The following is a 54,533-nucleotide window of genomic DNA, read 5'->3' on the forward strand; positions in this document are numbered from 1 at the left end:
TCGCCGCCGAGGGCGCCCGGGTCCGCTTCACCGACCCCCTCATCCGCGCCGCCCGCGTCACCGACGGCATCCAGGAGAGCGTGATCGACCCCCAGGACCACCCCTGGGACCTGGTCCTGGTCCACACCGTCCACCCCGGCACCGACCTGACCTGGCTCGAGGACCGCGACGACGTCCTCGACGCCACCTACCGCCTCGACACCACGGCGGCCAAGGAGACCCTGTGACCGACCTGAACACGCCGGCCGCCGCGGACGCGGCCCTCGAAGCGCCCGGGGCATTGCCGCCCGGGGCGCCGGGAGGCGGCGTACCAGGTCAGGCCGCGCCTACCGAATCCCACCACACCGTCGGCGACCGTGCCGAGCGCCCGACCGACCCGATGACCCCCGCCTCGTGCGGACTGATCCTGCCGAACCCGCGTCCCAGGACGACCGTGCCGCTGCCGCCGGTCCGCTCGGCCGCCACCTGGAACCGCCGGCCAGGCCCGCTGACCCGCTGGACGAACCGGATGCAGACCGACGTGCGCTTCGCGGTGCGGCGGGTGCTGGCGATGTTCTGCCTGCTGCCGCTGGGCCTCATCCTGGCCCGCGAGTTCCCGCTGGTGCCGGAGAAGCCTCTGGTCATCGGTTACGGCATCACGGTGCTGGTCGGCACCATCGCCATGCTGCAGATCGCCTACAGCCGCTATGACGACCCGGCGGAACGCACCCTGCGCAAGCGCCCGAAGAACCTCGCCGACTTCCCGTCGCTGCCGGCCGTGCCGAAGGTGACCTTCCTGCTCGCGGTCAAGGACGAGGCCGAGTACATCGAACGGTGCGTCCGCTCGATGGCGGCCAGTGACTACCCGAACCTGGAGATCATCGTGATCGACGACCTCTCCGAGGACGGGACCCGCGAGATCCTGGACGATCTGGCGGAAGAACTCGACATCACCCTGCTCAAGCTGGAGAAGAACCTCGGCAAGAAGCACGCCCTCGTCAGGGGCGCGAGCATCGCCACCGGTGACGTGCTGGCGTTCACGGACTCCGACTGCATCCTGGCGCCCGACGCGCTGCGCCGCTGTGTGCAGGCCCTGGTCGACCACCCCGAGCTGGGCGCGGTCAGCGGTCACTGCCGGGCGCTCAACGTGGACGAGACGTTCTTCACCCGGGCCCAGGACGTCTGGTACGAGGGGCAGTTCCGGGTGGCCAAGGCCGCCGAGTCCACCTTCGGATCGGTCACCTGCGTCTCCGGTCCGCTGGCGGTCTTCCGCCGGGACGCCGTGTACAACTACTTCCCGGCCTGGGCCGGCGACCGCTTCCTGGGCGCTCCCTTCCGGTTCGCGACCGACCGCCAGCTCACCGGCTATGTCCTGGGGCAGCTGTGGGTCGGCAAGAAGCTGAAGAAGCAGTACGCCGACTCCCCGTTCGTCACCGCGCAGGACTATCCCGAGCGCAAGTGGCGCATCGGCTACGTCCGGTCGGCCAAGGTGTGGACCAACGTGCCCGAGCACTTCCGGCCGTTCATGAAGCAGCAGATCCGCTGGAAGAAGAGCTTCATCCGCAACACCTGCTTCACCGGCACCTTCATGTGGCGGCGAGGGGTCGGCCCGTCGTGTCTGTACTACGGCCATGTGCTGTGGGTGCTGGCCGCGCCGTTCATGGCGGTGCGACACATGGTCTGGGCGCCGATGCAGGGCGGGATCTTCGTGAGCGTGCTGTACCTGAGCGGCGTGGTGCTCAAGGGCAGCATCTGGGGCCTGGCGTTCAAGATCGAGAACCCCGGTGACGCCCGCTGGCGTTACCGGCCGCTGATGAGTCTGCTGTCGGCGCTGCTGCTGTCCTGGCTGCTGCCCTACTCCCTCGCGACCATCCGTCGCGGTGTCTGGTCGAGGACTCGATGATGAGGAACTTCCTGCGGCGCAAGTCGGTCCGAGTGATCACCGATGTGATCGCCATAGCCGTGGTGAGCTGCGTCTACCTGATCGTTCTGTCGCGAGGGAGCGTGCTCTGATGGCTCCGAAGCTCAAGCGGCGCGAGCCTGTCGGCGTCCTCGTGCACGACCACGGGCACGGTCCGGAACCCTGTTCCCGCGGTGACTACGGCGAGAAGGCCGGCCACGACCGCAGCCGGGGCCGCGGTCACGGCTGGGGCCGCGGCTGGACGCAGTGGCCCGTCCGTGTCCTGCTCGGGGCACTGACCCTCTCCGTGGTGGTGACCTCGGGTGCCGTCGGCATCGAGCGCTACCTCAGCCGCAAGTACATGACCCCGCAGGCGCCGCTGGCCCAGGCTCGCATCAGCATGTCGGACCAGATCAGCTGGGCGAGGCGGGGCGAGACACTGCCGGACCACGCTCCGCCGGTGGTGCTGACCTTCCACGACGTCAACAAGAACAGCAAGAGCCCCTACGTGCTCACCCCGAAGGCGTTCGACGCCCAGTTGACCGCGCTGGAGCAGGCCGGCTACCGCACCCTGAGCGCGAAGCAGTTCACCGACTACATGAACGGCGGTCCGGTGCCGCGGCGTTCGGTGCTGCTCACCTTCGACGACGGCACCGACGGACTGTGGAAGTACGCCGACCGCATCATGGCCAAGCACCGGATGCGGGGCACCATCTTCACGATCACCGGGTCGATGGACAAGCACCGCCCCTACTACCTGACCTGGCGCGAGATCGAGCGGATGCACCGCTCGGGCCGGTGGGACTTCCAGAGCCACACCCGAGCCATGCACAGCATGAAGCAGCTCGACGCCACCGGCAACACGGGCGCACCGATGGTGAACCGCCTGTGGCTGAAGGACGAGGGGCGGCGGGAGAACACGGCCGAGTACCGCACCCGGGTGCTCCACGACCTCGCCGGTTCCGTCAAGGACATCGCCGGCCACGGCATGCCGGCCCCGTCGATGTTCGCCATCCCCTTCTCCGACGGAGAGGGGCAGCCGGACGCCGACTCGCAGGACTCACAGGGCATGCATCTGCTCAAGCAGCTCTTCTCCTTCGTGATGACGGACCATTCCAGCGTTCCGCTCACCGCCAGTCGGCGCTCCGCGGCGGCGGGCCTCGTCCAGCGCGTCGAGATCCTCGCCCGGACCACTCCCGGCCAGATGCTGGACGATGTCGGGCAGAAGGTCCAGGTGCCCCCCAACGCCCGTCGGCCGCTGTTCGAGACGGAGAACTGGGGAGGGCGCCAGACCCGTACGAGCTTCGACGTCTTCCTGGGCAAGGCGCCCTCGTCGCCCCTGACGCCCCGGTACGCCAAGGCCGACTACCGGCCGGACAGCAGTGTCGACTGGACGGACTACAGCACCACCGCGCTCATCGGGTCGCTGGGCAACGGCACCAACCAGGCCGCGCTGGGTGTCCGGACCAACAGCAAGGAACCGATGACCGTGGTCCTCACCCGCAGCCGGGCGACCCTGCTGGCCGACGGATACGAAGTGGCCTCGCAGCCGCTGGACCCGAAGTCCAGTCACACCGTGACCGTCAAGGTCGGACGGGACACCACCACGGTCCACGTCGACGGCCAGGTGGAACTGAGCCATGTGTCGAGCCGGCCGTCCGACCAGCTCACCGGCGGTGTCACCATCCGGTCCGGCATCAACAAGGCCGGAAACCAGTGGCCGGTCTTCAAGTCGCTCGACATCTCGCCGCTCAAGGGCGCGGCGAGCCGCGGATGAGCTGACAGCAGTCCCGCACTTCGTGGGGGCGTCCCGGTCCCACGGGACCGGGACGCCCCCACGGAACCGGTGTCCGGCGGGGCCGGCGAACGCCCCGGTGCCGGGCCGGGGGCGCGGCGACACGTCCTGACCGGTCCGTTCCCGGCATCCGCTCAAGTGCCGCTGTTGATGGTGGCGTTGTCCACCGCGCCGTCGCTGACGTTCCACTTGTCCAGGACCTTCCCGTAGGAACCGTCCCGGATGGCGGCGTCCAGGGCCGCCCGGATCGCGTCCCGCAGTCTGGTGTTCGAGCTCAGCACCGCGATGCCGTAGGGGCCGGCGTCGAGCTGCTCGCCGACCGTCTCGAAGTCCTTGCCGCCGCCCGAGGTCTTCACGGCGTAGGCGACCACCGGATAGTCGGCGACGTCGGCCACCACGGCGCCGCTCTTGAGGCGGGCCTGTGCCTCGTCGTGGGTGTCGAAGATCTCGATGTCGATCGGCTCGTCGCACTTCTGGGACTGGAGGAGGTCGTACGCGGTGCTGCCGCTCTGCACGGCCGCCTTCTTGCCGCAGAGGTCGGCCAGGGTCTTGATCCCTTCGGGATTGCCCTTCTTCACCATGATCGACGCTCCGGCCCTGAAGTAGTCGACGAAGTCGACGTCCTCGCCGATCTTCTCCCCGGAGGAGGGGTCCAGCCCCTGCTGGCGGTCCTTGGTGTCGGTCATCGCGGACATCACGACGTCGTAGTGCTTGGCCCGCAGACCGGTGAGCAGGGTGTCGAACGCGTTGTTGCCGAACTGGAACTTCACTCCCAGTTCCTTGCCCAGCGTGGCGGCGAGGTCGGGGTCGACGCCGGTCGGTCTGCCGTTCCGGACGAACTCCATCGGCGGGTAGAGCATGTCCGAGCCGACCTTGACGACGCCTGCCTGCCGCACCGACTCCGGCAGTTCGTCGTACAGCGGCGCCTTGCCCGTGCCGGACGCGGAGGGCGAGGCCTTCTCGGGGGAGTCGTCGCCGCAGCCGGTCAGGGCGAGAGCGCCGGCGACGGTCATCGCTCCGAGCGCGGCCAGGTGTTTCATCGCGGCGGAGCCGCGGCGGGCACGGGCGGTCATGGGCGGTTCCGCCCGAGGGCACCGGGAGCTGTCGGTCTGTCCTTCACGCGGACGTTCGGTGATCGCGACTCCATGTGGTTTCCGTGTCCCGCCATCCGGACGGCTCCTCTCAGGTGCCCGCTGTGCCACAGGTCGGCAAGTTACGCCAATAACTGATCTTTGATGGTTATTGGTGCGGTCTGCGGCTTTCTGTGTCAGCGCCCGCGCGGCGCGCGGGCGCAAATGTTTGCAAAATTGCTGGGTATTTTGTTAACAATCTTGTAGCGTGCGTCACGCCTTGGGCCCGAGGTGTCAGCGGATCACTCGATACTCGACAAGGGGAGAACCCATGCAGTGGCTCTCGGAATCCTCCGATCGCGCAGCCTCCACCCGTCCGGCGGGTGGACGGGAAGGGCGCGCCCCCGGCCGCAAGTGCCTCCTGAGGGGCATGGCGATAGCGGGTTCCCTCGCCCTGACGGCCGCCGTGACGCCTTCCCTCGCGGTCGCGGCCCAGGGGCGGACCGCGCCGCACGGCCATGTCGTGGACCCGCAGGACGCCGCCCTGGCCTTCGACGCCGGTGCCTACACGACGCTCACCGTCACGGTCGACGGTCAGCCGGTCAAGGTTCGCGCCTACAAAGAACTCTGCTACGTCGCCACCCCGGTCGCCGCGGCCGCCCAGCAGTCCGGCATCTTCGGCTCCACCACCATCGACAACACCCGCTGCGGCTACCAGAGCATGAACGTCTTCGTGCCCGAGAGCGCCTTCGACGACCAGCGTGCGCCGGTCTACTTCGCGGTGAACAACGGTGGCTGGATGGCCAGTTACATCAAGGCGAGCGTCAACGACGGCGCGTCCTACAACAGCGCGACGAGCAACGTCGGCGCCGCGCTGAAGGCCGGGTACGTCTTCGTGGACGTGGCCAACCGCAGCCGTGGCCTGGTCGGCGCCGACGGCTCCTCGCCGGGCAAGGCCCCCGCCGCGGCGGTCGACGCCAAGGCGGCGGTCCGCTACCTCCGCCTCAACGACGCCGTCATGCCCGGCAGCGCCGAGCGGATCGTCGTCAACGGCACCAGCGGCGGCGGCGCGCTGTCCTCGATCCTGGGGGCCGCGGGCAACAGCGCCGAGTACGACTCCTACCTCGCCGCGATCGGCGCGGCGGGCATCGACTCCAAGGGGCACAGCACCCTGCGCGACGACGTGTTCGCGGTCGCCGCGTACTGCCCGATCACCGACCTCGGCAACGCCGACACGGCCTACGAGTGGCTCTACAACGTCCTCGGCACCCGTGACGCGACCGGATCGAACGCCACGCCCGAGGACGCCGCCGAGATCGCGGCGGGGTTCCCCGCGTACGAGAAGAGTCTCAAGCTCCGTGACCCGGACGGTTCCAGGCTCACCGCGGACAGCATGCTGGACACCATAGAGAAGGAGGTCGTCCGCTCCGCCGAGGCCTACATGAGGGCCGACCCGGCCAACACCGTCCCGGCGCTCGGAGCCACCTTCGACATCACCTCCGGCGGGCCCGGCGGGTCCACCACGAAGTCGTACGTGAACGACTGGATCGACGTCGACAACGCGGCGGACAAGGTGCTGTCGGTCGACATGGCGAAGTACCTGACGTTCGTCGCCACCCAGGCCAGGCTGAAGACGACGCCCGCCTTCGACGCCGTGGGCGTGCACGGGAACACCACCAGCGGGACCGAGACCAACCTCTTCGGCCCGTACACCCAGAAGTACATGAACTACACCGAGTGGAGCTGGAACCACAACGACGTGGCCGGTGACGGCAGCGGCCTCGACGACACCGGACTGACCTGGGACCGGTACACCGCCGAGAAGAGCACGACCCTCGACGACCAGATCCACCTGATCGACCCGATGGACTTCATCGGCACGAACGCCGACACCGCGCCCAACTGGTACGTCCGCAACGGCACGCGCGACCGGGACACCTCGTTCATCGTCTCGATCAACCTGGACCGGGCGCTGGAGGCCGACAAGCAGGTCGAGAACGTCGACTACCGGCTCGCCTGGAACCAGCCGCACGCCGGCAACTACGACGTGCCCGAGGCGATGGCCTGGATCGCCGAGGTGGTCGAGAAGGCCGGCGACCCGTTCGCCGCTCACCACCGCTCCGCCGGACGCTAGTACCGCAGCGGGCCGTGTCCGCCCCGTCGCGCGGACACGGCCCGCCACGCACCGGTCGCACCGGCCCGAGCCGTCGGCCCGGCCGCTTCCCGCCCGGTCCCCGGTCCGCCGTCTCCCGCCCGCTCCCTACGCGGCCCCCGGCCCGTCGTCTTCCGTCCGCACGCCGTCCGCCGGGCCCGAGGCGATCGGCCGCGTCCGGATCACCATGTATCCCTCTCCGTCCCGGGGCGGCCGTGTCCAGGAGCGGGTGGTGAACGTGTGCAGCCGCCCGCGCAGGATCGCGTGACGCGGCAGTCCGACGCCGAACTCCCCGGCCACCGCTTCGAGCAGCGGCCGTTCCGCCTCGGCGCCGCGCCAGGGGCCGACGAAGAACCGGTCCGGGTCCAGCGCCTCCGGTATCTCCCCGCTCCGCCGGACCTCTCCGTCCTCGTAGGTGAACGCGTACTGCTCGACCCCGTTCCGCGCCACCGAGAGGTGGAAGAACGGCTCACCGCGCCGCGTCCTCAGACCGCACCACACCACGACCGCCCGGGTGCCCGCGCCGGCGCTCGCGGCGGGGGAGACGAACCGCTGCCGACCGAACGGGGCGGCATCACCGTCGAAGGCGAAGCTCCAACCACCGCCGGCCCGGCCGACCGCCATGAGGGCCCGGTCGTCGTAGGAGGAGAACTCCCCCTCGCCGCCCAGCGATCTGCGGCGCGCCTCCTGGGAGGTCGACGGCTCGTCCAGCCCCGTGCCGCCCCCGTTCCCGGCCCCGGTGCCGTCCTCCTCGTCCGAGAGGCGTTCCGGCAACTCCTGCGGCTCCACCCCCTCCACCAGGACGAACCGGTAGGACGTGGGGCCGTTGCCCGGGTCCGGCACCGCGAGCCACGCCAGGCCGTCCGGGTCGAGCCCCGGCGTCGGAACCGGCGGCTCGCCGGTCTGCCCGCCCCTCGGCGTGGACAGCAGCTCCCGGCCCCGCTCCGGGGTCAGCAGCGGCCCGAGCAGGGGGTCGGCCACCCATCCCAGGGGCACCAGGTGGTCCGGTCCGAGTGGTTCCCACAGCGGCACGGCGTCCACCAGCGTCCGCCACGCCCCGTCGCCGTCTCCCCACCGCGCCAGCTCCCGCGCCCGCTCGACCGCCTCTCCGAACCGTCCGGCCGGCGCGTACCGGTAGGTGCCGCTCCTCACCTGATCCAGCGTCGCGTAGGCCAGGGACTCCAGATCGTCGTCGGCGCCCCGCAGGTGGAACTTCAGCGTGGAGTCGTCCCGGTACGAGTGCGCCGCGTGTTCGGCGACCAGCGATGGCAGCAGTTCGGGCGCGTACAGCGGATCCGTCACCAGTTCCTCGAAGTACACCATGTAGGTCTTCCCGAGCAGGCGCCGTATCTGGTCGCGCAGCCCGGCGGCCCGTGGCCTGCCGTACTCCTTGGCCTCGTCCAGCAGTGCCGCGGCCCGCTCCCAGCCGCCGCGCAGCGCCTCCAGCCGGGCCTCCTCCATCCGGGAGTCCTGCTCACGTGTCGTGTCGTTGACGAACGCCGGCTCGCCCTCGCCCCGGCGCGCCCGCAGGCGGTGGAACTCCCGGTGCATCTCCCGCATGAACTCCAGGAAGTTCGCGTGCCGCTCGGGCGGCGCGGCCCGCCAGCCCGCCCAGGTGTACACGGCCCACTCGCCGTTCTCGTCCACGTCCTCGGGATCCATGAGGACGTAGACGGCGTCCGACTCCACGTCGAGCTGGAGTCCGCGCCGCCAGATCTCCACCTCTTGCAGTTCCTCGGGACCGGCGTCCTCGTCCAGGTACTCCTCGAACTCGTCGGCGAGGCCCGACTCGTCGTCGTGCCACCTCGCCTCCTGCGTCCCCGCCAGCAGCCACACGAATCCGCCCGCGTGCCGCCACCCGTCGCTGACCTTCAGGAACTCCCGGTACGACGGGGGCATCCGGCGGCCCAGACGTTCCTCCATGGCGGCGATCCGCTCCTCGGACGCGGGCGGGAACCCCAGCCACCGGGCCTGCCGGGCGCTCTCGTCGTCCTCGCCCCGCGTGTCGTCGCCGGACAGGGAATCCGCCCACTCCCCGCTCCACTCGAGCAGGAAGGGACGCCAGTCGAATGCCGTGGATTCGCTCATGGACACGATGCTGCCACCCGCCACCGACAACGCCCCGCCGCCACCATTGCCCACGGCGGCACACCTCGCTATGTTAATCGAAAATCACATCTGTGCGACATGGATCACCATGCGTACGTCGTACAACTTGCAAGTCCACGAAGGCACTTGGAACTATCCATCCCTTCAGGGAAGCAGGTAAGTCAATGGATAACCTCAGCAGGCGGAAGGCCCTGTCGCTCGGTGTCGCACTCGGCCTCGCGGGCGCGACGATCCCCGCCCGGGCGTGGGCGTCGACGGGCTCGGCGACCGGGGCCGCCGCGGGCACCGGTCCGGAGTGGATCTGGGACGCCGCGGCGGACCCTCTGATGGCTTCGATGCTCGACGGCGGACACGTGCCGGCGATCAACTCGGCGTGGGCGTCCTGGGTGAACAACAACGACCCCCTGCCCGGCGGGGTGCCGGCCGAATTCGCCGCGTACCTCCGGCAGGTCAACGTGCTGCCCACCTGGGCCGACCCCGTCAAGCTGGCCCGGGCCGCCGACTTCAACCGGCGCAGGGACACGTACCTCTTCATGCTGTACGGCCTCGGCAGCGGAATCATGAGCACCGTGATCCCGCGCGAGGCGAGGAGCGTCTACTGGTCCGCGGGCGGCGCCAACATGCAGGACCGCGCGGCCAAGACGTTCACGTTCGGCTACGACCTGTCCCAGCTGGGAGCGTTCGAGCCGACGGGACAGTTCGTCGTCACCGCCAACAAGACCCGCGTGGTGCACGCGGCGGTGCGCCACCTGCTGCCGCAGTCGCCGCACTGGAAGGCGGTCACCGACGAGACCACCCCGATCAGCGCCGCCGACATCCTGGTCACCTTCCACAGCCTGGGCACCTATGTGCACCGGAAGCTGCTCGACTGGAAGATCCCGTTCCCGTCCGCGGACCAGGAGGCGTTCCTGCACTCGTGGCAGGTCGCCGTCCATCTGCTCGGCGTGCCGGACGAGCACATCCCCCAGACCTGGGCGGCCGCCGAGCAGCAGTCGGCGCAGGTGCTCACCCCGATCCTCACCCCGACCACCGAGGGCATCGCACTGGCCGAGGACCTGCTCGGCCTGACCGCACAGGTCGACCTCGGCGTCACGCGCGGGTTCCTGAACGAGTTCGTGCGCTACGTCCTCAGCGACGAGGTCGGCAACTGGCTGGGACTGACCCGCGACTACGCGTCGGCGGCCCTGATCCGTACCGCGTGGCCGGCGTACATCCTGTTCCGGGAGGGGCTGTCGCCCGTCATGCCCGGCACCTTCTACGTGTTCGACCAGTTCATCCGCGCCCTGGCGATGCTGTTCCTCAACAAGGGGTCGTCCGGGACCACCACCCCCATCACGATCCCCACCGCGAACAGGGCGGCCTGAGCGGTTCGGTCCGGCCCCCGCCTGTGCCCGCCCCGACGGCGGACGGCCGAGGGGCGGCCACAGGCGGCCGTACGACGTGAATTCCGGCGCCCCTTCGACCGGTTCGCGCGCCGGGAGCCGCTCAGAGACCCAGCGCGCCCACGACCAGGGCGGTGACGGCCTCACGACGGCCGGGGCTGTCCCGCCACCGCAGTCTGCGTCCCGCCTCGACCACCACGCCGAACCCCGCGTGCACCAGCACCCGGGCCTGGCGCGGGTCCAGTTCCGGACGGGCCAGCCGCAACTGCTGCTCCCAGACGGCGATGTGTTCCCGCTGCGCGAGGACCAGCGGCCGCCGCAGACCGGCCGGCAGACCGGCGACCTCGGCCTCGGCGACGCTGTTGAGCTCCGTGCACTCGAAGCTGTAGGCCACGTACGTCGCCGCCAGCGCGACCACGGCCTCGTGCGGGCCGGTCACCTCGCGCAGACTCTGTTCCACCCCCTGGGCCAGCAGTCCCGCCGCCTGGAGGCACGCGGCCGCCAGGATGTCGATCTTGCCGGGGTAGTGGCGGTAGAGCGCGGACGGGGTCAGCCCCACCGCCTCCGCGATCTGCCCGTTCGTGACGTTGGCGAATCCGTCCCGGGCGAACAGCGGGACGGAGGCCGCGAGGATCTCCGCGCGTCGCGTGCGCGGCACCGGCCGGGCGGGCAGTTCGACGGGGTGCGCGCCCGGCGGGCCCGCCGCCGGATCCGTCGCGGCCACGCGCAGCGCGGACGCCAGCAGCAGTTCCTCGGCCCGGCGCCCGGCGATGGAGGTGTGGTGCATCGTGATGGACCCGATCGCGCCGAGGGCGGCCATGGCCCGCAGGCGTCCGTCGGACAGCGGGTGTTCCCGCTGCACCGCCTCGTCGACCCGCTCGACGAGGCGGCCGAACTTCACCGCGAGACTCCGGCGGTCCTCGCGCTCGAGGTACCGGGCCTCCCACCGGTACACACCGCCCGACGCGCGATGAGCGACGGTGATCCGGGTGACGGCGGTCAGCACGTCCGTCAAGGACGCCCCGGAAGACACCTCGTCGAGCGCGGCGACCAGTCCGTCCACCATGACGTGGGCGCACTCGGCGAACAGCGCGTACTTGTTCGGGAAGTGCCGGTACAGAGCCGCCGCGGTGATGCCCACACCGGCGGCGACCTCCTCCATGGACGCGTTGTGGTAGCCGCGTTGGCTGAAGACCCGTCCGGCCGCGTCGATGATGAGCTGCTTGCGGTTGCGGGGCCGGGTCGCCGCGGCCGGACGGGCGGACGGGGAGGCGGGAGCCATGCGGATCAGTCAATCACACGCCGTCGAGAGGCCCCGCTCCCTCGGCGCAGGCCGCACGGCCGCGACCTCGGGATCACTTCCCCGGTGACGCGCCGGCCCACGAGGGCAACGGCTCGTGCCGGCGACCGGTCAGGCGAAGGTGAGGACCGGCTTGACCACGGTGCCGTCCCGCACGGCGGTCACGGCCGCGCCGATGTCCTCGAACGGGAACGTGGTGACCAGCCGGTCGAGCGGGAAGAGGCCGCGTTCGTACAGACCCACCAGCTCGGGGACGAAGCGGCCGGGGTCGGAGTCCCCCTCGATCACCCCGTGGACACGGACGCCCTTGGCGAGCAGCCCCATGACGTCGAACGTCACCTCACCCCCGAGGCCGACCAGGGCGAGTTCGCCGCGCGGCCGCAGTGCGCCGACGGCCCGGCGGACCGTCTCCGGACGGCCGGTGGTCTCGACGACGTGGTGGGCGCCACCGCCGGTGAGGTCGCGCAGTGCCGCCGGCAGACCGTCCCCGGGGGCCAGGGCCGCCTTCGCGCCGAGTTCGACGGCCAGCCTGCGGCGGGAGGCGACCGGGTCGACGGCCACCACCGGGTCGCAGCCCGCCGCCACCGCGGCCATCAGCGCGCTCAGACCGACCCCGCCCGCGCCCAGGACGACCAGCGAGGAACCCGGTTTCGGGCGCAGCCGGTTGAGCACGGTGCCCGCGCCGGTCTGGCCGCCGCAGCCCAGTGGCGCGGCGACCGTGTCCGGCAGGCCGGAGGGCACCTTGACCACACCGCGTTCGTGGACGACGGCGTGCGTGGCGAAGCTGGACTGGCCGAAGAAGCCGGCGTGCAGCGGTGCGCCGCCGAGCGAGAGCGGAGTGCTGCCGTCGTCGCGGCCACCGGAGAGGTTCCGGGTCCGCGCGGCGTGGCAGTAGGCCGGGTGGCCCGCCGCGCACTGCTCGCAGGCGCCGCAGCTGGCGAAGGTGAGGCAGACGTGGTCCCCCGGCGCGAGGCCGGTCACCTCCGCGCCCACCGCCTCGACCCGGCCGGCGCCTTCGTGGCCGAAGACCATCGGGGTGAGCCGCCGGGGCCAGGTGTCCCGCATCGCCAGATCGGTGTGGCAGATGCCGGCCGCGGTCATCCTCACCAGCACCTCGTACGGCCGCGGTTCCTCGAGGTCCGCCTCCCGGACGGTGAACGGGGCGCCCGGCGCCTCGACGACCGCGGCGCGGACGCGCCTCACGGTCCCTCTCCGGCATCCGGGCCCCCGTCCGGGGTCCCGGTGACGCGATCGAGGAAGAAGTAGAAGAAGGGCCCCTCGGAGGGGACCCCCTTGGCGTTCATGATCCCCATCAGCGTGGTGCCGTCCACCCGCTTGAAGTGGTCGAAAACGGGCTGTCCGTCGTAGACCATGGTGGCCGTCGCCTCGCCGCGGAACTCGACGGTCCACAGGCTGGCCTCGCCCTTGCCGAGTTCGCGGTTCGAGTACAGCGCGCCCGTGGTGGCGTCACGGCAGATCAGCGGTTTGGCGTCGTGCACGGAGGCGAACGTCTTGCCGTACCAGCAGGCCTTCTCCAGAGCGCCGTCGAGCGGATGGCCGGTGCGGAACTCGCCGCCCTTCCACTCGCCGAGTATCTCCTCGGGGCGGACGGTGGCCAACGCTGCCCAGATCCGGTCGAGTTCGTCGGGGTCGACCGGGCCGTCCTGCTCCCGGAGTTCCTTGAAGCGGGCGCCGGCTTCGAGCGGGTCCATGCGGGGTTTCCCTTCGTCGGGACGGTGTCCTGGCGCGTCACCCGGAGGTGCGCCGAGCGGAACCCCGGGGGGCGGAGGTCCGTACGGGGGAGGAGCGCCGTGGGAACGGGAACGGAAGGCCGCCGGTGACCGCGCCGGGATGGCCCACGGTGCCGAGGCTCAGCAGCACATGGCGTTCGGCGACCTCCTCCGCGGTGAGCGGGCCGTCCTCGCGGAACCAGTTGGCGACCCCCTGGCACATGACGAGCACCGAACGCACCGCGTCGGCCGGGATCGGCGTGGCGAACACGTCCTGGGCGCGGCCCGCCTCGACCGTGTCCAGCAGCATGTGCTCGAGATAGTCGCGCAGGGCGACGTAGCGCGCCCGGTTCTGAGGCTCCAGGCTGCGGATCTCCGTGTCCAGGAAGGCCAGTTGCCGGCGGTGCGCCATGGAGAGCACGATCGACTCGATCATGCCGCAGAACCGTGCCAGCGGATCGTCCCCGGCCTCCCCGGCGGCGGCCCGGCAGCGGTCCAGGACGTCCTTGATGGACGTCTCCAGCAGCGTGGCCAGCAGGGCCTGCTTGTTCTCGTAGTGGTAGTACAACGCGGGCACGGTGACACCGACCCGGCCGGCGATGTCCCGGACCGAAGTGCCGTGGTAGCCGTGCTCGTTGAAGGCCTCCATGGCGTGCACCAGGATCGGGTGCAGGTCGAGCGGTCCGTAGGAGCGCCAGTGCTCCGCCGGGGGCGTGGTGTCCTGGCTCGGCGCGGTGTTCAACGACCCTCCTCGGGACGGGCGGCGATCGGCGACATCGTACGGCCGTGGCTTCCGGACGTCTCCTCCCGGTCACTTATCGACCGCTCAGGGAGACGGGCATCCGGCGTCCGGCCTGATGTCACTTCCCCGATATGGATTCACAAAAACTGCCGCTGCACGCGGAGTTGACCGTACGGCGTCGCGCTCCTACGTTCTTAGCGAACGCTCGGTAAGTCTCCGGTCGACGGCGGTGAGCACGTCCCGCGCCGAGAAAGGAACCCATGAGCCAGCACTCCACCTGCCTTCCGTGCCCCGACGGGGCGGGCCCGCCGGCCGCGGCCCTTCGCCAGGACGTGCCCGGCCCGGCGAAGGGCCGCCGCTGATGGAACTGTCCTCCCCGCTGACGTACGCCGGCGATCCGCGGGCCGCGGCGGACCGGGCCGCCGCCCTGGAGTCCGCGGGCCTCGACGCCGTCTGGGTGTCCGAGGCCTACGGCTTCGACTCCCCGACGGTCATGGGATACCTCGCCGCGAGGACCGAGCGGATGCGGATCGGCTCGGCGATCCTCAACGTCTACTCGCGCACCCCCGCGCTGATCGCCCAGACCGCGGCCGGACTCGACGCCCTCAGCGGCGGACGCGCCCTCCTCGGCGTCGGCGCCTCCGGACCCCAGGTCGTCGAGGGCTGGCACGGCCGCCGCTTCGACCGCCCGCTGGGCCGCACCCGTGAGGTGATCGAGCTGTCCCGGCGGATCTGGCGGCGCGAGGTGATCGAGCACCGCGGCATCACCGACCTGCCCCTGCCGCCGGAGAAGGGCGGCACCCTCGGCAAACCGCTGAAGCTGCTGAACCACCCGGTCCGCGACACCATCCCGGTCTACCTCGCGGCACTGGGCCCGGCCAACGTCCGGCTGGCCGCCGAGATCGCCGACGGATGGCTGCCGTTCCTCTACGTCCCCGAGCGCGCCGCCGAGGTCTGGGGCCGCTCCCTGGCCGAGGGCCGTGCCGCGCGGGACCCCGCGCTCGGCCCGCTCTCGGTCGTGGCGGGCGGACCGCTGGCCATCGGCGACGACGCCGAGGCCGTCCGTGACCTGATGCGCCCCACGGTCGCCCTCTACGTCGGCGGCATGGGCGCGCCCGGCCGCAACTTCTACCACGACCTGGTCTGTTCCTACGGCTACGAGTCCGCCGCGGCCGCCGTCCAGGAGCACTACCTCGCGGGCCGCAGGAAGGACGCGGAGGCCGCCGTACCGGCCGAACTGCTGGAGCGCCTGTGCCTGGCCGGTCCCGAGGGCTACGTCCGCGACCGGGTCGAGGTCTTCCGCGAGGCGGGCGTGACCATGCTCGACGTCACCCCCGTCGGCCCCGATCCGGCCCGGCTGATCGAGCGCGTGAGGAATTGGCTGTGACCGTTCGCGGCTTCGTCCCGACCCGACACGGAAGGCGTCCGAGGTGAGCACCGAGGCGTACGCGCACGACGCGATCCGCACCCCGCGCGGTCGCGGCAAGGCCGACGGGGCCCTGCACGGCACCGGGCCGGCCGCCCTGGCCGTCGGCCCGATCCACGAGCTCCCCGGCCGCTTCCCGGACCTCGACCCGGCGGTGGTGGAGTGACCCGCGGTCCGCGTGTCCGGGGTCGCGGAAGCCCTGCGGAAGGTCCTCCTGGAGGGGCAGCGGCACCCCGGCTCCATCGGGCGCCCGCAGGGCCTCCCGACGCCCCGGTCTCCCCAGACGTTTCCCTTCCGGCCCGCAAGGAGGCCCCGATGACATCGGCACCCCGCACCACCGGCGACCTGCCCGACGACCCGGCCGACCGGACCCTGCCGCAGCTGCTGGCCCGGAACGCGCGGGAACACCCCCGGCTCCCGGCTCTGTCCTGGCAGTCGGCGGACCAGGGCGGCGACTGGACGACGTACAGCTGGGCGGAGATCCACGAGCACACCCGGAGCCTGGCCGCCGGGTACCGGGCGCTCGGCGTCGGCCGCGGCGACCACGTCCTGCTGATGATGGCCAACCGGCCCGAGCACTGGCTGTCGGACCTGGCGCTGGTCCGCCTCGGCGCGGTCCCGGTCAGTGTCTACGGCACCGCGGCTCCCGAGCAGATCACCCACATCGCCCGCAACTGCCGGGCCCGCCTCGCCGTGGTCGAGGGGGCGGCCCAGGTGACGGCGTGGGAGCCGACGCTGGCCGACGCGGGCACCCCGCTGGAGCGGCTGGTGGTGGTCGAGGCGGGTGCGGAGGGGAGTCACCTCCCGTACGCCGCGCTGCTCGGCGAACCGGTGCCGGAGGAGTTCGCCGGGGAACTGGACGCCGCCCGCCCCGAGGACCCGCTGACCGTCGTCTACACCTCCGGCACCACCGGAGAGCCCAAGGGGGTCGTCCTGACCCACCGCCAGGTGATGTCCAACGCCCTGGCGCTGGACGCCGTGGTGGAGCTGCCCCCGCACGCCGAGCACATCTGCTACCTGCCCTTCGCCCACATCGCCGAGCGGATGCTGGGCATCTACCTGCCCTGCCACCGGGCCTCGCACGTTTTTCTCTGCGCCGACCCGGCGCGCGTCGGCGAGGTGGTGCGCAAGGTGCGCCCCACGCAGTTCTTCGGCGTGCCGAGGGTCTGGGAGAAACTGTCCGCCGCCGTGCGGGCCGTCCTCTCGCTGATGCCGGCCGAGCAACGGGAGGTCATCGACCGGGCGTTCGAGGTCGCCCGCGAGCACGTCGGCCACCGCGAGCGCGGCGAGACGCCGCCCGCCGGGCTCGAGGAGCGTTATGCCCGTGCCCGCGAGGACGTACTGCTGCCCATGCTGGCCGCGGGCGGCCTGGACCGGGTGACCTGGTCGGCCAGCGCGTCGGCGCCGATGTCGCCCGACGTCGTGAGGTTCTGGGCCGGTTTCGGCCTCGTCGTCATGGACGCCTGGGGGCTGACCGAGACCACCGGCGTCGCCACCGCCAACAGCCCGAAGACCGGCTTCCGGCTCGGTTCGGTGGGGCGCCCGGTGGAGTCCGTGCAGATCCGCGTCGCCGGGGACGGCGAGATCCTGGTGCGGGGCACGTCCGTGTTCTCGGGCTACCTCCGGCCCGACGGTTCGGTGCGGTCCGCCCTGGACGCCGAGGGCTGGCTGGCCACCGGCGACATCGGCCGGATCGACGAGGACGGCTACCTCTGGCTGACCGACCGGAAGAAGGAGATGATCATCACCTCCACCGGCAAGAACGTGTCACCGGCCCTGGTGGAGAACGCGCTCAAGGAACACCCGCTGATCGGCCAGGCGATGGTGCACGGCGACAACCGCTCCTACCTGGTCGCCCTGTTGGTGCTCGACGCGGAGGCCGCCCCCGCCTGGGCCGCGGCCAACGGCGTCGAGGCGGAGGGGGGACCGGCCGGGCTGGCGGAACACCCCGCGGTCCGGGCGGAGGTGGACCGCGCGGTGGCCGCCGCCAACACCCGCCTCAACCGCACCGAGCAGGTCAAGAGGTACGAGCTGCTGGCCGAGGAGTGGGGTCCGGCGACCGGCGAGCTGACGCCCTCGCTGAAGATGCGGCGCCGGGTCATCCGGGACAAGTACGCCGCCGAACTGTCCAAGCTCTACCAGGACTGACCCGGCCCGCGTTTCCTGGTGCCGGTGCCGGTGCCGGTGCCGGTGCCGGTGCTGGTGCCGGTGCCGACGCCGGTGCTTCGCGCCCCGCATCCGCGCGTCCCGCGCTTCCCGCGCGAAAGGAGGCCGCCCGCCCTCGTCGGAGGGCGGGCGGCCGCCGTGTCCGGCCGTCTCAGAGACCGTAGGTCCTGCCGATGACGTCCCGCTGGATCTCGCTGGTCCCGCCGTAGATCGTGGAGGCGACCGCGGCCCGCAGATGGCGCTCCATGTCGAACTCCGTGGTGTAGCCGTAACCGCCCATCATCTGCATGCCCTCCAGGGCGGCCCGCTTGGCGATCTCGGTCGCCTTCAGCTTGGCCATGGAGGCCTCGCGCGGGAACAGTCTGTCCGGCTCCGCGTCGCAGTCCAGGGCCACCTCGCGCACCAGCAGCCGGGTGCACTCGATCTCGGTGGCGAGATCGGCGATCCGGTGCCTGAGAGCCTGGAAGGAGCCGACGGGCCGTCCGAACTGCTCGCGTCCGCGGACGTAGGCGACGGCGTCGTCGAAGGCGCGGCGCGCCAGGCCCAGCATGTTGGCGGCCAGGAAGAGCCGCTCGTGGTTCAGGCCGGCCATCAACTGCCGCCAGCCGTCGTCCACCTGGCCGACGACCGCGTCCGCGGGCAGCCGCACGCCGGTGAGGAAGACGTCGTCGACCTCCCGGCCGCGCATGGTCTCGATGCCCCGTATCTCCACGCCGGGGGCGTCGGCGGGCAGATGGAACATGGTCAGACCGCCGTGCTTGTCCTCGCCGGTGCGGGCCACCAGCAGAATGCTCTTCGCGTGGTGCGCGTTGGAGATCCAGGTCTTCTGCCCGTCGATCACCCAGGTGCCGTCCCGCTCCCGCCGGGCCCGGCAGCGCAGCGCGCCGACGTCCGACCCGGCCCCCGGCTCCGACATGGCGATGGACAGGACGTCGCCGCGCACGGCGCCGGACAGCACCTCCCGCCGCTGCCGCTCGCTGCCGAAGCGCTCGTAGGCCTTCGCGGTGATGACGGTGGTGACGAAACCTCCGCACGGGACCATTCCGTACGAGGTCTCCTCCAGGAAGAGACAGGCGTCGGCCAGCCCGCCGCCGGACCCTCCGTGCTCCTCGGGCAGGCACACCCCGAGCCAGCCCAGGCCGGCGAGCCTTCCGTACAGCCCGGGGTGGTGGGCCTCGCGGCCGCCCCCCGTCAGCGCGTCGCGCTGCTCTCGGGTACCGCACTCGCGCTTGGTGAAGTCACGTACGGCCGCGGCGAAAGCGGCCTGTTCCTCGGTGAGTCGACTGCCCATCAGGTCCTCCGGGATCCGGGTGCCGTCGGCGGCTCGGTCAGGGTCGGGCAAGCAGATGAGTTACAAAGATATGATAGATGTATCAATGACTCTCGGGGAATCGTCTGACCGGTATCGTGAGGAGCACCATGAGAGCTGACACGAACGAATCGTGGCTCGCCCGGGCCCTCGACCGGCCGGAGCCCGAGGACCGCACGGGGCGCCGGATCCTCGACGCGGCGCTGGAGCAGTTCACCCTCCTGGGACTGCGCCGCTCCTCCGTGGACGACGTCGCCAAGCGGGCCGGTGTCTCCCGGGTCACCGTCTACCGGCGCTTCCAGACCAAGGACAAGCTGGTCGAGGACACCCTGCTGCGCGAACTCGGCCGGTTCTTCCAGCGGCTGGACGCGGCGGTGGCGGCGCTGCCGACCATGAAGGAGCGGGTCGTCGAGGGTTTCGTGGTCGCCCTGCGCCACACCCGAGCCCATCCGCTCTTCGGCGGCCTGCTGCGCCTCGAACCCGAGGTGGTGCTGCCCTACCTGACCGTGCAGGGCAGCTCCTCGCTCTCCGCCACCGTCGAGTACCTGACGGTCCATCTGCGCCGCGCCCAGCAGGCCGAGGGCCGTCCCGACGACGACCCGCGCCCGGTCGCCGAGCTGATGGTGCGGGTCGCCGTGTCCTTCCTGCTCAACCCGGCCAGTTGCATCGAGATGGAGGACGAGGACCAGGCCAGGGCCTTCGCCCGTCGCTACCTGGCCCCGCTGCTGGACGCCTGACCGTCCGGACCGGCCCGACCCGCCTGGCCTGACGGCCGGGCGGGCGGAGGGCGTCGGCCGTTCAGCGACGTCGGTGCAGCGCCCGCGCCAGCCGCACCGCGCGCTCCCGCGTGGCCGCCGGGACCCCGAAGGAGGTCAGCGCGATCGGCGGGGTGAACCGCTGCACCGTGGTCGACTGCACGGAGGTGAAGGCACGCAGCCCCTCCTCGCCGTGGATCCGTCCGAAGCCGGAGTCCTGCGAACCGCCGAACGGCAGCGCCGGCACCGCCGCGAAGCCCAGCACCGAGTTCACCGACACCGCCCCCGCGCGCAGTCGCGCCGCGATCGCGGCGCCGCCGCGCCCGCCGCGGCAGAACACCGCGGCCCCCAGGGCGTAGCGCGAGGCGTTGGCCCGCTCCACCGCCTCGTCCACGTCGGCCACCTGGTTGATCGCCACGACCGGCCCGAAGGTCTCCTCCGCCATCGCCGCCGCGTCCTCCGGGACGCCGGTCAGCACGACCGGCGAGACGTAGGGGGCGCGGACCGACTCGGGCCCGCCCAGCAGGGCCCGCGCGCCCGCAGAGACCGCGTCGGTCACATGCCGCTCGACGACCGCGACCTGGCCCGGCAGGGTCATCGGGCCGTAGGGGGCGTCCGCCCCGGCGCCCGGGCGCAGCTCCCCGGCCCGTTCGACCACCCGTTCGCACAGCGCCGCGTGGATCTCGCGCACCGCGTAGACGCGCTCCACCCCCGCACAGGTCTGTCCCGCGTTGCTCAGCGCGCCCCACACGATCGCGTCGGCCGCCGCGTCCAGGTCCGCGTCCGCGGTGACGATCACCGCGTCCTTCCCGCCGCACTCGGCGAGGAACGGCGTCAGCGTCTCGGCGCACACCGCCATCACCTTGCGGGCCGTCCCCGGCGAACCGGTGAACGCCAGTTTGTCGACCCCGGAGCGGGCCAGGGCGTCCCCGGTGGAGGCCGCGCCGGTGACGGTGGTGAGCAGCCCGGCGTGCCCGGGCACGGCGGCGTCGAAGAGCCCGGCCAGCAGGACCCCGGTGCCCGGGGTCAGCTCGGACGGCTTGAGGACCACGGCGTTCCCCGCGGCCAGGGCGTAACCGACGGAACCCATCGGGGTGTACAGGGGGTAGTTCCAGGGACCTATCACGCCGATCACGCCCAGCGGCCGGTGCACCAGCGAGGCCCGCTGGTGCACGGCGAACAGTCCGGTGCCCACCTTCCGCCGACGCAGCACGCGTCCGGCGTTGCGGGCGGCCCAGCCCAGGTGCTCCAGCGTGAGCACGGTCTCCAGCGCGGCGTCACCGGCCGGCTTGCCGGTCTCCTCGGCGATGGTGCGGGCCACGGTGTCCAGGTCGGCGGCGAGGGCCTTCTTCCAGCGCAGCAGGTGGTCACGGCGCCCGGTGGCGGGCAGCGCCGCCCAGCCGGCCTGGGCGGCCCTGGCCCGCGCCACGGCGCGGGAGACCTCTTCCGGCCCGTCCACCGGGTACGCGGAGATCGGTTCGCCGGTCGCGGGGGAGTGCGTGGTGAAGGTCGCGGCGCGTGTCGCGGCGGCCGGGGCGGTGTCGGTCATCGGGTCTCCTGACGGGGAGCGTCGGGGGCGGACGGCCGTGCCGGAGCGGAGGCCCGTTCCGGTGGCGTCTCCTCCCGGAGCGGGGCCGGCGGACGGGAGTGCGCCCAGTGCGGACCCAGGTCGTCCAGGGTCCAGCCGAAGGGATAGGTGCGCGCCTCGGGCCTGCGCGGGAACCGCTCCGGCCGGGCGGGCAGCAGCCTGATCAGCCGGGCCCGGGCGCGGAACGCGCGGTGGACGGCGATCCGCAGCCGGCGCGGCTCCGGGCGGAAGCCGAGTGCCTCCAGCAGCGGCTCGTCCAGGAGGGCGAGGGCGACCCGGGACGCCAGGCGCCGTGCCGGGGCCGGGTACCAGGAGGCCATGACGCGCAGGGTGGCCGCGGCGACCCTGCGGTTGGCGGGATCGTAGGCGAACATCTCCCGCTCGTAGTCGTCGTGGAGCCGCTCGAACGCGGCGTAGGTGTCGGGCACGCCGGAGAGGCCCATCATCTCGCCCATCCGCCGGCCCACCAGCGCCAGGCTCTCGGTCTCCTGCTCGCACAGGCGCCGCCAGCCGAACCGGTCGATCCACCGCTTGGGTCCCACCACCGTGGTGGCCAGGACGTAGAGGAAGTCCTCGTCGGCGATCCGGTAACGGCCGTGGATGCGGTTCAGGTGGCGGGCGGCCGCCCGGCCGTGTTCCGAGTCCATCCCCTCGCGGACCATCTCGTACGTGATCAGCACCGTGTCGTCGTACCGCTTCTGGCCGGCGCGCTCGAACTCCTGGGTGCGGTCCAGGAGCCGGGAGATGCGCGGGACGCCGTAGTCGCGCAGGAACGCGATCGACGTCCCGTGGAGATAGTCGCGGGGGAACTCGTAGTGGATGATCCACCGGTAGATCTGCTCGAAGTCCTGCCGCGGATCCATCTGCCGGATGCGGCGGAGCCGACTGTGGCGGTCCATGGGTGATCCCTCCTGCCGGAATCGCGGCGTGAGCGGTCGGATCTGCGGACTGCTGGCGTTCAGGTCGGGACGGCGAAGCGGGTACCCCCCGGATGAGCCGATGATACTGAAACTATTGAGTTGTCTCATCGGGCGTCAATACTCCGGACGTGACGGAGGGGCGGGGGTGCTCGTGAGGATGCATCGTTTTATGTGTGCGTCGCCAACTCCCCTGAAGGCGGGGGAGTGTGACGGAGTGTCCGACAAGTGGCGCGGACGTCGTCGGCGTCCCGCGGGGGTGCGGGCCGCGTGCCGCGACCGCCCCCGCCCGGAGCGGCGACCCCGAAAAGGGCTCACTGGGTGTCAGATCCCGCCGATACCGTGCGATTCGGGAAATATGACCGAATTGTCCCATAGCGTGTCGGACGTCACTGGGTCCGGCCCGTCGTGGTCAACTCGGCTGCGAGAAAAGAATTTCCAGGGGTTCGGGCGTGTTTCGGCGCCGGCCAGGTACTTGCGGATCGAGTTCGCCTCGCGCAGAGTCCATGACCGTTCGGTCCGTCATTTCTCACTTGTTCGGTAAATGACCAAGCTGTCGCATGGGGGCGAAAGGTCGCGCGTACATGCCAATGAATTGCACAACTGATATTCGGAAACACCGTCGTCCTCGCGCCATGCGAACGAAACTGGGTGTGCTCGCGGTCACCACCGCCGCGCTCGCCGGAGGCGTCCTTACGCAGACCGACCGGGCGGAAGCCGCCACTCCCGGCGTCGTGGTCGATTCCCTGTCCGTGCCGGCGGCCTCGAACGGGCAGTCCAAAGCCACCGCCACGGTCCACGGCACCAAAACGATCAAATTGCAGGCGCTGACCGTCGCCGTGCGATCCGCGGACGGCGGCAAGTACGACTTCCCCGGAGCCGCCGCGACCACGCTGGGAACCCGGCCCACCACGTACACCTCGGGCTCTCGTACGTTCCCGGACGGCACCTATACGTATTACGTCGCGTACAAGTTCCACGACCGTTGGTACAGCGCCTCTCCGGTGAAATCCTTCACCACCGGTTCCGGCACCGGCGCCGGCTCCACCGCGACGCCCGCGCCGACGGCCTCGACTCCCTCGGGCACGGCCACGCAGCCCGTGTCCCCCACGCCGACGTCGGTGTCGGCGTCGACGCCCACTTCGAACGTGACGTCCTCCGCGCCGTCGCCGACGTCGACATCGGCCTCGACGCCCACTTCGAACGTGACGTCCTCCGCGCCGTCGCCGACGTCGACATCGGCGTCGACGCCCACTTCGAGTGCGACGTCCACGACCGCCGCCGCGCCCGTCGGAATTCCCGGCACGTGGAACCGGGTGTTCAGCGACGAATTCAACGGCACCTCCCTCGACGGCTCCAAGTGGAACTCGAACTGGTTCGGGTGTTCCGGGTGCGTCACCAAGCCGGTGAACTCCGCCGAGGCGTCCGCCTATTCTCCGTCGCAGGTCTCCGTCAGTGACGGATCCCTCCACCTCAAGCTCATCGAGCAGCCGACCACCGTCGGAGGAAAGACGTATCCCTACGTCTCCGGTCTGGTGAACAGCAACGGCAAGGCGCAGTTCACCTACGGCGCTTTCGAGGCCCGTATCTACGCGCCCTCGTCCGGGACGAAGATGGCCAACTGGCCCGCCTTCTGGACCGACGGGCAGAACTGGCCGACGGACGGCGAGATGGACATCCTGGAAGGCCTGGGCGGTTCCGCCTGTTACCACTTCCATTCCGACGCGGGTGGTCCGGGAGGCTGTGCTTCCGGTACCTATTCCGGCGGCTGGCACACGTTCGGTGCCGAATGGAAGCAGGGCTCCGTCACGTACTACTACGACGGAAAGCAGGTCGGTCAGATCACCTCCGGGATCACCTCGGCCCCGATGTACCTGATCCTCAACAACGGCATCAACCCCGATCACAGCGGGACCAACGTGGTCCCCGCCGACATGATGGTCGACTACGTGAGGGTCTGGCAGCACTGACAGACGTCACCCGCACGCCAGGGCGCCGGCCGCTTCGCGCGGCCGGCGCCCTCCGGACCGTCGGCCCCCCGAAGCGCCGACCTCCGTGCGGCAACGCGGTCTCACGTCATGACGGCCCGGCCGCGACGGCGCGCTCCGGCGCCCGTACGCGTGCCCGCGTCTCCGCCGCGAACCAGTCGACCGTGTGCCGGAGCCCCTCTTCCAGAGGCACCCGCGGCTGCCAGCCGAGCTCCTCGCGGGCCCGGGTGATGACGGGGCGTCGGCGGACGGGGTCGTCGACGGGCAGCGGAAGGAAGCGCAGCTCCCCGCTCGATCCGGTGATCCCCGCCACGAGTTCCGCCACTTCCCGCACCGTGTGCTCCTCCGGATTGCCCAGGTTGATCGGGCCCGGCTCGGCGGAGTCGAGCATGGCGATCAGGCCGCGGACCAGGTCGTCGACGTAGCAGAAGCTCCGCGTCTGGCTGCCGTCGCCGAATATCGTCAGGGGCTCCTCCTGGAGCGCCTGCCTGATGAAGCTGGAAACCACCCGGCCGTCGTGCGGACGCATGCGGGGGCCGTACGTGTTGAAGATCCGGACGATCCCGGTGTCGACCCCGTGGCTGCGCCGGTACGCCATGGAGAGAGCCTCCGCGAAACGCTTGGCCTCGTCGTAGACGCTGCGGGGGCCTATGGGATTGACGTGCCCCCAGTAGTCCTCGCCCTGCGGATGCACCGCGGGGTCCCCGTAGACCTCGCTGGTGGAGGCCAGGACGAAGCGCGCTCCCCGGCTCTCGGCCAGCCGCAGCATGTTCTCCGTGCCCCGGCTGCCGACCGCCAGGGTCTCGAGCGGATGGCGGTGGTAGTCGGCGGGGGACGCGGGGGACGCGAGGTGCGCGACGGCGTCGACCGTGCCGGGGAAGCGGAACGGCTCCGTGATGTCGCACGGAACGCAGTGGAAGCCGGGCCGGCGCAGAAGACGGGCGATGTTGGCCTTCCGGCCCGAGGAGAAGTTGTCCAGGCAGTAGACGCTGTCGCCCCTGCGGAGCAGTTCCTCGCACAGATGGGACCCCAGGAAGCCGCTGCCGCCGGACACCATCACACGCATGAGATCTTCCTTCCGCTCAGTCGAGCCGCGGACGGCCCGGAGCGCTCAGCCGCCAGCCGGCCGACCGCCAGGCCCGGGCGTCGAGGGTGTTGCGGGCGTCGACCACGGCCGGGCTGCGCACCACGGTGGCGAGGGCGGCGGGGTCGAGCTCCCGGTACTGGGGCCACTCGGTGAGGTGCAGGACGACGTCGGCCTGTTCGCACGCCTTGGTCACGTCCAGGGCGTACTGCAGATCGGGGTACGCGGCCCGGGCGTTGTCGACCGCCTCCGGGTCGTGCACCCGGACCCGGGCTCCGCGCCGGCGCACCGCCTCCGCGACCGCGAGCGCGGGGGAGTCCCGCACGTCGTCGCTGCCGGGCTTGAAGGCGGCCCCCAGGACCGCCACGTCGCGGTTCTCGAGGCTCCCGCCGGTGAACCGCTCGGCGAGACCGATCGTGCGCAGGCGCTGCCGTGTGTTGATCTCGTCGACCTGGCGCAGGAACGCCACCGACTCGCCCCGGCCGATCTCCTCCGCCCGCGCGGTGAAGGCCCGTATGTCCTTGGGTAGACAGCTGCCGCCGAAGCCGAGGCCGGGGGCCAGGAAGGCGGGGCCGATGCGGGAGTCGGTGCCCATCGCCTCGGCGAGGGTGAGCACGTCGGCGCCCAGGACGTCACAGATCTCGGCCATGGCGTTGATGAAGGAGATCTTGGTGGCGAGGAAGGAGTTCGAGGCCACCTTGACGAGTTCTGCGGTGACGGTGTCGGTGGCGATGAACGGCGCGCCGGCCGCCACGAGGGGCGCGTAGACCGCGCGCAACCGCGCCTCGGCCCGCGCCGAGCGGACGCCCGCCACGATGCGTTCCGGCCGCAGGGTGTCCTGGACCGCGGACCCCTCGCGCAGGAACTCCGGGTTCCAGGCGATGTCGGCGCCGGTCCCGCGCAGCCGCGCGGCGAGCAGGTCCGCCGTACCGGCCGGAACGGTGGACTTGCCGACGACCAGGGCCTCGTCGTGGCCCGCGGCGCGCAGCCCCGCCGCCAGTCCGTCCACCGCGGCCTCGACGTGGTGCAGGTCGGCGGCGCCCGAGTCGGGCCGCTGCGGGGTGCCGACGCAGACGAAGTGCGTGTCGGCGAACAGGGCGGCCTCGTCCAGCGACGTGGTGAAGCGCAGCAGGCCCGCGGCCACCGTCCGCTGGAGCATCCCGGACAGGCCGGGCTCGTAGAACGGGGGATGCCCGGCGGCGAGCGCCGCGACCCGCTCCTCGTCGACGTCGACGCCGAGGACCTCATGGCCGATCTCCGCCATGCAGGCGGCGTGGACTGCTCCGACGTACCCGGTGCCGATGACTGTGAGGCGCATGTCTCTCTCCGAGGTAGTCCGTATATTTACGGCGTATACGTACATATTCACCCCAGGGTGGGCTGAGGTCAACGTACGTCGTGGAGAGAGCCGTGAACCCGGCGGTCTCACGGCCGGCCGGTCACGGACGGAAGCGCGCCGTCGGCCATGGCGCCGACGGGGTACCGGGGGCCTCGGGTCAGCGGTGTCCGGTCAGGCCGGAACGCGCCGGCCGCAGCAGGCGCCAGGTCACCAGCGCCGTGAATCGGATCGTCTCGGCCGCGGCCGGCAGGAGGTCGTCCCGGCAGAGCCAGGCCCGCTCGGTGGGCCGCTCGCTCAGGAGGTCGGGCGGCAGCCGGCGCTCATGGCGCAGCCACGCCGCGACCGACGCGAGGTCCAGCTGGCCGGCGACGAAGACCCGTCCCTCGGCCTGGGCGCCGTCCGGTACGTCCCGGCCGGTCAGGTCGAGGTGCATGGCGCGGACGACGTCGACTCCGTGGACGTTCTCGAAGAGGCGGAACTGGGCGCCGGTGCGCGGATTGAAGTCGACGAGCTTGTACTGCCCGTCCCGGCGGTCGTAACGCCAGTCGAGATCCGCCAGTCCGCTGTAGCCGATGCGGCGGCACAGCCGCTCCGCCAGACGGGCCAGTTCGGAGTTGCGCAGTGCCACCGCTCGGGCGGTCATGCCCGCGTACGGGGGCCAGGAGCGCAGTTTCAGGCCGGTGAACAGGGCGCGCGGAACACCGCCCGCGCCGCAGTAGATGTGGGTGATCCAGTCCTCCGCCTGCTGCCGTGGGATGTACTCCTGCACGAGGACGGGTGGCGGCGCGGCCTTCGGGAAGCGGTCGAGCATCGCCCGTTCGGAGGACACCACGGTGGTGGTGCCGCTGACGGCCGGAGTGCGGAGCCTGCTGAACGGCGCCAGGTTCTTGAGCACCAGCGGATAGCCGAGCTCGCGGCCCGCGTCGACCAGTTCGTCACGGCTCTCCGGCGCCCGTGACCGCGGCGAGGGCACGTCGGCCTCCGTGCAGATCCGGTGCAGGCCCGCCTTGCAGGCCAGCAGACGCGGCAGGTGGGCCGGCACGGACGGGATCAGGAAACACTCCCTCAGCCGGTGGGCGTGCTCCGCGAGCAGGATCGCCGCCTCGTCGTCGGTCGGCACCGCCACGCACCGGGTGCCGATCGCCCGGCCGATGGACAGCAGGCCGTCCGCGAGCCACTCCGGCTCCTCACGGCCGGTCGTCGGCCACACGATCCTGCTCGTCAGGTGGCGTGAGAGCGCGACCGGGGTGAACCGGTCCTCGACGACGGCGTGGACCGGGACTCCCAGTCGCCCGACCGTGCGCACCACGCCCAGACTGCCGTGGTGCAGCGGATAGTTGCCGATCCTGGCGAGGAGTACGGGTACCGCAGTGTCCAGCAAGGGGACCACCCGCCCCTCTCCGGGAAGCTTCTCCCGAAAGGCACTAACATGGACAAAGCGCTTTAATCCACTCCAATGGTGACACATCGTCCGCATTCATCGTCCCCGGCGAGCACGGGTCGTGCCGTCGGCGGTCCGCAAGGTCTGGTATGAAGACGCCCGCCAAGATGTCCTCGCTCTCCGGTCTGCTGCCGCTCTACTTCCCGCGCGCGCTGGCCGGTCTCGACGACCGCCTCCGGGCCCACTGGCTCGTGCGCGGCGCCGGTCCCAGGGACATCACCGTGGTCCGGCGCCCCACCCTGCCCAAGGCGGGCCTGCTCGTGTTCGAGCTGCGGCACGGTACGGGGAACCTGGTGCTCAAACACCCCAGGGACGAGGCCGGGGCCGCCGTCACGGCGCGGGAGCGGGAAGTCCTGCGAGAGCTCGGCGCCGACAGCCGGCTCGCCCCCTGGCGCGCCCTCCTGCCCCGGGTCGTCGGCTCGCCCGGGCCCGCGGGGACCCTCGCCCAGACCGCGCTCCCTGGCGTCCCGGCGGAGCGGCTGATCCCGGACGCCTCCGGGGACCCGTACGCCGTGATGGCTCCCGCCCTGCGACTGCTGGCGGACCTGCGGGCCGCCACCGGGCGTCCCCGCAAGGCGGCCGACCGGGCCCCCGCCTGGTGCGAGTCGCAGCTGAGGGCCCTCTCCGCCGGAATGCCCCGTTACCGGTCCGGCCGGCGAGCGGCCGAGTTCGAGGCCCTGCGCCACCGGCTGGACGCGGCCATGGCCGGCGCCGTGCTGACCGAGGGCTGGACCCACGGCGACTACCACCCCGGCAACGTGCTGCTCGGCGGCACCCCCCTGCGGGTCACCGGCGTCTTCGACTGGAGCAGCGGCCGCGCCGACGGGCCGTGCGAGATCGACGCCTACTCCTTCGTACTGGCCCTGCGCAGTACCCTCACCGGCCGTCCGCTGGGCGGCCTGGTCGCCGAGACGCTGCGCGCCGGCCGGGTACCGGACGCCGACCGCCCCCTGCTCGCGCTGGCCGGGCTGGACCCGGACCACGGTGTCGCCGATCCGGTGGCGATCCCCCTGCTGAGCTGGCTGTGGCACGTGGCGAACAACGTCCGTAAATCTTCGAGGTTCGGCCACAGCTACGGGTGGCTCACCCACACCGTCGCACCCGTGCTCGGCGAATGCGCCCGTTGGGCCGGTACGCGGCCGTGACGGCCGCGGCGCCGCACGAGAACAAAAGGGAACGACCATGCCCATGAACACCGGCTTCAGCGTCCGGCACAAGGCGGTCAGGAAGGGGAGCGCCCGCTCCCCGGGGCGGTTGCCCGCCGTCGTCATCGGGGCGGGCCCCTACGGGCTGGCCACGGCCGCCTGGCTGAGCGCGGCGGGAACGCCGCGACGGGTGTTCGGCGAGCCCATGGAGTGCTGGTACGCCAACATGCCCGCCGGCATGTATCTGAAGTCCGTCCCCGCGGCCTCCTCCATCTCCGCGCCGGAGTCCGGATACCGCCTGGAGGACTTCCGCACCGCGCGGGGACGCGGACCCGTCGGCGATCGCTACCCCATCCCCGTCGAGGAGATGGTCGACTACGGGCGGTGGTTCCAGGAGCGCCGCCTGCCGGAACTGGAGCGCGAGAAGGTCCGTTCCGTCGGGCACGTGGACGGGCTGTTCGCCGTCACCCTGGACTCCGGGGAGGAGTTCCTCGCCGAGAAGGTGGTGATGGCCACCGGACAGGTCCCGTTCGCTCACGAGCCCCCGGAACTGACCGGAGCCCTTCCCGGGGAACTGGTCTCCCACACCAGCCGGCACCGTGATCTGAGCCTGTTCTCGGGGCAGCGGGTCGCCGTCCTCGGCGCCGGGCAGTCGGCCCTGGAGAGCGCCGCGCTGCTGCACGAGGCCGGGGCCCTTCCCACCGTGATCGCCCGCGCGGAGTCCGTCGCCTTCGGCACCCCTCCCGACACCGACCGGCCCTGCGACCGGCCGCGTGCGGTACGGATCGCCAAGCCGGGTTCGCCCCTCGGACCGGGCTGGTCGCTGCTGGCGTGCAGCCGCGGCGGCGGCGCCGTCCGCCGTCTGCCGCAGGGGGTGCGGCTGCGGCTGCTGCACGACGTGCTCGGTCCGTCCGGCGGCTGGTGGCTGCGGCAGCGGGTGGACGACCGCGTCCCGGTGCTGTGCGGTTGTACGGTCCGCTCCGTGGGGGCCGAGGACGGCACGGTGCGTCTCGAGGTCGAGGTCGAGGGCACGGGCGCAGGCGCGCGCACGAAGGCGCTGCGGGCCGACCATCTGCTGCTCGCCACGGGGTACCGGGTGGACATCGACCGGCTCGGGCTGCTGGCACCCGAACTCCGCCGGGAGACGAGGACGTTCCACGGCGCGCCGCGGCTGTCGGCCGGGTTCGAGTCCTCCGTGCCCGGGCTGTACTTCACCGGACTGGCCGCCGCTCCCACCTTCGGCCCCGTGCTGCGGTTCGTCGCCGGCACCGGATTCGCCGCGCGCCGGCTGGCCCGCTCCGTCGCGGCCGGGACGCGCACCCGCCCATGACGTCACGGGGCGCGGTGCTCGGTGTGCTCATGCTGTTGCTGGTGGCGTGCGGTGCCTGCGGTTCCACACCGGGCACCGCGGCGTCCGGGCCCCCGGTGCCCGGCCGGTGGCGACCGGTCCTCCACGACGACTTCGACGGCTCACGTCTCGACAAGGGCCGCTGGACCACGTGTTATGACTGGAACGAGCGCGGCTGCACCATCAGCACCAACAACGAACTGGAGTGGTACCAGCCCGGCCAGGTCGCCGTGGGCGGAGGGAAACTGACCCTCACCGCCCAGCGCCGCACCGTCCGCGGCAGCGACGGAAAGCTCTACCCCTGGGTGTCCGGCATGATCTCCACCGGCCGGGACGACTGGTACGCCGAGCCGCGGCACACCTTCACCTACGGCTACTTCGAGGCGGCGGTCCGCATCCCGCCACAGGGCGGCATGGCACCGGAGTTCTGGATGATGCCCGCGAGCCGCTACACCCCGCCCGAGCTCGACATCATGGAGTTCCTCGGCACCACGCGCACGGTGTCGATGTTCGTGCACTGGCGCAACGCCGAGGGTGCCGAGAGAAAGCAGCGGGGGACCTTCACCGCGTCCGGTTTCCCCGACGGCTACCACGTCTTCGGGCTGCTCTGGGAGAAGGACAGGCTCGTCTGGTACGTCGACGGGATCGAACGGTTCGAGGTGACCGCCCCCGAGCGCATCCCCCACGTGCCCATGGAGGTCATCCTCAACCTGGCGGTCGGCCTCCCCTACACCCCGCCCCCGGGCACCGACTCGGCGCGCATGCTCGTGGACTGGGTCCGGGTCTGGCAGCGCTGACGTCCCGTCAGCGGTGCGCGCGTCCGCGCCGGCCGGCGGTCAGGCGGGTATCGCCCGGTACGGCCGTCCGGTCGCCGCTCTCGCCCGGCGGTAGGCCCGCCAGCCCCTGGTCCGCAGTCCCTCGGCGAACGGTGCCACGGGAGCCCCCTCACCGCCGGTCCACAGCGCGAACCGGTCCCGTCCGGTGTCGGACCGGACCATGAGCCGGGCGAACCGCAGCGGGTCGTCCCCCTCCGAACTGAAGGCCGAGTCCGCCCGGATGGCGGCGGCCGAGGTCCAGCCGGCCTCCCGCACCAGGGCGCGGACGGTGCGGCTGGAATAGCCGTGCGGGTAGGCGAAGGAGTCGACGCGGTGCCCGAGCACGTCCTCGATCCGCCGCTTGCAGCCGCCCACCTCCTCCCGCACCGCTGTCCGGGGCAGCGTGTCCAGCTGCGGATGCGTCACGGTGTGTCCGCCGATCTCGACCCCGGCCGCGTCCAGCTCCCTCACCTGGTCCCAGGTGAGGGTCGCCGTGGACGGGAACGGCCCCCGGCCCGACGGCTCCAGGGCATCCGTGGTCACGTACAGGGTCGATGGAAGCCTCCGTGCGGCGAGCAGCGGGGCCACCGTGGAGGCGAAGTCCGCGTATCCGTCGTCGAAGGTCAGCACCGCGGACCGCGGTGGTACCGGGGGACCGCCGAGCAGGGCGGCGACCAGCCGCCGCAACGGGACGACCCGCAGTCCGCTGTCGGCGATCATGTCCAGGTGTTCCGTGAACGTGCGCGGACCCACGGTGAACCGCGCCAGCCACGGCGGCGGGTCGTCCGACACCGCGTGGTAGAGGAAGACGGGCACGACGCTCATGACCGGGCCGCCGTCGGCTCCGCCGCTCCCCGCGGACGCCGGGAGACGGCCCGGGCACCCGAGGACCGGACCGATCCGACGAGATAACCGGTGACGGTCGCGCACACACCCCCGGACAGCGCCCCGATCGTGCGCAGCGCGCCGGGGCGCCAGATCCGGGCCGCGTTGCGGGCGAGGGCCCGGGAGACGGTGGACCGTACGTACGCGCGTTCGTTGGCCAGTGCCGGTCCGCTGCCGCAGCGCCGGGCCACCAGGGCCTTGGACAGCCCTTCGATGTAGCAGCGGTTGCGGAAGTAGGACCAGCTGGTACGGGACTCGGGAACGTGGTGCCGGATCTCGGCGGCCGGCTCGTACAGCAGGACGGCCTCCGGGTCGCGGGCGACGATCCGCAGGCACAGGTCCGTCTCGTCGCAACTCGCCACCGGTCGGCTGCCCACGCGTCCGAAGGCGTCGAAGAAGCCGCCGACGGCGATCAGTTCGCTCCTGCGGAAGGACATGTTGGCGCCGATGAAGTTGCGGACGCGGGCGGAGTGCCGGGGCTGTCCCCGGTAGGAGCAGCCCACCACCCAGTCGAACTCCGGCGGGAACCACACCGGTCGCCCGGTCGCCCACCACGGCCGGACGAAGCCGCCGACGCCCACCACGCGGGGGTCGCCGTAGGGAGCCAACAGGCGGCCCGTCCAGCCGGGTTCCGCGGTGGCGTCGTCGTCGAGGAAGGCCACCACGTCGGTGCGGGAGACCGTCACTCCGGTGTTGCGGCCCCCGGACAGACCGCGCCGCCGCTGGTTGGGCACCACACGGACGCCGGACAGCTCCCGCTCGGCGCGCTCCAGGAGGGCCTGGTTGTGGTCGACCACCAGCACGACCTCGTCGGCGGGCGGATCCTGGGCCAGCACCGACGCGATCGCGGCCCGCGTGTCGTCCCAACGGTCGAGGGTGTAGGCACAGATGACGACCGACAGGGTGGGGACGGTGCGTTCGGCGGAGAGTGCGCTGTTCATGATGACCCTTCGGTGACGGGGACGAGCCAGCGGGACCAGGACGCGAGCAGGAAGACGCCGATCAGGCACTGGGTGACGAGCCAGGCGAGGCCCGCCCCCACGAGACCGACCACCGGCAGCAGCAGATGGGTGAGGCCGAGCACCAGGACGCACATCGCCACCTGCAGCCACACCGCCCAGCGCAGCCGCCGCTGCGCCCGGGCCACGTCGATGGCCACGCTCAGCAGCAGGTTCGGCAGTGCGGACAGGGCCAGCAGCCGCAGCAGCGTGGTTCCTTCGGCCGCGTACGAGGCGCCGAAGAGCGAGAGGATCTGCGGGGCCGCGACGACGATGACGACGGTGACACCGCCCAGCAGCAGACCCGAGTGGCGCAGGACGCGCAGGGAGTGCTGCACGAGCCGTTCGGGCCCGCGCACGGACTCGGCGAGCAGCGAGGTCCCCATGTTGCGGGCGATCAGATAAGGCACGTAGGCGACGCCCCAGGCGACCGAGTAGAAGGCGCTCTCCTCGGCACCGCAGTTGTTCAGCACGATCAGCGGGACCACGGTGTATCCGGCGACGCGGAACAGGGAGCCGAAGTAGTCGGCCGCGGCGTACTTGAGCATGCGGGGCGGTGGCGGCGCTGTCCCCGTCTCCCGCTCGTGCCGGGGGATGCCCCTGCCCATCAGGACGGAGTTGGCCACGACCAGCGAGACCACGAGGGCTCCCGCCCACGACAGGAGGATCCCGGAGAAGAGCCCCAGGGCGGCGCCGAGGGCGAGCAGCAGTATCTTCACGACGGCGAAGATCAGGTTCTCGCCCACGACCCAGCCCGGCATGCGGACCGCGGTGAGCGCGCCGTCCTGCAGGACGAAGACGGCGTAACCGGCGGTCGCCACCACGAAGCAGGTCGCGGTGACCGGTGTCAGCAGGAAGCCGAGCCCTGGTGAGACCACCGGCACCAACGCGAGGAACACCAGGGCCACCACCACGCTGAAGGCCGTGCTCGCCGCGTAACAGGTGAGGACCAGCCGGCGGCTGCGGCGGCCGGCGGTCGGCACGAACCGCACCAGGAAGTCGTTCAGGTTGAGCTGCCCGATGCCGGTGAGCAGGAGGGACGCCATGAGTGCCGAGTAGCTCAGGCCCACGGTCCGCTCGTCGTACCAGTGCGTCGCGAAGGTCCAGAAGAAGAAGCCGAGGCCGGCGTTGACGAGGGAACTGACCGCGAGGACGTGCCCCGTGCGGAGCACGGGCTCGCCCGGGAGCGCGGCGGCGATGCCGGCGCGCAGCATGACCAGGGGACGTCGCATGCCGGCGCCTCTCGCAGCCGAATCGGTCACCGGAGTGGTGTCCAAGCCGCTCACCTCGCCATCAGGTCCCGGCGCCGGCGCCGGCGCCGGCGAGACGTCCGCGGAGATAGCCGCAGGGGCCGTAGACCATCCCCCGCACCTCCAGGAGCGCCAGGTGCCGGGACCAGCCGGCCTCGGGATCGGCGCCGCGGGCGCGTGATCTGGTCATGGAGTAGCGGATACCGCGGGGGAGCCGCCGCAGCAGGGCGGGCATCCGGCGGGGGTTCCTCAGCAGCGCGCCGGTGAGATAGGCGCCGAGGCCGGCACCGTAGCCGAACACCTGCGCGGCGACGGCGTCCATCGTGCGGCGGTGGCAGTGCCAGACGATGGCGCTCGGTTGGTAGACGAGCGTGTGACCGGCCGTCAGGATCTCGAAGAAGGCGAGCAGGTCGTCACCGCCCTTGCCGGGGGTACCGGCGCCGGTCGCGGTGTCGAAGCCGCCCAGGGCGCGGAGCGCGTCGGTGCGGAACGCCATGTTGGCGCCGGAGCCGAACCGTCCGGCGGTGAACGGGAACAACGGGTCCGTCGGCGGATCGGACAGCGACCAGGTGCGTGACGCGTACCCCTTCGCGAAACCGCCCTGCCGTTCGAGGGCGCCCTGGGCCGGGGTCTCCAGTTCGGCGGGCACGATCAGTCCGGTGACACAGCCGATCCGCGGGTCGCGCGCGAAGGTCTCGGCCAGCGCCGACAGCCATCCGGGGTCGACGAGCGTGTCGTCGTCGGTGAAGGCGACGACGGATCCGCGTGCCCGGGCGAGCCCCACGTTGTGGGCGCGGGCCAGCCCGGCGACGGGTTCGCGGACGTAGCGGACCCGTCCGGCGAAGTCTTCGCGGACCAGGGCCTCGGTCGCGCCGTCGGCGGGGGCGTTGTCGACCACGACGATCTCGAACTCGGGATACTTCGAGCGCAGCAGCGACCGCAGGCAGTGCCGCAGCTTCTCCGGCCGGTCGCGCGTGGCCACGACCACGCTGATGACGGGCGCGGGGTGGGACGCCCGGTGCGGGGCCCCGCAGCCCGAGGGTCCGGTCCGGTCCCCGGACAGGTGCCGGGCGAGCTGTCCGGCCAGTTCCGCGTAGGCGGTGTCGGCCAGGGCCCGCCACAGGCCGTCGGGTCCGGAGGCGTCCGCGGCGCTGACCATGCCCAGGGGACGGCCGTGCAGCCGTACGAGTGCACGGGCCCGTCCCCCCGGCCGGGCGGGCCCCCGGTCGCCGGGCAGCCGGAACTCGCCCGGGCGGGCCAGGTCGATGTCGACCACCGGCACCGGGGGCCGGACGAGGGGGGAGCGGACCGGGGCGGAGCTCACGACGCGCTCCTCGCCGGCCGCGCGGTGGCGGACCGGGCGCCCGGCCGCTCCGAGAGCAGGGTGCGCAGCACCCGGCGCCCGTCGGATATGGCGTGGAGGTTCGAGCAGCCGCTGCGCCGGGGCAGTTCCAGGCTGGGGACCTCGGCGATGCGCAGACCGGAGCGCAGGGCGTGCACGATCATCTCGGCCTCGATCTCGAAGCCGACGGCGTGCAGGTCGAGCTGGTCGAGGAAGCTGCGCCGGAAGGCGCAGTAGCCGTAGCAGAGGTCGGTCAGACAGGCGCCGTACAGCCGGTTGGCGGCCATCAGGAGGACGTGGTTGCCCATCTTGCGGATGGGGGTGATGTCGAGCGAACCGCCGCCCGCGACGAACCTCGAGCCCTTGACGAAGTCGTAGCCGTGGTCGAGGAAGTGCACGAAGTGGGGGATCTCCGCCGGCGACATGCTGCCGTCGGCGTCCATCATCACCACGTAGTCACCCTTCGCCTCGAGGAAGCCGGTGCGCAGCGCGTTGCCCTTGCCCGGGCCGCTCTGCCGCACGTTGCGCACGGTCGGCAGGCAGTGCTGCGCCATGGGGACCGTGGCGTCGGTGGAGTCGCCGTCCACGAGGATGACCTCGTCCACGCACGCCGGGATCTGTTCGAAGACCCAGGCGATGTTGCGCGCCTCGTTGAGGGCTGGGACGACCAGGCTGACGGTGCCGTGCGTGTCGGCCTCTTGCTCGCTGCCGATGATCGGGTCGTTGTACATGATCTGCATCTCCGAGTACGCGCCTACGACATACGTTTACAACGTATATCTACACTTTTACCCGATTTGCGAGTGACGTCAAGAGGACATCAAGAGAAGAGGTGGGACTCTTCGGGCGGCTCGAGAACGCCCCCGCCCGGCAGGCGGGGGCGGAGCCGGTGCCGGGGCGGGCGGGACCGCCGCGACGCTCACACGGTCCGCGCGACGCCTCGCACGGACCGTCGTGGCACCCCGGCGAGGCCGGTGCGGTGCCTCACTCCGGGGCGGGCGGCTCGGGTCGGCCGGTGCCGGCCGACCGTGGGTCCGGGTCCGGGTCCGGGTCCGGACCCGATCCCGGCTCCGGCCCCGGGACGGCTCGCGGTGCCCGGCTCCGCCGCCCGCCGGGCTTGGGCAGCAGGGCCAGGGCGGACGTGACGGCGGCGAGGGCGAGCAGCGCCCGGGTGACGGTGAACGTGCCCGTCAGGAACAGGGGTTCCACGACGAGCACCGCCATCGACAGGCTGAGCGTCACGGTCAGGACGCCCCTCTCCAGGGCCGCCGTGCGGTCCCTGACGCGCGCCGCGCCCGGCCGGGCCCACCGGGAGGCCGCCAGGCCGGGACAGACGAGCAGGAACGCCGTCGTCACCACGGCGCGCAGGACCAGGGCGTCCGGCAGGAAGGCGACCACCGCCGCTGCCGCCCAGCCGGACAGCGCGAGCCCCCGGCGCAGGGAGGTCATGGCCCGCTCAGCCTTTCGCGCCCTGGTACCGGTAGACCACCGCGTCCTTGCTGCGGTAGACGGGGATGTAGTCCGGGGTCTTCGACAGGGCCGACTCCATGCGCTGCACGGTGCCGCCGGGCAGGATCCCCCTCTGGTAGAGGTCGGCGGCCTGGGCCCGGCTCAGGATGATGTAGGCGGGCTGTGTCGGGCTGGCCCGCTTGACGAACCCCTCCAGGCCCTTCACCGGGTCGTTCACCAGGCGCCGCCGGTCGCGGATGTCCTGCTCGTCCAACTGCACCTGGGGGTTCTCGTCGTAGCGCAGGTACAGGCCGGGCACGGCCGAGGTCAGGGAGACGACGGTGGAACCGGGAGGAGCGGTGGCCGCGACGAAGCGTCCGGCCGCCACCTCCTCCTCCGTGAAGTAGTTCGCCGATTCCTTGCCGTAGTAGCCGAACATGAGCCCCCCGAGCAGGGCGAGCAGCAGCGGACAGGCGGCCAGCACCTGAAGGCGCGGCCGTCCGCTCCGCTCGAGGAGGAGGGCCGCGATCAGGAGCGAGGCCGCGGGCAGGGCGAAGAGATAGGCGCGGAAGATCATCTCTCCGCCGTAGGCGTTCGCCACCAGCAGCGGCAGCGGAGCCACGACGAGCAGCGGCAGGCCGGTGCGGCGGACCCAGGGGCGGGCCAGGAAGGCGATGGCCGCCAGGACGAAGACCGCGGCGGACAGGCCCCGGTCGACCCAGGACACCACCACTTGACCCGGGGCCGCGGCGCCGAGGGCGGCCAGCCCGGAGACGACGTTGGTGTCGGGTTTCAGCAGCGAGCCCAGGAAGTCGTTCAGGTTCTCCGAGAGGTAGGGGCGGGCGACGGTGGCGTCCCAGAGCACGGCCAGCACCACCGTGCCGGCCAGGACGGGCAGCACGACCCGCCGGTTGCGCCGCGGGAGCGACAGCGCCACCAGCGCGCTGATCAGCATGAACGGTGTCAGCGGGTGCGAGGAGATGATGACCGCCGCGATCACCATGACCACCACGAAGCGGCCGACGGGCCATCGGTTCGTGCGTGTCTCGCCCGTCCGGTACAGCGCCGAGGCCGGCAACTGCCCCATGACCAGGGCGATCATCGTCACGAAGAGCAGGAACGCGAAGGCCTGGGGAGCGAAGTAGTCCTGCCCCACCCAGGAGCACGAGTAGTAGACCCACGCCGCCCCCCAGATCAGCCGGCGGTCACGGGTCACCGTCCGGTGGAGCAGCAGCAGGGGGGCGAGCAGCACCGCGTTGAAGACGGGCGGGGTCCACGTCGCGTAGCCGAGCGCCGAGCGCAGGCCGGTGGCCTGTAGGAAGAACGCGTTGAGGTCGAAGAACCCGGGCCACTGGTTGTAGATGGCGAGCTTGTCCGCGTGGGGCACCTCGCCGTGGTGGCGGATCACCGCGTCGACGACCGCGACGTGTTTCCACGCCCAGCTGTAGCGCAGGGTGGGGTAGAGCAGGGTGGGGGTCGCGTGGATGACCGCGATCAGCCCCAGGACGTATCCCGCGAACCATCCGCCACCGGTCCGCCGGTCGGCCAGGGCCAGGCAGAAGCCGAGGGTGAGCAGGCCGAGGGCGACCCAGAAGAGCACCGGCAGCACCTGGAGCAGACCGTAGTCGCGCATTCCGGCGAGATCCACGTGGCGCAGGGACAGCAGCCAGAGGGCGAGGGCCGCGGGAAGGATCAGACGTGTCGCCCACTGGAGTGCCGTGGTCCGGCCGGAGCGGCGACGGTCCCCGGCGGCGGTGCCGGGCCGCCGGGCCACGGCGCCGGTGAAGGACGCCATGCGCCCGCCCGTCAGCGTCTGGAGCTTGCCCATGAAGGGGTCTCCGGGAGAACCGGTGCTCCGACGACGGTCCCCGTGACGCGGAACGCCGGCTCCTCGAGGCGGCCGGCCGTCCTCCCGCGGCGGCCGGCAGGGGCGTTGACTCGACGCATGTGACACCTTCCGGATCCGGCCTGTCGGTCTCCCCCGCCCGCCCCCGGCGTGACGGCCGTCGGCGACACGGCCGTCGGCACTCCCGCTCGTCGGTCCACATGGTGCCGGGTGTCGACCGGTAAGAGGTATCAATACCGATTGTGACGGTATTTCCGATTGCTGCAAGCGGCGGCTCGCGGTGCTCACGCGCGGCGCGTGCCCAGACGGTGCCCGGACGGAGAGCGGTGGAGCGACAGGTGAGAGGCGTACGACGGGAGCGGGGACGCCTTCTGGCGCGGGGGCTCCTCGCGTGGGCGGCCGTGACGACGGCACTCCTGGTGGCAGCGGGCTGTGACGACGCACCGGCTCGAACCGGGCTTCCCCGTCCGGACCACATCGTCGTGGTGATCGAGGAGGACCAGTCGTACGACGCCGTCATCGGCAACGCGGAAGCCCCGTACATCAACCAACTGGCCCGGCGGGGCGCCTCGCTCACCCAGTTCTACGCCCTCACCCATCCCAGTCAGCCCAATTACCTGGCGCTCTTCTCGGGCTCCTTCCTGGGGGTCGACGACGATTCCTGCCCGCACCGGCTCACGTCGCGCAACCTCGGCTCCCAGCTCCGCCAGGCGGGTCTGACCTTCGTGGGCTACGCGCAGAGCCTGCCGCGCACCGGTTTCACCGGCTGTGCCGACGGCGCCTACGTGCGCCGGCACAACCCCTGGGTGAACTTCGACAACCTTCCCGCGTCCGTCAACCGCCCGTGGACCGACTTCCCCCGTGACTTCACGGATCTGCCGACGGTGGCGTTCGTCGTCCCGGACCTCGAACACGACATGCACGACGGCGCTGTGGGGCGGGCGGACACCTGGCTGCGGGACAACCTCGGCCGCTACGCGGACTGGGCGATGACCCACAACAGCCTGCTGGTCGTCACCTGGGACGAGGACGACGGGAAAGGACCCAACCACATCCCCACCGTCCTGGTGGGCGAGCACGTCCGGCGCGGTGACGACGCCCAGCCGAACAACCAGTTCGGACTGCTGCGCATGATGCTGGACGCGTACGGCCTGAAATCCCTCCACCACAGCGACGACGTGGAGCCCGTCGACGTGGGGTGACCGCCGGGACGAGGGGACTGCCGGGACGAGGGGGCCTCAGGGGTCCTGGAAGCGGATCAGGCGCTTGACGGCCGTCCGCAGCCTGCGATCGGCCGCCGAGACGGGAAGCCGTTCCCGCAGGAGGCGCGGGGAGCGGAAGCTCTCCGCCCCGAACCCCGCCTTGAACTCGGCGAGGGAGGACCGCGGGGCCGACTCCCCCATGTCGAACGTCCGGCAGGAGGCCTCGCACGCGTCCTCGATCGCCAGCCGGTACAGCAGGGGCACGGCGCGGACCGGATGGGCCAGTTCCCGGTCCATGGCGCTGCGCCACATCTTGGCGTGACCGCCGTGGCGCAGGACGATGCACGCCCCGGCGGGCTCACCCGCGCGCCAGGCCATCCAGATCGCGCACCCGTCCCCGAGCCGGGCGGCCACCTCCGCCAGCCGCTTCTCGGGGAACTCCCGCGTCCGGCGCCGGCGGGCCAACGCCAGCGGCTCGTGCTGCTGTTCGGCCCAGCGGACGATCGACTTCCGGTACAGGTCGTAGAAGACGGGAACGAGCCGGCCGGTGCGGTCCACCTCGACCTCGACGTCCGAGCGCTCGGCCCGGCGGACCTCCCGCCGCATACGGCGTCCGATGCGCCGCTCCCAGACGGCGCCGAAGCCGCCGTCGAGGTCCACCATCTGGGTCATGTGGGGTTCGAGGGAAAAACCCGTAGCCGCGTCCGCCCACACGGCCTGGTCCGCCGGCCGCAGCCGCACGGCGACCCGGAGCGCGCGCAGCCGCGCGAGGTCGGCGAAGACCGCGCGCGCCTCCGCCGGACTCACGCTCTCCGGGCACACCGGCCCTCCGATGCCCCACTGGGCCGGCCAGGACTCCTCCGCATCCAGGATCCGCGGGCGGCGCCTTCTGCCGACGAGGGGGAGCACGAGCCGCCGGCCCCGCTCGAACTCGTAGAGGCGGCTCGCGTCCCGGTACGGGCCCGTGGCGCACAGACAGTCCAGCCAGAGCGGAGTCTGGCTGGGGTTGGTGTCCGGGTCCTTGCCCGCCAGCTCCCACCAGACGTCACGCGGAGCCGGTGTGGTGACGCGCGCGAGACCGGCCGGAGTGTCGATCAGGAGTTCAGCAGGTGCGTTCACGGGCTTCTCCCGCCGGGCGCCGGGGTCCCGCGAGGACGACGCTCGCGGACCGAGGACCCACGTGCCCACGTCCGATGCTAGGCGGGGCACCCGTGCCGGGCATCTCGGTGGGACCGGGTGTCACTCGTCCTTGAAACCGATGAGGCGCTTCACCGCACTCCGCAGCAGTTGATCGCCCGCCGTCAGGGGAAGCACCTCCCTGCGGTACCCGAACGACGGGTAGCCGTGGGCGCCGAGCCGTTCCTTGAAGACGCTGACGGAGGAATCGGGGACGGAGTCGCCGAAGTGGTAGAAGCGGCAACCGGTCGCGCAGGCGTCCTCGATGGCGAGTTTGTGCAGCAGGGTGGTGGCACGGATCGGATGGGCCAGCTCCTTGACCATGCCGCTCCGCCAGTACTTGGCGTGAGGCCCGTGACGCAGCACCATGATGGCCGCCACGGGCCGGCCCTGGTACGAGGCCAGCCACACGGCACAGGACCCGGCGAACGTCTCGGCGACGGCCTGGAACTTGCGCAGCGGGTCGATCCGGCTCCTGCGCCAGCGGGCGAGCGCCAGGGGCTCGTTCGCCTGTTGTGCCCACCGGGCGACCGAGTGCTGGTAGAGCGCGTAGAAGTCCGGCACCAGACGCCCGGTGCGGTCGACCTCCACCTCGACCCCCGCCTTCTCGCCCTTGCGCACGGCGGTCCTGACCGATCCCTTGAACCGCCCCCAGACGTCGTCGAAGCCGCCGTCGAGGTCCAGGACGTACGTGGTGTGGCGCGAGGCGGTGAAGCCGGACGGCACCGCCGACAGCCACACGGGGTCCGCGTTCGGCCCGAACCGCACGGACACGCGGTTCGAGGGAAGCCGGGCCAGATCCTCGAAGACGGCGCGCACGTGCTCCGGGTCGGGGGTCCCGGCGGCGACGGGAGCCCCGATGCCCCATTCGGAGGGCCAGGCGTCCTGGGCGATCAGACGGGCGGGCCAACCGCGCCGACGGGCCAACGGCACGACGATCCCGCCGGAATTCCCGAATTCGTAAAAGCGGCTGGCGTCGTCATAGTGGTCGGTCGCACAAATGCAGTCCAGCCATCCCGGGGTCTGGGTGATCAGGGCCTCGTCGCTCTTGTCGACCAAGCTCTGCCATATTTCCCGGGGTGCCGGACTCGTCACGTCGAGATGATCCCGGGTCGACGAGGTTCGCGAGCCCGAAAAACGCATGACGCTACTTCCTTACGCGTCGCGAACGGTAGGCGTTGTGAACCTTCTCCCGTCCCAGGGTGCTCTGCCGCCCGTCGGACCGCATCTCGGTCGTGACCCACCGGACGTGCGGTTACCGGCGGAGTCGGCGGATCGGGCGCACCCGCGCGAGCCGGCCCGGAGCCGTCCGCCGCGGTCGCGCCGGGACAGGGTCGGCCTTCGGTTTATCCCGGCGGACGTCAAATTGCGGAATGTCGAGGTGAAAGGTATTATCGCCTTGAAATGGTAATGCGAGCACCCTTGATATCGCCAGTCGATAGAGGTACCCGTGAACCAATTTGATGGAACTCAGGCTTCCACGCGCAGGGTGCGCCTCCACCAGCAATTCCCCTCGCTCCGGTCGATGAGTGACGCCCGCCGCAAGCTCGACGACGTGATCGACCTGGTCCGCCTCAAGCTCGACGCGCTGCCCGACGGCATCTACCAGCCGGTCCCGGGCATACCCGTGCGGAAGGCGAAGCGGTCCGTCGGCACCGGGTCGCGATGGGCGGCGATGGAGCCGGTCGTCGAGCGGCTCAAGGTGGAGAGCGCGCTGGACGTGGGTGCGAACGTCGGCTACTTCCCGATCAAGCTCGCCATGCGCGGAATACCCTCCGTCGCGCTGGAGTCCGATCTGAAATGCGTCCGGACGGCGACGACGGCCGTGCGGCGGAACCGGCTGGACAACGTGGCGGTGATGAGCCTCGAGTTCCGCCCCGACACGCTCGCCCTCCTGCCCGCGACCGACTGCACCCTCCTGCTGTCCCTCTGGCACCACCTGGTGCGGGAGTCGGGTCTCGACACCGCGACCCGGTTGCTCCGAGGGCTCTGGTCCCGGACCGGCAAGGTGATGTTCTTCGACAGCGGCGAGGACGAGATGCCCGAGTCGTTCGGACTGCCGCGCATGGTGCCGACGCCCGACGTGTGGCTCACGGAGTACCTGCTGAAGAGCTGTGCCGGCGGCCGGATCGAACACCTCGGCCGGCACCGTGCCTTCGACGCCGAGGGCCTGCCCACGGACCGGGCGCTCTTCGCCGTGATCCGGGAGGAGCCCGTACGGGTGGGGGAGGAGCCGTAAGCGTACGTAGGGGAGGGGCCGGCCCTCCGCCGGGGCGGGCCGCACTCCTCACCCCGTGCCGGTGGGCCGCTTCACCGCTTCGGGTGTCCGCCCGTGCCCGCCGCGAGCACCTTCGTGCCGTGACGCCCGCGGGGCCGACCGCGAGGTACGTTTATGGTGTACGCGTACGCATTGTGCAATAGGTGTGATGCGTCCGAAAGGCGTCTTGTCGGCGATTTCGCCGCTCGTGTGAAGGGTGCCGGCGTGAAGGACGAGGCGATGACCGAGGAGGAGCGGCCGGCGCGGCGCGCCAGCGACCGCGGGCGCTACGGCCGGCTGAGCCGGGAGCGGGTGCTCGCCAGCGCGCTGGAACTGGTCGACCAGGAGGGACTGTCGGCGCTCAGCATGCGGCGACTGGGGTCCGAGCTCGGCGTGGAGGCGATGGCGCTCTACCGGTACGCGGCCAGCAAGGACGCCCTCCTCGACGGGCTCGTGGAGGCGCTGTACCTCGAACTGGAGGAAAGGCTGGAGGCCGAGCCGGAGCCCGAGGCCGCCGCGGCCGGAGAGGCGGACTGGCGTGCCCAACTGCACCGGATCGCCCGGGCGGCGTACGAGGTGTGTCTCGCCCATCCCGGGGCGGTGCCCCTGCTCGCCACGCGCATGCTGGCGGTCCCGCTGGCGCGTCGGCCGGGCGCCGTGCTGCGGAACCACGAGCGGGTGCTCGCCCTGCTGCGGGCGGCGGGATTCGACGAGGCCCGCACGTCCGCCCTCTTCCGCGCCTCCTCCGCCTGGGTGCTCGGCTACGTGTCCGTCGAGCTGCAACCCATGGTCGACGATCCGGACGAACCCGATCCCGCCTTCCGGCTCGGGCTGCACCACCTGTCGTCGCGGGAGCTGCCGACGCTCCGGGAGAGCGTGCCCTCGCTCGCCGAGCGGGGCGGACCGGAGGGGTTGGCGGCGGGCCTCGACGCGTTGCTCGACCGCTTCACCCGCCCGGACTAGGAAGCGGGTCCCGGGGCGCGTCCCCGTGCCCGGCGCGGCGGCCGTCGCCGACCTGCTCCGCTGCCGCGGCACCGTACCCCTCGACTCGTGGGCGGTTCCGCTATCGGCTTGTGCAGCAAGGGAGTTGACTCGTGGTCAGGTCGATCGGAGCCCGACAGCGATGTGATCATGAGGCATAGGATTCGGCCGTGCGTGCACAACGGATCGACGCTCGGGAGGATTTGCGCATGCGGCTGTCAGGCAAGCGGGCACTGATCACAGGAGCCGCGAGGGGGATAGGCCGCGCCACGGCCGTGGCCTTCGCCGAGCAGGGGGCGGATCTGGTGCTGCTCGACATCTCCGCCGATGTGCCTGGGTGTCCGTATCCGCTGGGTACGGTCAGCCAGTTGAAGGCCACCGCGGAGGAATGCCGTGCCGCCGGTGCCTCCGTGGTCGAGCACGTCGGCGATGTGCGGGACGGCGACGACCTGCGATCGGCGGCGGAGCGTGCGCTGGACCGGTTCGGCGGCATCGACGTCCTCGTCAACAACGCCGGGATCGCGGCGCCCTCGGGACGTCCGGCGCACGAGATCACGGAGGACGAGTGGTCCCTCATGCTCGACATCGACCTGAGCGGTTCCTGGCGGGCCATGCGAGCCGTGCTGCCGACCATGGTCGCGCAGCGCTCGGGCAGTGTCATCAACGTCTCCTCGACCGCGGGCATGGTCGGGTACCGGTACTTCGCGGGATACGTGGCGGCCAAGCACGGGCTGGTCGGCCTCACCAGGGCCACGGCGCTCGACTACGCGCCGCACGGCATTCGGGTGAACGCGCTCTGCCCGGGATCGGTACGTGACGAGCCGGCCCTGGAGGGGCGGATGCTGGTCGAGATCGCCCGCTGCCTCGACGTGCCCACCGCGGACCACGAGCAGACGTTCGTCGAGTCCCAGCCGATGAACCGCCTGGTGGAGGCCTCCGACGTGGCATCCACCGCGGTGTGGCTGGCCAGTGACGAGTCCCGGCAGGTCACCGGAGCCGTCGTGCCGGTCGACGGAGGGTTCACCGTTCGCTGAGGAGGCGACCGTCAGGCCGGTTCGGCGGCAGCGGTCACGCTCTGTTCCTCGGGCGGCCGGAGGGCCGGCGGGGCGGTGGTCGCGGTCCGCAGCGCCCGGGAGCAGAGCGCGGCGGTCCCGGTCACCGCCATCGCCGCCGCGCAGGCCAGGATCGCGGTGGCCGGGCCGGCCAGCCGCGCCGTGTTGCCGAGGACGTTGTTCATCGCCAGCAGCGACACGCTCTGCACCAGAGTGAGCAGTGCCTGCATCCTGGAGAGGTGCGAATGGGGCGCGCTCATCAGCACGAGCGGTCCGATGTGCGAGGCGAACAGCCCCGACCCCATGCCGAGCAGGACGGCCGACGGAACGGCGGCGGCCGGTACCGAGCCGAGCACGCCCAGCCCCACGGCCGCGACCAGCACGCCCACACCGGCGGTCAGACCGGGGCGGCTGTTGGCGCCACGGACCATCACCACGAACGTGACCCCCAGGAGCCCCAGACTCTGCGAGCCGAAGAGCAGGCCGGTCCATCCGGCGCTCCACCGCTCCTCGCGGGCCAGCAGGGGGAGCAACAGCGGGACGACCGGGAGGAGGAAGCCCGCGACACCGCCCGTGACGAGCAGTGCGGCCCGCAGCACGGGATCCTTCATACCGGTGCCGACCCCGTCCAGGGCGTCGCGCACGAAGCTGCCGCTGCCCTTGGCCGGCGGTATGTCGAAGACCGGGCGGACGACGATCAGGATGATCAGGATGACCGCGAACGTCGCCGCGTTCAGCAGGGCCGTCCCGGTGAGCCCCACGGTGGCGACCAGCGCACCGCCCAGTGGACCGGCGACGAAGGTCACCAGCTGGGCGCCGCCCTGCCGCATGGCCAGGGCCCGGGGGAGTGCCTCCTTCCCCACCAGCCGCAGGGGCATGGAGCCGGAGGCCGGAAGGTAGAAGGCGTCCATCACACCGACCAGCACGCCGGTGGCCAGCAGCAGCCAGACGGCCGGGCCGACATGGTGGGAGACGACAGCCAGCAGGGTCGTGCCGGCCAGCATCACCGCGTCTCCCGCGATCATCACCCGCCGGGCCCCGAACCGGTCGCCCACGGTGCCACCGACGATCAGAAGCAGGACACGAGGGAGGTTGATCGCGGTGAGGACGAGGCCCGCCACGGCGCCGCCGTGCGTGGCCGCCGCCCAGCCGAGGGCGAAATAGAGAACAGCGTCACCCAGGACGGAGGCGAGCGCTCCCGCGAGCCAGAGGTAGTACATCCGTGGTAACGGGCTTGTGGCCCGGCCTTGACTTCCGATCATGGGCTGGACCCTACCGCCCGATTCCCCGCGCCTGTTGTGCACATGGCTTCGCATACGGACGGACCCCACTGATTCGCGCCACCCCTCGTACCGTCCCGGACGAGTGGCGCAGGTCACTTGTTGCCGGGGTTGCTGCTCTCGACCGGGAGTTGATCAACTGAACTGATCTACTCCGGCAAAGCCCGTTCACAAGAATCTGGTGGAAACGGCCCCTTCGGAGGGCAGCATGTCGCTTGACTCGTCCGACGACGACATCACCGCGTGGCTGCGTGCTCGCGGTCGACGCAAACCCATGCCTCACGCCGACCGGTCCCGCCCGCTGATCGCGTCGGCCGCTCAGCGACGATTATGGTTCGACAGCCAACTGCGTTCCCAGGCGGCCGCGGACGGCGGAACCATCTATCACTCCACGTCGGCTCTGCGGATACGCGAAGAGGTCGACGTCACGGCACTCCGGGCGTCGGTGGAGTCGCTGGTCGCCAGGCACGAGACGCTGCGTACGCGGTACGTCCTCACCTCCGAGGGGCATCTGAGTCAACTCGTCGACGACGAAGCCCAGGTGAAACTCCACGTCGAGGACTGCGACGGGGCCGAGGAGGTCCAGCGGGCGCGGATGGCGGAGTTCTTCGCCGCCGATTTCGACCTGGAGCGCGGACCGGTGCTGCGGGCAGGGCTTTTCACCTTGCACGACCAGGACCACACGCTCTTCCTGGTGATCCATCACATCGCCACCGACGGTTGGTCGATGGACCTGCTCCGGCGGGAGCTCGGCGAGCTCTACCGGTCCCGTGTCGAAGGACGCGCCGCGCGTCTTGACGAACCCGCCTACCAGTACGCGGACTTCGCCGCGTGGGAGCAGTCCGAAAACGACCGGGACGCCTTCGCCGACGACCTCGCGTACTGGCGCGGACAACTGGCCGGAGCTCCTCAGACGCTCCCGTTCCCCGCCGACCTGCCCCGCCCCGTCGAGCGGTCCTTCGCCGCCGGATGCCACCGCGTGGACCTACCGGCAGCCACTCTCGACGGAATCAGACGGATCGCCGTGGAGTGCGAGGCCTCGGTGTTCCAGACCCTGCTGGCGGCCTTTCAGGTCCTGCTGGCGCGCTGGAGCGGCCAACCCGACCTGATCGTCGGTTCGGTCTCGGCGAACCGCCGGTCCGCCGAGACCGAACCGATCGTGGGCCTCTTCGTCAACCTGCTCCCGATACGGGGCGAGGTGGACGAGTCCCAGTCGTTCGCGCACCTGGTCACGCGCACCCGGGACACCGTTCTGCACGCCTACGACCATCAAGGCCTCTCGTTCGACCGGCTGGTCGACGCCGTGGCGCCCACCCGTGCTCCTGGACACAACCCGCTCGTGCAGGCGGTGTTCACGCTGGCCGAGCCGGCCCCGGCGGCCGGAGAGGCATGGGGCGAGCCGTTGGAGTTCAGGGAAACGACCCGGACCCAGTTCGACCTCACCTTCGCCGCGGGACCGGACGGCCGGGGCGGTCTGACCGTCGACGCCCACTTCGCCGCCGACCTGTTCAGCAGCCACGCGATCGAACGGCTGGCCCATCGGTTCACCGCTCTGCTCGAGCAGTTGACCCTGCGTCCCCACGAACGGCTCGCACGGGTCGCCGCCGTCACCGCTCCCGAGGCCGCCGAACTCGACGGCTTCGCCACCGGCGCGCCCCGCACCGGCACACCGCTCGTCCTCGACCTCTTCGACCGGCAGGTCCGAGAGCGACCGGACGAGGAGGCGGTGGCCGACGGCGAGGTCCGTCTGACCTACGCACAACTCGACGAACAGGTGGACCGTGTCGCCCGGTTGATCGGCTCCCGCCGACCGGCCGGCTCCACCGCGATCGGCGTCTGTCTGCCACGCTCGGCCACCCAGGTCGCGGCGATGCTCGGCGTACTGCGCGCGGGAGCCGTCTACCTTCCGCTCGATCCGGAATACCCCGCCGAACGCCTCGAACACCTGTTGAGGGACTCGCGGAGCCCGCTGGTGCTCACCGACGCCGTGAACGGGCCGGGGCCGCGATGGCCCGCACACGTCGAGGTGCTCGACGTGTCGGCCGCTCCGCCCGAGGGCGCGCGGGCACCGGTTCCCGGAACAGGTCCGGGGCACCCCGCGTACCTGATCTACACCTCCGGGTCCACCGGGCAGCCCAAGGGCGTCCTCGTCACGCACGAGGGCATCGGGAACTTCGTCTCCTGGTACGTCGACCACTACGAACTCACCCCGCACGACCGCCTGTCACAGCTGGCGAGCCCCAGCTTCGACGCCGGACTGCTGGACACCCTTCCCGCGCTGGCGGCCGGGGCACGCCTGACCGTGCTGCCCGACGAGGTCCGGCTCGACCCGGACCGGCTCTGGTCGCGCCTGGCGGAGGAAGGCGTCACCGTCGCCTTCCTGACCACCCCGCTGTTCGCGGCGGCCGCCCCGCACCTGCCGTCGGGCCCCCTCCCCCTGCGCTCCGTCCAGATCGGCGGGGACAGCCTCGTCCACGTGCCGACCCGGCTCCCCTTCACGCTGGACAACCTCTACGGGCCCACCGAGGCGACGATCGCGGCCAGTTGCGGCCGACTGGAGCCGGGGGACCGCGTCCACATCGGGGGCCCGCTGCGCGGGATGCGGGTACGGGTCCTGGACCCCTGGCTCCGTCCGGTCCCGGCCGGCGCTCCGGGCGAGTTGTTCCTGGCCGGGCCGGGCGTCGCCCTCGGCTACGTCGGACGCCCCGGCCTCACCGCCGGCCGCTTCGTCCCCGACCCCTGGGCCGGGGACGGCAGCCGCATGTACCGGACGGGTGACCGGGCACGGTGGCGGGCCGACGGACGGCTGGAGTACCTGGGCCGTACGGACGCGCAGGTGAAGCTGCGCGGTCACCGGATCGAGCCCGGTGAGATCGAGGGCGTCCTCGCGTCCCACCCCGACGTGGCCGAAGCCGCGGTCGAGCTGCGGACGCCGTCCGGCGGCGACGCCCAGCTCTGCGCGTACGTCTGTCTTCGCCCCGGCGCGGATCCCCGGGCCGTCGAGGAGCATGCCGAGCGAGCGCTGCCCGCCTGGATGCGTCCTGCGTCCTACACCGTGCTCCCGGAGCTCCCCCTGACCGCGAACGGCAAGGTCGACCGGGCGGCGCTGCCCACGCCCACGGTGCGCGCCGCCGCTTTCCGGGCGCCCGCCGGCCCGATCGAGCAGCTGGTCGCCGAGGTGTGGCAGGAGGTGCTCGGGACGGAGCGGATCGGCGCCGACGACGACTTCTTCCGGGTCGGGGGCCATTCGCTGCTCGCCACCCGGGTCGTCTCCCGGCTGTCCCAGATCAGTGGCTGCCGACTTCCGCTGCGGACCGTCTTCGACCACCCGGTGCTGGCCGACCTCGCCCGGGAGCTGGAGGAAGCGGTGGTGGCCGCCGCCACGGCGGACGGGGACCTCATCGGCTGAGACCCGGTGCGGGGCGACGGGCCGGCTCCCCGCACCGGACGGCCCTCGTCACAAGGGCCGGGCCAAGAACTCGACGAGAGTACGGGCGAAGGTCTCCCTGTCGTCCAGCCAGGGATAGTGGCCCGCGCCCGGCTGGACGCGGGACTCGCCGCGCCCGAGAAGCGCGGCGAGCTTCGCACCGGTGGCCGGGGTGGGGAACGGGTCCAGTTCCCCCGTCACCACGAGGGTCGGTGTGTCCGAACCGGCGGCGGCTCGCCGGACTTCGTCCGTGTCCAGGGTGATGCCGTCGTAGAACCCCGCTGCCGCCGGCACCGACATCTGCCGCAGCTCGGAGCGGGCGTGCTCCATGGCGGCTTCGTCCCAGCGGCCGTAGAAGAACGGTGCCGCCTGCTCCCGGTGGGGCAGGCTGGCGGCGATCGTGGGGGAGCCGGTCCACGCCTCGATCCCGGCCCGTGCGGTTTCGTACCAGTCCTCGTGTGCCCGCCGGGCCAGTGCCTCCTCGTAGTCCTCCACCCCGATGCCCACGGCTCTGGTGCTTGGCGCCACGAGCACCAGGCGGGACACCCGCTCCGGGTGACGGAGCGCGTACAGCAGGGCGGTGTTCCCGGCGGACGAATGGCCGAGGAGGTCGACGCGCTCCAGACCCAGGTGCGCGCGCAGCGCCTCGATGTCGTCGACCAGTCGTTCCATCCGGTACGAGCCGGGGTCGGCCGGCGCGTGGGAGGCGCCGGTGCCCCGGTTGTCGAGCAGGACCAGGGACCGCTGTCCCGCGGTCCCGGCCAGTCCGGCGAGATATTCGCCCGCGCGTCCCGGGCCGCCCGGTACACAGAGAAGAGGTTCCCCGTCACCGAGCACCTGATACGAGAGCACGGTTTTGTCGGGTGATGCGAATGTCGGCATGTCTCCTGCTTCGGGGTCGGGGATACGGCCGGGGGCCCGGTCGGCGAAGAGCGGCCGACCGGGCCCCCGGCCTGGAGCTCCGGACAGACGTGAGGCCCGGCGGGCGGCACCCGGTGATCGGACCCCGCTTCTGTCCGGAGCTCTCGGAGTGCTCACGCCTCGGCGGCGGTCTCCCGCTCGGCCGCGAGCCGGTCCAGTTCCGCCGCCAGAGCACCCACGGTCGGGTGGGCGAACAGCAGACGCATGGACAGGCGCAGGCCCGTCTCCTTGCGCAGCGTCGACACCACCTGGGTGGCGACCAGGGAGTGACCGCCGAGTTCGAAGAAGTTGGCTTCGACGCTGTCGACCGGGCGCGCGAGCACGGTGCTCCAGATCCGCGAGACCAACTGCTCGGACGGCGTCGTCGGTGCCGCGCCCGGCCGGTCCTGGTGCGTGTGCTGCTCGCAGAGGGCCACCAGGGCGCTCTCGTCGACCTTGCCGGTGGCCGTGAGCGGCATCCGGTCCACCCGTACGAGGTGCGAGGGCACCATGAAGTCCGGCAGTGCGGCCTCCAGAGCGCTCCGCACCTCGGCCTCCAGCTTCTCCCCGGCCGTCTCCCCCGGGAGGACGGCCAGACCGAGCGCGGCGGACACCGGCCCCGGGACACTGAAGACCGCCACGCCGCGGACCCCAGGCACTGTGCTCGCCACCCGTTCGATGCCCGCCGGTTCCACCCGGAAGCCGCGGATCTTGACCTGCTGATCCGCCCGTCCGACGAACTCGAGCGTCCCGTCAGGGCGGGCGCGCACCACATCGCCGGTCCGGTACATCCGGCCGCCGTTTCCCAGCGGATCGGGGAGGAAGCGCGCGGCCGTCTGACCGGGCAGGTTGCGATAGCCGCGCCCGACGCCCTCGCCCGCGACGAACAGCTCTCCCGGCGTTCCCGCCGGAACCGGCCGCAGGTAGCGGTCCAGAATCCGGATCCGGTAGTTGGGCAGGGGCCGCCCGATGGTCGCCGGGTCGTCCCCGGCGCCGGTGTCCGCCCAGGTGGCGCAGACAGTCGTCTCGGTCGGGCCGTACGCGTTGACGAACCGCCGACCGGCCGACCACCGCTCGATCAGCGCCGGCGGGCACGCTTCGCCCGCGACGACCACGGTTCGTGGCCCCGCGCCAGGAGCCGGGGCCGGGTGGGCCGCCAGCAGCGAGGGCGTCGCGGTGACCAGGTCCACGGACCCGCCGAGGACGGATTCCGCGTCGTCCAGGGGATCGGCGAGCACCACACCCCGCCCGTACGCCAGCGGCAGCACCGTGGACCACAGCCAGCCGTCGAAGGCCGGAGCGAGTACGTTCCCCCCGAGGCCCCCCTCGGGCGGGGCGAGCCGGGCGAGCGCGGCGACGAGATTGGCGAGGCTCCGGTAACTGACGCCCACGCCCTTGGGTTCACCTGTCGTGCCCGAGGTGTAGATGGTGTAGGCGAGCGAGTCCGGCAGGCTGCGCTCCGGCCGCACCTCGGGGCCGTCGGTCACCGTCAGGGTCGTCGGGTCGACCACCGGCAGACCGTCCGCCAGGGGAGAGGCGGCGTCCGCCATCAGCACCGTCACCCCGGCGTCCCGGACCGTGCCCGCGAGCCGTTCGGCCGGGTGCGCGGGGTCCAGCGGTACGAAGACCGCGCCCGTCTTCCACACGGCGAGCAACGCCGCCACCAGATGCCGGGACCTGCCCAGATGGACACCCACGGCCTGCTCGGGGCCGATCCCCAGGTCGCGCAGGGCGGTGGCCAAGGCGTTCGCCCGCCGCTCCAGCTCACCGAAGCCGAAGTCGCCGTCAGGGGCCTGAACCGCGATGCGGTCCGGATCCTGCCGTGCGAACGCGGCGACCGAACGCGCCACGTTCAGATCCGCGTCGAAGGCGACGGTGGGGCCGTCGTACGCCGTCGCGTCGGCCGGGTCCCCGGGCAGGCGGAGCAAGGCGACTTCCGGCTCTGTCACCAGTGCGCTCAGCGTGGTGAGGTAGGAGGCCGCCAGACGCTCCATCGACGACGCGTCGAAGAGGTCGGCGTCGTACACCACCTCACCGTGCAGTCCGTCACCGTCGGGAGCCAGTGCGAGGACCAGGTCGTAGCGGCTCGACCGGCCGGCCACCTGGAAGTCCTCCAGTTCCAGACCCGCCGGCGGGCGTACCCGGCTGGTGGCGTTGTTCAGTGAGAACGCCACCTGGACCAGCGGATTGGCCGCCGTCGACCGTTCCGGGGCCAGCAGTTGCACGAGGTGGTCGAACGGCACGTCCTGGTGTTCCATGGCGGACAGCACGGTTTCCCGCACCTGCCGCAGCAGAGCGCTGAACGGCTGCTGCGGGTCCACCCGTATCCGAAGCGGAACGGTGTTCACGAAGAACCCGATGAGAGGTTCGAGCTCGGAGAGCCCTCGGCCCGCCACGGGGCTGCCGAGCACCAGGTCCCTGCTGCCGGAACGGCGCGACAGCAGTACCGCGTACGCGGCCAGCAACACCATGAAGGGGGTGGTCTTCTCCCGGGCGCACAGCTCCTCCACGGCCTTCGCGGCCGAGGCGTCCACCCGCAGGGGGGTCCAGCCCGCCCGACGGCTGCTCCGGGCCGGGCGCGGGCGATCGGCGGGCAGGTCGAGCACGGTGGGCGCGCCGTCCAGGGTCCGTAACCAGAAGTCGATACCGGACTGTAGCGCTCCGCCCTCGAGCCTGGTGCGCTGCCACTCGGCGAAGTCGGGGTACTGCACGGCGAGTTCGGGCAGAACCGGGTCCCTGCCCGTGGCCAGAGCGGCGTAGCCGGCGCTCAGTTCGTCAAGGAGTACGCCGGCCGACCAGTCGTCCACGACCAGGTGCGGGGCCACCAGCAGAAGGACATGCCGCCGCGGCGCGAGCCGGAACAACGCGGCGCGCAGCAGCCTGCCCTCGCTCCAGTCGAAGGGTTCGTACGTGGCGGCCTCCACCAGCGCCGCCAGTGCGTTGTCGCCGCCCTGGACCTCGACCACCTCACGGTCGAACGCATAGGGCTCTCGGACCGTCTGGAGCAG

41 protein-coding genes and 2 pseudogenes are annotated in these 54,533 nt (G+C 71.7%); 18 read left to right on the plus strand and 25 right to left on the minus strand.

What is annotated here, in order from left to right; translation table 11 throughout:
• The 3 genes and pseudogenes from CW362_RS25395 to CW362_RS25405 form a co-directional block, all read left to right on the plus strand.
• Positions 1–227: pseudogene (locus CW362_RS25395) on the plus strand (nucleotide sugar dehydrogenase); the annotation flags it as partial.
• A gap of 152 nt (positions 228–379) precedes the next feature.
• The gene (locus CW362_RS25400) at positions 380–1,882 is read left to right on the plus strand and encodes a glycosyltransferase family 2 protein (protein ID WP_206301058.1); all 1,503 of its coding nucleotides are present in this window, start codon (positions 380–382) and stop codon (positions 1,880–1,882) included.
• A 109-nt stretch (positions 1,883–1,991) separates the two neighbouring features.
• Positions 1,992–3,656, plus strand: coding sequence for a polysaccharide deacetylase family protein (locus CW362_RS25405; RefSeq protein WP_103551852.1), 1,665 nt, complete (start codon positions 1,992–1,994; stop codon positions 3,654–3,656).
• 152 nt (positions 3,657–3,808) lie between these two features.
• Here CW362_RS25405 and CW362_RS25410 read toward each other — a convergent pair whose 3' ends face one another.
• Positions 3,809–4,747 (minus strand): ABC transporter substrate-binding protein, encoded by a 939-nt coding sequence (locus tag CW362_RS25410; RefSeq protein WP_103551853.1) that lies wholly within the window; start codon positions 4,745–4,747, stop codon positions 3,809–3,811.
• Positions 4,748–5,174: 427 nt separating this feature from the next.
• On the opposite strand from CW362_RS25410, the gene CW362_RS25415 reads away from it, so the two are divergent.
• Positions 5,175–6,878 carry a subtype B tannase gene (locus CW362_RS25415; RefSeq protein ID WP_103551854.1) on the plus strand — a complete coding sequence of 568 codons (1,704 nt, stop codon included), beginning with the start codon at positions 5,175–5,177 and terminating at the stop codon, positions 6,876–6,878.
• A 126-nt stretch (positions 6,879–7,004) separates the two neighbouring features.
• Here CW362_RS25415 and CW362_RS25420 read toward each other — a convergent pair whose 3' ends face one another.
• Positions 7,005–8,984, minus strand: a complete 1,980-nt coding sequence (locus CW362_RS25420; protein ID WP_103551886.1) for an SMI1/KNR4 family protein — start codon at positions 8,982–8,984, stop codon at positions 7,005–7,007.
• A 185-nt stretch (positions 8,985–9,169) separates the two neighbouring features.
• Between CW362_RS25420 and CW362_RS25425 the strand changes: the two genes are divergently transcribed.
• Positions 9,170–10,369 (plus strand): oxygenase MpaB family protein, encoded by a 1,200-nt coding sequence (locus tag CW362_RS25425; RefSeq protein ID WP_103551855.1) that lies wholly within the window; start codon positions 9,170–9,172, stop codon positions 10,367–10,369.
• Positions 10,370–10,490: 121 nt separating this feature from the next.
• On the opposite strand, the gene CW362_RS25430 is transcribed toward CW362_RS25425, so the two are convergent.
• From CW362_RS25430 to CW362_RS25445, 4 genes are all read right to left on the minus strand, one after another.
• Entirely contained in the window at positions 10,491–11,669 is a 1,179-nt protein-coding gene (locus CW362_RS25430) for a TetR/AcrR family transcriptional regulator (protein WP_103551856.1), read from the minus strand.
• Positions 11,670–11,798: 129 nt separating this feature from the next.
• Positions 11,799–12,890 carry an NAD(P)-dependent alcohol dehydrogenase gene (locus CW362_RS25435; RefSeq protein ID WP_103551857.1) on the minus strand — a complete coding sequence of 364 codons (1,092 nt, stop codon included), beginning with the start codon at positions 12,888–12,890 and terminating at the stop codon, positions 11,799–11,801.
• Positions 12,887–13,399: a DUF4334 domain-containing protein gene (locus CW362_RS25440; RefSeq protein WP_103551858.1), complete on the minus strand. Its 513-nt coding sequence runs from the start codon at positions 13,397–13,399 to the stop codon at positions 12,887–12,889. Before CW362_RS25440 ends, CW362_RS25435 begins: the two co-directional genes overlap by 4 nt.
• Before the next feature lie 37 nt (positions 13,400–13,436).
• The gene (locus tag CW362_RS25445; protein ID WP_103551859.1) at positions 13,437–14,159 is read right to left on the minus strand and encodes a TetR/AcrR family transcriptional regulator; all 723 of its coding nucleotides are present in this window, start codon (positions 14,157–14,159) and stop codon (positions 13,437–13,439) included.
• 361 nt (positions 14,160–14,520) lie between these two features.
• Between CW362_RS25445 and CW362_RS25450 the strand changes: the two genes are divergently transcribed.
• The 3 genes and pseudogenes from CW362_RS25450 (at position 14,521) to CW362_RS25460 (ending at position 17,733) form a co-directional block, all read left to right on the plus strand.
• Positions 14,521–15,546, plus strand: a complete 1,026-nt coding sequence (locus CW362_RS25450) for an LLM class F420-dependent oxidoreductase (RefSeq protein ID WP_103551860.1) — start codon at positions 14,521–14,523, stop codon at positions 15,544–15,546.
• Positions 15,547–15,589: 43 nt separating this feature from the next.
• Positions 15,590–15,748: pseudogene (locus tag CW362_RS25455) on the plus strand (acetyl-CoA C-acyltransferase); the annotation flags it as partial.
• Positions 15,749–15,900: 152 nt separating this feature from the next.
• The gene (locus CW362_RS25460; protein WP_103551861.1) at positions 15,901–17,733 is read left to right on the plus strand and encodes an AMP-dependent synthetase/ligase; all 1,833 of its coding nucleotides are present in this window, start codon (positions 15,901–15,903) and stop codon (positions 17,731–17,733) included.
• 169 nt (positions 17,734–17,902) lie between these two features.
• On the opposite strand, the gene CW362_RS25465 is transcribed toward CW362_RS25460, so the two are convergent.
• A complete protein-coding gene (locus CW362_RS25465) occupies positions 17,903–19,042 on the minus strand; it encodes an acyl-CoA dehydrogenase family protein (protein WP_103551887.1) in 1,140 nt (379 codons plus the stop codon).
• A 128-nt stretch (positions 19,043–19,170) separates the two neighbouring features.
• Between CW362_RS25465 and CW362_RS25470 the strand changes: the two genes are divergently transcribed.
• A complete protein-coding gene (locus CW362_RS25470) occupies positions 19,171–19,797 on the plus strand; it encodes a TetR/AcrR family transcriptional regulator (RefSeq protein ID WP_103551862.1) in 627 nt (208 codons plus the stop codon).
• A gap of 61 nt (positions 19,798–19,858) precedes the next feature.
• Here the strand turns inward: CW362_RS25470 and CW362_RS25475 are convergent, their stop codons facing one another.
• The 3 genes from CW362_RS25475 to CW362_RS43475 all read right to left on the minus strand — a co-directional run bounded on the left by CW362_RS25475 (position 19,859) and on the right by CW362_RS43475 (position 23,593).
• Positions 19,859–21,364 carry an aldehyde dehydrogenase family protein gene (locus CW362_RS25475; RefSeq protein ID WP_103551863.1) on the minus strand — a complete coding sequence of 502 codons (1,506 nt, stop codon included), beginning with the start codon at positions 21,362–21,364 and terminating at the stop codon, positions 19,859–19,861.
• Complete coding sequence (locus tag CW362_RS25480) at positions 21,361–22,302, minus strand: oxygenase MpaB family protein (RefSeq protein ID WP_103551864.1); 942 nt, start codon at positions 22,300–22,302, stop codon at positions 21,361–21,363. The genes CW362_RS25475 and CW362_RS25480 overlap by 4 nt, the downstream gene beginning before the upstream one ends.
• A gap of 976 nt (positions 22,303–23,278) precedes the next feature.
• Positions 23,279–23,593 carry a hypothetical protein gene (locus tag CW362_RS43475; protein WP_162684223.1) on the minus strand — a complete coding sequence of 105 codons (315 nt, stop codon included), beginning with the start codon at positions 23,591–23,593 and terminating at the stop codon, positions 23,279–23,281.
• Between CW362_RS43475 and CW362_RS43480 the strand changes: the two genes are divergently transcribed.
• Positions 23,526–24,290: a glycoside hydrolase family 16 protein gene (locus tag CW362_RS43480; RefSeq protein WP_240658042.1), complete on the plus strand. Its 765-nt coding sequence runs from the start codon at positions 23,526–23,528 to the stop codon at positions 24,288–24,290. The two genes, CW362_RS43475 and CW362_RS43480, sit on opposite strands and share 68 nt — an antisense overlap.
• Before the next feature lie 106 nt (positions 24,291–24,396).
• Here CW362_RS43480 and CW362_RS25490 read toward each other — a convergent pair whose 3' ends face one another.
• From CW362_RS25490 to CW362_RS25500, 3 genes are all read right to left on the minus strand, one after another.
• Positions 24,397–25,374, minus strand: a complete 978-nt coding sequence (locus CW362_RS25490; RefSeq protein WP_103551866.1) for a UDP-glucuronic acid decarboxylase family protein — start codon at positions 25,372–25,374, stop codon at positions 24,397–24,399.
• Positions 25,375–25,390: 16 nt separating this feature from the next.
• On the minus strand, positions 25,391–26,710 hold the full coding sequence (locus CW362_RS25495) for a UDP-glucose dehydrogenase family protein (protein ID WP_103551867.1): 1,320 nt from the start codon (positions 26,708–26,710) through the stop codon (positions 25,391–25,393).
• A gap of 178 nt (positions 26,711–26,888) precedes the next feature.
• Positions 26,889–28,112, minus strand: a complete 1,224-nt coding sequence (locus CW362_RS25500; protein WP_240658037.1) for a carboxylate--amine ligase — start codon at positions 28,110–28,112, stop codon at positions 26,889–26,891.
• A gap of 149 nt (positions 28,113–28,261) precedes the next feature.
• Between CW362_RS25500 and CW362_RS25505 the strand changes: the two genes are divergently transcribed.
• Genes CW362_RS25505 through CW362_RS25515 form a run of 3 tightly spaced genes read left to right on the plus strand, consistent with a single transcriptional unit; the run spans position 28,262 to position 31,462 of the window.
• Complete coding sequence (locus CW362_RS25505) at positions 28,262–29,317, plus strand: phosphotransferase family protein (RefSeq protein WP_103551869.1); 1,056 nt, start codon at positions 28,262–28,264, stop codon at positions 29,315–29,317.
• 37 nt (positions 29,318–29,354) lie between these two features.
• A complete protein-coding gene (locus tag CW362_RS25510) occupies positions 29,355–30,647 on the plus strand; it encodes an NAD(P)-binding domain-containing protein (protein ID WP_240658038.1) in 1,293 nt (430 codons plus the stop codon).
• Complete coding sequence (locus tag CW362_RS25515; protein WP_103551871.1) at positions 30,644–31,462, plus strand: glycoside hydrolase family 16 protein; 819 nt, start codon at positions 30,644–30,646, stop codon at positions 31,460–31,462. The genes CW362_RS25510 and CW362_RS25515 overlap by 4 nt, the downstream gene beginning before the upstream one ends.
• A 39-nt stretch (positions 31,463–31,501) precedes the next feature.
• Here CW362_RS25515 and CW362_RS25520 read toward each other — a convergent pair whose 3' ends face one another.
• From CW362_RS25520 to CW362_RS25550, 7 genes are all read right to left on the minus strand, one after another.
• Positions 31,502–32,305: a polysaccharide deacetylase family protein gene (locus CW362_RS25520; protein ID WP_103551872.1), complete on the minus strand. Its 804-nt coding sequence runs from the start codon at positions 32,303–32,305 to the stop codon at positions 31,502–31,504.
• Positions 32,302–33,306 (minus strand): glycosyltransferase family 2 protein, encoded by a 1,005-nt coding sequence (locus tag CW362_RS25525; protein WP_103551873.1) that lies wholly within the window; start codon positions 33,304–33,306, stop codon positions 32,302–32,304. The genes CW362_RS25520 and CW362_RS25525 overlap by 4 nt, the downstream gene beginning before the upstream one ends.
• Positions 33,303–34,595 (minus strand): lipopolysaccharide biosynthesis protein, encoded by a 1,293-nt coding sequence (locus CW362_RS25530; RefSeq protein ID WP_103551874.1) that lies wholly within the window; start codon positions 34,593–34,595, stop codon positions 33,303–33,305. The genes CW362_RS25525 and CW362_RS25530 overlap by 4 nt, the downstream gene beginning before the upstream one ends.
• 61 nt (positions 34,596–34,656) lie before the next feature.
• A complete protein-coding gene (locus CW362_RS25535; RefSeq protein ID WP_240658039.1) occupies positions 34,657–35,937 on the minus strand; it encodes a glycosyltransferase family 2 protein in 1,281 nt (426 codons plus the stop codon).
• Positions 35,934–36,686, minus strand: a complete 753-nt coding sequence (locus tag CW362_RS25540; RefSeq protein ID WP_240658040.1) for a glycosyltransferase family 2 protein — start codon at positions 36,684–36,686, stop codon at positions 35,934–35,936. Before CW362_RS25540 ends, CW362_RS25535 begins: the two co-directional genes overlap by 4 nt.
• A gap of 253 nt (positions 36,687–36,939) precedes the next feature.
• A complete protein-coding gene (locus tag CW362_RS25545; RefSeq protein WP_103551876.1) occupies positions 36,940–37,404 on the minus strand; it encodes a hypothetical protein in 465 nt (154 codons plus the stop codon).
• Positions 37,405–37,411: 7 nt separating this feature from the next.
• Positions 37,412–39,232: a glycosyltransferase gene (locus CW362_RS25550; RefSeq protein WP_103551877.1), complete on the minus strand. Its 1,821-nt coding sequence runs from the start codon at positions 39,230–39,232 to the stop codon at positions 37,412–37,414.
• A gap of 356 nt (positions 39,233–39,588) precedes the next feature.
• Here CW362_RS25550 and CW362_RS25555 point away from each other — a divergent pair, with 356 nt between their 5' ends.
• Complete coding sequence (locus CW362_RS25555; RefSeq protein WP_240658041.1) at positions 39,589–40,452, plus strand: alkaline phosphatase family protein; 864 nt, start codon at positions 39,589–39,591, stop codon at positions 40,450–40,452.
• A gap of 36 nt (positions 40,453–40,488) precedes the next feature.
• Here CW362_RS25555 and CW362_RS25560 read toward each other — a convergent pair whose 3' ends face one another.
• Together CW362_RS25560 and CW362_RS25565 are read right to left on the minus strand one after the other, a co-directional pair.
• Entirely contained in the window at positions 40,489–41,571 is a 1,083-nt protein-coding gene (locus tag CW362_RS25560) for a GNAT family N-acetyltransferase (protein WP_162684225.1), read from the minus strand.
• Between the two features lie 120 nt (positions 41,572–41,691).
• A complete protein-coding gene (locus CW362_RS25565; protein ID WP_162684226.1) occupies positions 41,692–42,723 on the minus strand; it encodes a lipid II:glycine glycyltransferase FemX in 1,032 nt (343 codons plus the stop codon).
• 430 nt (positions 42,724–43,153) lie between these two features.
• On the opposite strand from CW362_RS25565, the gene CW362_RS25570 reads away from it, so the two are divergent.
• The 3 genes from CW362_RS25570 to CW362_RS25580 all read left to right on the plus strand — a co-directional run bounded on the left by CW362_RS25570 (position 43,154) and on the right by CW362_RS25580 (position 45,900).
• On the plus strand, positions 43,154–43,867 hold the full coding sequence (locus CW362_RS25570) for a class I SAM-dependent methyltransferase (protein WP_103551880.1): 714 nt from the start codon (positions 43,154–43,156) through the stop codon (positions 43,865–43,867).
• A 258-nt stretch (positions 43,868–44,125) separates the two neighbouring features.
• Positions 44,126–44,848, plus strand: coding sequence for a TetR/AcrR family transcriptional regulator (locus CW362_RS25575; protein ID WP_103551890.1), 723 nt, complete (start codon positions 44,126–44,128; stop codon positions 44,846–44,848).
• A 227-nt stretch (positions 44,849–45,075) separates the two neighbouring features.
• Positions 45,076–45,900: a mycofactocin-coupled SDR family oxidoreductase gene (locus CW362_RS25580; protein ID WP_103551881.1), complete on the plus strand. Its 825-nt coding sequence runs from the start codon at positions 45,076–45,078 to the stop codon at positions 45,898–45,900.
• 11 nt (positions 45,901–45,911) lie between these two features.
• Here the strand turns inward: CW362_RS25580 and CW362_RS25585 are convergent, their stop codons facing one another.
• Positions 45,912–47,180: an MFS transporter gene (locus CW362_RS25585; RefSeq protein WP_103551882.1), complete on the minus strand. Its 1,269-nt coding sequence runs from the start codon at positions 47,178–47,180 to the stop codon at positions 45,912–45,914.
• Positions 47,181–47,406: 226 nt separating this feature from the next.
• Here CW362_RS25585 and CW362_RS25590 point away from each other — a divergent pair, with 226 nt between their 5' ends.
• On the plus strand, positions 47,407–50,607 hold the full coding sequence (locus tag CW362_RS25590) for a non-ribosomal peptide synthetase (RefSeq protein ID WP_103551883.1): 3,201 nt from the start codon (positions 47,407–47,409) through the stop codon (positions 50,605–50,607).
• Positions 50,608–50,655: 48 nt separating this feature from the next.
• Here CW362_RS25590 and CW362_RS25595 read toward each other — a convergent pair whose 3' ends face one another.
• On the minus strand, positions 50,656–51,507 hold the full coding sequence (locus CW362_RS25595; protein WP_103551884.1) for an alpha/beta fold hydrolase: 852 nt from the start codon (positions 51,505–51,507) through the stop codon (positions 50,656–50,658).
• A gap of 152 nt (positions 51,508–51,659) precedes the next feature.
• Positions 51,660–54,533: non-ribosomal peptide synthetase (locus CW362_RS25600; protein ID WP_162684227.1), on the minus strand; the 2,874-nt coding region annotated here is incomplete at its 5' end.

The organism is Streptomyces populi, from assembly GCF_002911015.1.
GTDB lineage: Bacteria > Actinomycetota > Actinomycetes > Streptomycetales > Streptomycetaceae > Streptomyces > Streptomyces populi.

Coding starts and splice junctions, on each gene's coding strand:
- CW362_RS25400 (WP_206301058.1), top strand. CDS start 380: ATGACCCCCGCCTCGTGCGGACTGATCCTGCCGAACCCGCGTCCCAGG.
- CW362_RS25405 (WP_103551852.1), top strand. CDS start 1,992: ATGGCTCCGAAGCTCAAGCGGCGCGAGCCTGTCGGCGTCCTCGTGCAC.
- CW362_RS25410 (WP_103551853.1), bottom strand. CDS start 4,747: ATGACCGCCCGTGCCCGCCGCGGCTCCGCCGCGATGAAACACCTGGCC.
- CW362_RS25415 (WP_103551854.1), top strand. CDS start 5,175: ATGGCGATAGCGGGTTCCCTCGCCCTGACGGCCGCCGTGACGCCTTCC.
- CW362_RS25420 (WP_103551886.1), bottom strand. CDS start 8,984: ATGAGCGAATCCACGGCATTCGACTGGCGTCCCTTCCTGCTCGAGTGG.
- CW362_RS25425 (WP_103551855.1), top strand. CDS start 9,170: ATGGATAACCTCAGCAGGCGGAAGGCCCTGTCGCTCGGTGTCGCACTC.
- CW362_RS25430 (WP_103551856.1), bottom strand. CDS start 11,669: ATGGCTCCCGCCTCCCCGTCCGCCCGTCCGGCCGCGGCGACCCGGCCC.
- CW362_RS25440 (WP_103551858.1), bottom strand. CDS start 13,399: ATGGACCCGCTCGAAGCCGGCGCCCGCTTCAAGGAACTCCGGGAGCAG.
- CW362_RS25450 (WP_103551860.1), top strand. CDS start 14,521: ATGGAACTGTCCTCCCCGCTGACGTACGCCGGCGATCCGCGGGCCGCG.
- CW362_RS25460 (WP_103551861.1), top strand. CDS start 15,901: ATGACATCGGCACCCCGCACCACCGGCGACCTGCCCGACGACCCGGCC.
- CW362_RS25465 (WP_103551887.1), bottom strand. CDS start 19,042: ATGGGCAGTCGACTCACCGAGGAACAGGCCGCTTTCGCCGCGGCCGTA.
- CW362_RS25470 (WP_103551862.1), top strand. CDS start 19,171: ATGAGAGCTGACACGAACGAATCGTGGCTCGCCCGGGCCCTCGACCGG.
- CW362_RS25475 (WP_103551863.1), bottom strand. CDS start 21,364: ATGACCGACACCGCCCCGGCCGCCGCGACACGCGCCGCGACCTTCACC.
- CW362_RS25480 (WP_103551864.1), bottom strand. CDS start 22,302: ATGGACCGCCACAGTCGGCTCCGCCGCATCCGGCAGATGGATCCGCGG.
- CW362_RS25490 (WP_103551866.1), bottom strand. CDS start 25,374: ATGCGTGTGATGGTGTCCGGCGGCAGCGGCTTCCTGGGGTCCCATCTG.
- CW362_RS25495 (WP_103551867.1), bottom strand. CDS start 26,710: ATGCGCCTCACAGTCATCGGCACCGGGTACGTCGGAGCAGTCCACGCC.
- CW362_RS25505 (WP_103551869.1), top strand. CDS start 28,262: ATGAAGACGCCCGCCAAGATGTCCTCGCTCTCCGGTCTGCTGCCGCTC.
- CW362_RS25510 (WP_240658038.1), top strand. CDS start 29,355: ATGCCCATGAACACCGGCTTCAGCGTCCGGCACAAGGCGGTCAGGAAG.
- CW362_RS25515 (WP_103551871.1), top strand. CDS start 30,644: ATGACGTCACGGGGCGCGGTGCTCGGTGTGCTCATGCTGTTGCTGGTG.
- CW362_RS25520 (WP_103551872.1), bottom strand. CDS start 32,305: ATGAGCGTCGTGCCCGTCTTCCTCTACCACGCGGTGTCGGACGACCCG.
- CW362_RS25525 (WP_103551873.1), bottom strand. CDS start 33,306: ATGAACAGCGCACTCTCCGCCGAACGCACCGTCCCCACCCTGTCGGTC.
- CW362_RS25530 (WP_103551874.1), bottom strand. CDS start 34,595: ATGCGACGTCCCCTGGTCATGCTGCGCGCCGGCATCGCCGCCGCGCTC.
- CW362_RS25540 (WP_240658040.1), bottom strand. CDS start 36,686: ATGTACAACGACCCGATCATCGGCAGCGAGCAAGAGGCCGACACGCAC.
- CW362_RS25545 (WP_103551876.1), bottom strand. CDS start 37,404: ATGACCTCCCTGCGCCGGGGGCTCGCGCTGTCCGGCTGGGCGGCAGCG.
- CW362_RS25550 (WP_103551877.1), bottom strand. CDS start 39,232: ATGGGCAAGCTCCAGACGCTGACGGGCGGGCGCATGGCGTCCTTCACC.
- CW362_RS25570 (WP_103551880.1), top strand. CDS start 43,154: ATGAGTGACGCCCGCCGCAAGCTCGACGACGTGATCGACCTGGTCCGC.
- CW362_RS25575 (WP_103551890.1), top strand. CDS start 44,126: ATGACCGAGGAGGAGCGGCCGGCGCGGCGCGCCAGCGACCGCGGGCGC.
- CW362_RS25580 (WP_103551881.1), top strand. CDS start 45,076: ATGCGGCTGTCAGGCAAGCGGGCACTGATCACAGGAGCCGCGAGGGGG.
- CW362_RS25585 (WP_103551882.1), bottom strand. CDS start 47,180: ATGATCGGAAGTCAAGGCCGGGCCACAAGCCCGTTACCACGGATGTAC.
- CW362_RS25590 (WP_103551883.1), top strand. CDS start 47,407: ATGTCGCTTGACTCGTCCGACGACGACATCACCGCGTGGCTGCGTGCT.
- CW362_RS25595 (WP_103551884.1), bottom strand. CDS start 51,507: ATGCCGACATTCGCATCACCCGACAAAACCGTGCTCTCGTATCAGGTG.